56 protein-coding genes and 5 pseudogenes (1 of these 61 running past the window's edge) are annotated in these 56471 nt (G+C 52.9%); 31 read left to right on the top strand and 30 right to left on the bottom strand.

All coding sequences use genetic code 11. The features are described from left to right. Nucleotides 1-533: the 3' portion of a 2-hydroxyacid dehydrogenase gene (locus tag K2184_RS26480; protein WP_004112629.1), read on the top strand. 457 nt of this gene lie to the left of the window's left edge; only the last 533 of its 990 coding nucleotides appear in the window; its start codon lies beyond the left edge, outside the window; its stop codon occupies nt 531-533. A 125-nt stretch (nt 534-658) separates the two neighbouring features. Next, a complete protein-coding gene (hslJ, locus tag K2184_RS26475) occupies nt 659-1099 on the top strand; it encodes a heat shock protein HslJ (protein WP_004101623.1) in 441 nt (146 codons plus the stop codon). Here the strand turns inward: hslJ and K2184_RS26470 are convergent. The 7 genes from K2184_RS26470 to K2184_RS26440 form a co-directional block, all read right to left on the bottom strand. Further along, nucleotides 1096-1368 carry a putative hemolysin gene (locus K2184_RS26470; protein ID WP_029496829.1) on the bottom strand — a complete coding sequence of 91 codons (273 nt, stop codon included), beginning with the start codon at nt 1366-1368 and terminating at the stop codon, nt 1096-1098. The two genes, hslJ and K2184_RS26470, sit on opposite strands and share 4 nt — an antisense overlap. A gap of 327 nt (nt 1369-1695) precedes the next feature. Next, a complete protein-coding gene (locus K2184_RS26465; RefSeq protein ID WP_004101619.1) occupies nt 1696-2061 on the bottom strand; it encodes a hypothetical protein in 366 nt (121 codons plus the stop codon). A gap of 230 nt (nt 2062-2291) precedes the next feature. Then, nucleotides 2292-2834 (bottom strand): glycoside hydrolase family 108 protein, encoded by a 543-nt coding sequence (locus tag K2184_RS26460; protein ID WP_064351530.1) that lies wholly within the window; start codon nt 2832-2834, stop codon nt 2292-2294. A gap of 7 nt (nt 2835-2841) precedes the next feature. Then, the gene (locus K2184_RS26455) at nt 2842-3114 is read right to left on the bottom strand and encodes a phage holin family protein (protein WP_004101614.1); all 273 of its coding nucleotides are present in this window, start codon (nt 3112-3114) and stop codon (nt 2842-2844) included. Beyond that, nucleotides 3104-3496 carry a phage holin family protein gene (locus tag K2184_RS26450; RefSeq protein WP_004101612.1) on the bottom strand — a complete coding sequence of 131 codons (393 nt, stop codon included), beginning with the start codon at nt 3494-3496 and terminating at the stop codon, nt 3104-3106. The genes K2184_RS26455 and K2184_RS26450 overlap by 11 nt, the downstream gene beginning before the upstream one ends. A gap of 76 nt (nt 3497-3572) precedes the next feature. Then, a complete protein-coding gene (locus K2184_RS26445; protein ID WP_049594054.1) occupies nt 3573-3935 on the bottom strand; it encodes a hypothetical protein in 363 nt (120 codons plus the stop codon). Nucleotides 3936-4395: 460 nt separating this feature from the next. After that, nucleotides 4396-5097: a S24 family peptidase gene (locus K2184_RS26440; RefSeq protein WP_004101609.1), complete on the bottom strand. Its 702-nt coding sequence runs from the start codon at nt 5095-5097 to the stop codon at nt 4396-4398. Between the two features lie 477 nt (nt 5098-5574). On the opposite strand from K2184_RS26440, the gene nifJ reads away from it, so the two are divergent. From nifJ to ttcA, 6 genes and pseudogenes are all read left to right on the top strand, one after another. Then, the gene (gene nifJ, locus K2184_RS26435; protein WP_163525760.1) at nt 5575-9102 is read left to right on the top strand and encodes a pyruvate:ferredoxin (flavodoxin) oxidoreductase; all 3528 of its coding nucleotides are present in this window, start codon (nt 5575-5577) and stop codon (nt 9100-9102) included. A 354-nt stretch (nt 9103-9456) separates the two neighbouring features. Next, the gene (gene ompC / locus K2184_RS26430; RefSeq protein WP_004101605.1) at nt 9457-10563 is read left to right on the top strand and encodes a porin OmpC; all 1107 of its coding nucleotides are present in this window, start codon (nt 9457-9459) and stop codon (nt 10561-10563) included. Between the two features lie 149 nt (nt 10564-10712). Beyond that, a complete protein-coding gene (locus K2184_RS26425; protein ID WP_004112591.1) occupies nt 10713-10925 on the top strand; it encodes a KTSC domain-containing protein in 213 nt (70 codons plus the stop codon). An 82-nt stretch (nt 10926-11007) separates the two neighbouring features. Beyond that, on the top strand, nt 11008-11442 hold the full coding sequence (gene uspF / locus K2184_RS26420; RefSeq protein ID WP_004101601.1) for a universal stress protein UspF: 435 nt from the start codon (nt 11008-11010) through the stop codon (nt 11440-11442). A 565-nt stretch (nt 11443-12007) separates the two neighbouring features. Continuing rightward, a pseudogene (locus tag K2184_RS26415) lies at nt 12008-12100 on the top strand (hypothetical protein); the annotation flags it as partial. A 182-nt stretch (nt 12101-12282) separates the two neighbouring features. Further along, entirely contained in the window at nt 12283-13218 is a 936-nt protein-coding gene (gene ttcA, locus K2184_RS26410) for a tRNA 2-thiocytidine(32) synthetase TtcA (protein WP_004101599.1), read from the top strand. 44 nt (nt 13219-13262) lie between these two features. On the opposite strand, the gene dbpA is transcribed toward ttcA, so the two are convergent. From dbpA to K2184_RS26365, 9 genes and pseudogenes are all read right to left on the bottom strand, one after another. Further along, nucleotides 13263-14636 carry an ATP-dependent RNA helicase DbpA gene (dbpA, locus tag K2184_RS26405; RefSeq protein ID WP_023320856.1) on the bottom strand — a complete coding sequence of 458 codons (1374 nt, stop codon included), beginning with the start codon at nt 14634-14636 and terminating at the stop codon, nt 13263-13265. Nucleotides 14637-14676: 40 nt separating this feature from the next. Beyond that, a pseudogene (gene ynaL / locus K2184_RS26400) lies at nt 14677-14841 on the bottom strand (proline-rich small protein YnaL); the annotation flags it as partial. Between the two features lie 277 nt (nt 14842-15118). Beyond that, nucleotides 15119-16102 (bottom strand): zinc transporter ZntB, encoded by a 984-nt coding sequence (zntB, locus tag K2184_RS26395; protein ID WP_004101596.1) that lies wholly within the window; start codon nt 16100-16102, stop codon nt 15119-15121. A gap of 341 nt (nt 16103-16443) precedes the next feature. Next, nucleotides 16444-17058, bottom strand: coding sequence for a response regulator transcription factor (locus tag K2184_RS26390; protein WP_032728146.1), 615 nt, complete (start codon nt 17056-17058; stop codon nt 16444-16446). A 124-nt stretch (nt 17059-17182) separates the two neighbouring features. After that, entirely contained in the window at nt 17183-17701 is a 519-nt protein-coding gene (locus K2184_RS26385) for a fimbrial protein (protein WP_004112585.1), read from the bottom strand. Nucleotides 17702-17709: 8 nt separating this feature from the next. Next, complete coding sequence (locus K2184_RS26380; RefSeq protein WP_127074469.1) at nt 17710-18642, bottom strand: fimbrial protein; 933 nt, start codon at nt 18640-18642, stop codon at nt 17710-17712. Nucleotides 18643-18672: 30 nt separating this feature from the next. Then, nucleotides 18673-21204 carry a fimbria/pilus outer membrane usher protein gene (locus K2184_RS26375; protein ID WP_163525761.1) on the bottom strand — a complete coding sequence of 844 codons (2532 nt, stop codon included), beginning with the start codon at nt 21202-21204 and terminating at the stop codon, nt 18673-18675. Nucleotides 21205-21267: 63 nt separating this feature from the next. After that, nucleotides 21268-21939 (bottom strand): fimbrial biogenesis chaperone, encoded by a 672-nt coding sequence (locus K2184_RS26370; protein ID WP_049095232.1) that lies wholly within the window; start codon nt 21937-21939, stop codon nt 21268-21270. A 55-nt stretch (nt 21940-21994) separates the two neighbouring features. Then, nucleotides 21995-22525 (bottom strand): fimbrial protein, encoded by a 531-nt coding sequence (locus tag K2184_RS26365; RefSeq protein ID WP_004101580.1) that lies wholly within the window; start codon nt 22523-22525, stop codon nt 21995-21997. A gap of 417 nt (nt 22526-22942) precedes the next feature. On the opposite strand from K2184_RS26365, the gene K2184_RS26360 reads away from it, so the two are divergent. The 4 genes from K2184_RS26360 (at nt 22943) to K2184_RS26345 (ending at nt 26285) form a co-directional block, all read left to right on the top strand. Continuing rightward, the gene (locus K2184_RS26360; RefSeq protein WP_032742579.1) at nt 22943-23572 is read left to right on the top strand and encodes a winged helix-turn-helix transcriptional regulator; all 630 of its coding nucleotides are present in this window, start codon (nt 22943-22945) and stop codon (nt 23570-23572) included. Between the two features lie 83 nt (nt 23573-23655). Continuing rightward, nucleotides 23656-24288, top strand: a complete 633-nt coding sequence (locus tag K2184_RS26355; protein ID WP_004101576.1) for a winged helix-turn-helix transcriptional regulator — start codon at nt 23656-23658, stop codon at nt 24286-24288. A 169-nt stretch (nt 24289-24457) separates the two neighbouring features. Further along, a complete protein-coding gene (locus K2184_RS26350; protein ID WP_017146017.1) occupies nt 24458-25204 on the top strand; it encodes a DeoR/GlpR family DNA-binding transcription regulator in 747 nt (248 codons plus the stop codon). Between the two features lie 13 nt (nt 25205-25217). After that, a complete protein-coding gene (locus tag K2184_RS26345) occupies nt 25218-26285 on the top strand; it encodes an oxidoreductase (protein ID WP_017146018.1) in 1068 nt (355 codons plus the stop codon). A 163-nt stretch (nt 26286-26448) separates the two neighbouring features. On the opposite strand, the pseudogene umuC reads toward K2184_RS26345, so the two are convergent. Beyond that, nucleotides 26449-27713, bottom strand: a pseudogene (gene umuC / locus K2184_RS26340) (translesion error-prone DNA polymerase V subunit UmuC). Then, entirely contained in the window at nt 27713-28135 is a 423-nt protein-coding gene (umuD, locus tag K2184_RS26335) for a translesion error-prone DNA polymerase V autoproteolytic subunit (RefSeq protein ID WP_023320844.1), read from the bottom strand. Before umuD ends, umuC begins: the two are co-directional and overlap by 1 nt. Before the next feature lie 283 nt (nt 28136-28418). On the opposite strand from umuD, the gene K2184_RS26330 reads away from it, so the two are divergent. The 3 genes from K2184_RS26330 (at nt 28419) to K2184_RS26320 (ending at nt 29451) form a co-directional block, all read left to right on the top strand. Further along, nucleotides 28419-28613 (top strand): hypothetical protein, encoded by a 195-nt coding sequence (locus tag K2184_RS26330; protein WP_004101565.1) that lies wholly within the window; start codon nt 28419-28421, stop codon nt 28611-28613. 154 nt (nt 28614-28767) lie between these two features. Further along, entirely contained in the window at nt 28768-28959 is a 192-nt protein-coding gene (locus K2184_RS26325; RefSeq protein WP_004101564.1) for a hypothetical protein, read from the top strand. 177 nt (nt 28960-29136) lie between these two features. After that, the gene (locus tag K2184_RS26320; RefSeq protein ID WP_004101562.1) at nt 29137-29451 is read left to right on the top strand and encodes a PTS sugar transporter subunit IIB; all 315 of its coding nucleotides are present in this window, start codon (nt 29137-29139) and stop codon (nt 29449-29451) included. A gap of 54 nt (nt 29452-29505) precedes the next feature. On the opposite strand, the gene K2184_RS26315 is transcribed toward K2184_RS26320, so the two are convergent. From K2184_RS26315 to K2184_RS26305, 3 genes are all read right to left on the bottom strand, one after another. Beyond that, entirely contained in the window at nt 29506-30069 is a 564-nt protein-coding gene (locus K2184_RS26315) for a YagU family protein (RefSeq protein ID WP_004112567.1), read from the bottom strand. A 259-nt stretch (nt 30070-30328) separates the two neighbouring features. Continuing rightward, nucleotides 30329-30517 carry a cold shock small protein YmcF gene (gene ymcF, locus K2184_RS26310; protein WP_004101558.1) on the bottom strand — a complete coding sequence of 63 codons (189 nt, stop codon included), beginning with the start codon at nt 30515-30517 and terminating at the stop codon, nt 30329-30331. Nucleotides 30518-31183: 666 nt separating this feature from the next. After that, nucleotides 31184-32089, bottom strand: a complete 906-nt coding sequence (locus tag K2184_RS26305) for a LysR family transcriptional regulator (protein WP_023320843.1) — start codon at nt 32087-32089, stop codon at nt 31184-31186. Nucleotides 32090-32226: 137 nt separating this feature from the next. Between K2184_RS26305 and K2184_RS26300 the strand changes: the two genes are divergently transcribed. Together K2184_RS26300 and K2184_RS26295 are read left to right on the top strand one after the other, a co-directional pair. Then, nucleotides 32227-33159: an aromatic alcohol reductase gene (locus tag K2184_RS26300; RefSeq protein ID WP_163525851.1), complete on the top strand. Its 933-nt coding sequence runs from the start codon at nt 32227-32229 to the stop codon at nt 33157-33159. After that, nucleotides 33155-33271: pseudogene (locus K2184_RS26295) on the top strand (oxidoreductase); the annotation flags it as partial. The gene K2184_RS26300 and the pseudogene K2184_RS26295, both read left to right, overlap by 5 nt. A 57-nt stretch (nt 33272-33328) precedes the next feature. On the opposite strand, the gene K2184_RS26290 reads toward K2184_RS26295, so the two are convergent. Then, complete coding sequence (locus K2184_RS26290) at nt 33329-34309, bottom strand: NAD(P)H-dependent flavin oxidoreductase (RefSeq protein ID WP_163525850.1); 981 nt, start codon at nt 34307-34309, stop codon at nt 33329-33331. Between the two features lie 156 nt (nt 34310-34465). Between K2184_RS26290 and K2184_RS26285 the strand changes: the two genes are divergently transcribed. Continuing rightward, on the top strand, nt 34466-35350 hold the full coding sequence (locus K2184_RS26285) for a LysR family transcriptional regulator (protein WP_024274075.1): 885 nt from the start codon (nt 34466-34468) through the stop codon (nt 35348-35350). Between the two features lie 131 nt (nt 35351-35481). Here K2184_RS26285 and K2184_RS26280 read toward each other — a convergent pair whose 3' ends face one another. Together K2184_RS26280 and K2184_RS26275 are read right to left on the bottom strand one after the other, a co-directional pair. Further along, nucleotides 35482-36024 carry a GNAT family N-acetyltransferase gene (locus K2184_RS26280; RefSeq protein WP_004101547.1) on the bottom strand — a complete coding sequence of 181 codons (543 nt, stop codon included), beginning with the start codon at nt 36022-36024 and terminating at the stop codon, nt 35482-35484. A gap of 203 nt (nt 36025-36227) precedes the next feature. After that, complete coding sequence (locus K2184_RS26275) at nt 36228-37112, bottom strand: LysR family transcriptional regulator (RefSeq protein WP_004101545.1); 885 nt, start codon at nt 37110-37112, stop codon at nt 36228-36230. Between the two features lie 171 nt (nt 37113-37283). Between K2184_RS26275 and K2184_RS26270 the strand changes: the two genes are divergently transcribed. The 11 genes from K2184_RS26270 to K2184_RS26220 all read left to right on the top strand — a co-directional run bounded on the left by K2184_RS26270 (nt 37284) and on the right by K2184_RS26220 (nt 47147). Then, nucleotides 37284-38420 (top strand): alpha/beta hydrolase, encoded by a 1137-nt coding sequence (locus K2184_RS26270; protein WP_163525849.1) that lies wholly within the window; start codon nt 37284-37286, stop codon nt 38418-38420. Between the two features lie 142 nt (nt 38421-38562). After that, entirely contained in the window at nt 38563-39750 is a 1188-nt protein-coding gene (locus K2184_RS26265; RefSeq protein WP_023320840.1) for an MFS transporter, read from the top strand. A gap of 98 nt (nt 39751-39848) precedes the next feature. Next, the gene (locus K2184_RS26260; RefSeq protein WP_023320839.1) at nt 39849-40193 is read left to right on the top strand and encodes a DUF1294 domain-containing protein; all 345 of its coding nucleotides are present in this window, start codon (nt 39849-39851) and stop codon (nt 40191-40193) included. A 103-nt stretch (nt 40194-40296) separates the two neighbouring features. After that, complete coding sequence (locus K2184_RS26255; protein ID WP_004101537.1) at nt 40297-41025, top strand: MerR family transcriptional regulator; 729 nt, start codon at nt 40297-40299, stop codon at nt 41023-41025. 267 nt (nt 41026-41292) lie between these two features. Next, nucleotides 41293-41727: a nuclear transport factor 2 family protein gene (locus K2184_RS26250; protein ID WP_004101535.1), complete on the top strand. Its 435-nt coding sequence runs from the start codon at nt 41293-41295 to the stop codon at nt 41725-41727. After that, nucleotides 41724-42443, top strand: a complete 720-nt coding sequence (locus K2184_RS26245) for an SDR family NAD(P)-dependent oxidoreductase (protein WP_004101533.1) — start codon at nt 41724-41726, stop codon at nt 42441-42443. Before K2184_RS26250 ends, K2184_RS26245 begins: the two co-directional genes overlap by 4 nt. Continuing rightward, nucleotides 42440-43699, top strand: a complete 1260-nt coding sequence (locus tag K2184_RS26240; RefSeq protein WP_017146024.1) for an NAD(P)/FAD-dependent oxidoreductase — start codon at nt 42440-42442, stop codon at nt 43697-43699. Before K2184_RS26245 ends, K2184_RS26240 begins: the two co-directional genes overlap by 4 nt. Nucleotide 43700: 1 nt before the next feature. Beyond that, nucleotides 43701-44423: a DUF1365 domain-containing protein gene (locus K2184_RS26235; protein WP_004101529.1), complete on the top strand. Its 723-nt coding sequence runs from the start codon at nt 43701-43703 to the stop codon at nt 44421-44423. Beyond that, nucleotides 44420-45643 (top strand): SAM-dependent methyltransferase, encoded by a 1224-nt coding sequence (locus tag K2184_RS26230; RefSeq protein WP_024274073.1) that lies wholly within the window; start codon nt 44420-44422, stop codon nt 45641-45643. Before K2184_RS26235 ends, K2184_RS26230 begins: the two co-directional genes overlap by 4 nt. After that, nucleotides 45640-46173: a DUF3833 domain-containing protein gene (locus K2184_RS26225; protein ID WP_024274072.1), complete on the top strand. Its 534-nt coding sequence runs from the start codon at nt 45640-45642 to the stop codon at nt 46171-46173. The genes K2184_RS26230 and K2184_RS26225 overlap by 4 nt, the downstream gene beginning before the upstream one ends. A 14-nt stretch (nt 46174-46187) precedes the next feature. After that, entirely contained in the window at nt 46188-47147 is a 960-nt protein-coding gene (locus K2184_RS26220; RefSeq protein WP_163525848.1) for a YbgA family protein, read from the top strand. A gap of 64 nt (nt 47148-47211) precedes the next feature. Here the strand turns inward: K2184_RS26220 and K2184_RS26215 are convergent. After that, a pseudogene (locus K2184_RS26215) lies at nt 47212-47549 on the bottom strand (carbohydrate porin); the annotation flags it as partial. A gap of 1066 nt (nt 47550-48615) precedes the next feature. Between K2184_RS26215 and K2184_RS26210 the strand changes: the two are divergent. Then, the gene (locus K2184_RS26210; RefSeq protein WP_163470950.1) at nt 48616-50055 is read left to right on the top strand and encodes an MFS transporter; all 1440 of its coding nucleotides are present in this window, start codon (nt 48616-48618) and stop codon (nt 50053-50055) included. A gap of 55 nt (nt 50056-50110) precedes the next feature. After that, nucleotides 50111-51790, top strand: coding sequence for a glycoside hydrolase family 43 protein (locus K2184_RS26205; protein ID WP_163525847.1), 1680 nt, complete (start codon nt 50111-50113; stop codon nt 51788-51790). Between the two features lie 148 nt (nt 51791-51938). On the opposite strand, the gene tssE is transcribed toward K2184_RS26205, so the two are convergent. The 5 genes from tssE to K2184_RS26180 all read right to left on the bottom strand — a co-directional run bounded on the left by tssE (nt 51939) and on the right by K2184_RS26180 (nt 56111). Further along, nucleotides 51939-52430 (bottom strand): type VI secretion system baseplate subunit TssE, encoded by a 492-nt coding sequence (gene tssE, locus K2184_RS26200; protein WP_004101512.1) that lies wholly within the window; start codon nt 52428-52430, stop codon nt 51939-51941. Then, nucleotides 52430-52969 carry a type VI secretion system lipoprotein TssJ gene (gene tssJ, locus K2184_RS26195; protein WP_004101511.1) on the bottom strand — a complete coding sequence of 180 codons (540 nt, stop codon included), beginning with the start codon at nt 52967-52969 and terminating at the stop codon, nt 52430-52432. The genes tssE and tssJ overlap by 1 nt, the downstream gene beginning before the upstream one ends. Further along, nucleotides 52947-54032 (bottom strand): type VI secretion system baseplate subunit TssG, encoded by a 1086-nt coding sequence (gene tssG, locus K2184_RS26190; RefSeq protein WP_004101510.1) that lies wholly within the window; start codon nt 54030-54032, stop codon nt 52947-52949. The genes tssJ and tssG overlap by 23 nt, the downstream gene beginning before the upstream one ends. Beyond that, nucleotides 53996-55756: a type VI secretion system baseplate subunit TssF gene (gene tssF, locus K2184_RS26185; RefSeq protein WP_004101509.1), complete on the bottom strand. Its 1761-nt coding sequence runs from the start codon at nt 55754-55756 to the stop codon at nt 53996-53998. The genes tssG and tssF overlap by 37 nt, the downstream gene beginning before the upstream one ends. Nucleotides 55757-55928: 172 nt before the next feature. Beyond that, nucleotides 55929-56111 (bottom strand): hypothetical protein, encoded by a 183-nt coding sequence (locus tag K2184_RS26180; protein WP_004101508.1) that lies wholly within the window; start codon nt 56109-56111, stop codon nt 55929-55931. Nucleotides 56112-56471: the final 360 nt, after the last annotated feature.

Raw genomic sequence — 56471 nt, 5'->3', positions numbered from 1 at the left:
GTAAGATTGGCGTTGCCGCGCTGCGCATCCTTAAAGGTTTCGGTATGCGCCTGCTGGCGTTTGATCCCTATCCAAGCGCCGCCGCGCTGGATATGGGCGTGGAGTATGTCGATCTGGAAACGCTATACCGGGAGTCCGATGTTATCTCCCTGCACTGCCCGCTGACCGATGAGAACTATCATTTGCTGAACCATGCCGCGTTCGATCGGATGAAAGATGGGGTGATGATCATCAACACCAGTCGCGGCGCGCTTATCGATTCGCAGGCAGCGATCGATGCCCTGAAGCACCAGAAAATTGGCGCGCTGGGGATGGACGTGTATGAGAACGAACGCGATCTGTTCTTTGAAGATAAGTCTAACGACGTTATTCAGGACGATGTCTTCCGCCGTCTTTCCGCCTGCCACAACGTTCTGTTTACCGGTCACCAGGCGTTTTTGACCGCAGAGGCGTTGATCAGTATCTCGCAGACCACCCTCGACAACCTGCGTCAGGTGGATGCTGGCGAAACCTGCCCTAACGCACTGGTCTGATTTTCCTTGCCCTTTTGTGCTCCCCTTCCGCGGGGGGCACATTCAGATAATCCCCACAGAAATCCCCTGCGATAAAGTTACAATCCCCTTCATTTATTGATGTGATAAATATTTATGGAGATTAAATGAACAAGATTGCTGCGCTGCTGGCGGCGGGAATGTTGCTATCGGGCTGCGTTTATAACAGCAAAGTGTCGACCAGAGCGGAACAGCTTCAGCACCACCGTTTTGTGCTGACCAGCGTCAACGGTCAACCGCTGAAAGCCGCCGATAAGCCGCTGGAGCTGAGCTTTGGCGAAAAGATGCCAATAACAGGCAATATGTACGTTTCAGGCAATATGTGCAACCGCTTTAGCGGCACGGGTAAAGTCTCTGACGGCGAGCTGAAGGTTGAAGAGCTGGCGATGACCCGCATGCTCTGCACGGACTCGCAGCTGAGCGCGCTGGACGCCACGCTGAGCAAAATGCTGCGCGACGGTGCGCAGGTCGACCTGACGGAAACGCAGCTGACGCTGGCAACCGCCGACCAGACGCTGGTGTATAAGCTCGCCGACCTGATGAATTAATAGTTACCGCAGCTTCCGCCTGCCAGCGCCTGCTCGCTGCATCGCTTGCCGTTCGGTAATGCGCACATGCCGATAGCGGAGCCATCAAGCTGGCGGGCTACGGATAACGAGCCGCCAACCATGGCGCAGTTCGCCTGCCCGCTGCTGCTCATCGCGGCACGCATCCCTGGCGTCACGTGCGCCGCCGTTGCCTGCTGAACAGGTTCATCATTACTACTACACGCCGACAGTAACAGCGCAGCACATCCCACTAAAAACGCAGCTCGCATCTTCTCTCCCCTCAGATACATCTTAAAATGAACAAGCTCAAGAATAATAGGCAGCTCAGCGCGCCGCGTCGAGAGGCGAAGTACGTATTTATGCGTTGTGTTAACATTTTTTAGCAATTTTTTCGCGATAGCAGTTTGTCTGCATGAACGCATTAATCTCTCAGTGTGGGTGTGACACATCGTCATGATGCGATTGGGTCGTTGCACGTAAAGATATCATTCTTTATTCTGCAAACATATCTTCTACAGCGGAGCTGTTTTCTCTTCCTGTCATTCAATAAAAATGCCCGGCTAAGGGCTATGCCGATTTAGCCGGGCGTAGGGTCATTAATTTGGCACAACTCCAGAATAGAATGTTCCAGCCAGATATTGCGTATTGGTTACCGCATAGGCTTGTGTCATCACGCTTGAATCGACATCATCAAACGGGTGACGGAAATAGGCATCGTGCTCTGATTTTGCTTTATCAAAAAACATCACACGCCCGGAAAAATAAAGAACACCATCATCAAGATTGCGAAAAACCATCTGAAAGACCGGCGTAATATTGACGCGATCGGCACTTTCATTAGAGGGGTCCCAAAGGTTAATGAAGTTCCCTGCCACACGGACATATTTCCCTTCAACAACCTCACCATTTTTTGCTCTGTAGATAGCCTGCAAAGTTGCCCACGGCAGTGCTATGAATTGCATATTTTCATCCTTAATAAAATTTAGTAATCTGGTTTTCTTGATAGATTAATCATCGACATATTAACCTTGGGTTATATCATAACGTTGCGATACATTATCGGCTCATCTGCTATTAAAAAAATGAAATTAGCATGGCATACCCTCCATTTGCTGTAGTATAAACTTTGTGCTTTAAGGTAATTCCTGTAAAAGGGGATATTCTGCTTTGGATTAGCAGATTTTATTGCCGGTCAACTCATTACTCGAACCCTGAGCCAACCATAGATAAAGGATTCATTAGCATCGTTTCTTTCAGCCAACTCCAGATAATATTGCCCTTGACTACAGTTTAATGCTCGTAATAGTACCGTCTCACCTTCACTGCCTCTGCGAATAAGATACTGGCTTAAGGCGTTAATCGTTCTGGGGCCGATAGCACCATCGACCATGAGGTCCGGATACAGCACTCCGCGATGATTAAAGGCATTTAGCCATCGCTGAAGCCACTTACCCGGCAGAATAGTGCCAATATTGACCCCGGCATCACACAGTTTTTCAGCAAGCGGGGTAGATATCTCAGCAACATGGTCGAACCGGGGCGCAATCCAGTAGTCCGCGGTGAGAATATCCAGCGCCTGCTGGCGCGTCAGTTTTTGCATAGGTCCATCATAACCATGCGCGCGGGCAGTGGCCTGAGTAATCCCCCAATTTGTTGGGCCACCTCGATCGTCCGGATGATTTACATAGCCGCCCTCCTTATCCAAAATGGCGTTAAAAATCTCATCTTTATTCATACATCCCTCATTTATCGATTAAATGCGCGATATTCCCCCTGACGAGGAATACGGTAATAAGTATAAAAAAATTGACGCTGACGACTAACCAATGGGTCGATTCATACAGGCCAAAAAGATAGCGAAACGGTATGCTGGCATAGGTAAGTACCAGTAAATATGCCGTGTATGATATCCATGGCCGATGTCTTCGGTAGCACGCGCGGCGATAAAACATCAAGTTCAGAGTGATCAAAGCGCAGACAATTGCGTTAATCAGCGCCGGCAGTTCATTTTCCATTTGGCCGTTCACTATTGTTGCGAGTGAGTATTTTGTACAATTCGGTGAGATCTTGATTATTCAGAAATGTGAGTATCTTAATAATCAGCGCGGATAGCAGTACGGCGCCTAACGCGTCTAAAGACCGTTCACTGTATCCGGTCCAGATTGCCAGCTTCGTACCAATTAACCCGGCGCCCAATACGCCGACAATAAAGGAAGTCATAAAATAGGCAGCCAGTCTGAAACGTGAAATATTTACTGCGGTCGCCACATAAAACACGGCGCCAGCAAATGCGCCGAACACAACGCCATAATCAATACCTGCGATCAGGCCAAATAGACTCGCTGCCATTAATCCTCCAGTAACAATTGCCGACGTACCGGAAACAGGATCGGACATTCACCCTCCCTTCTTTCACTGACATTCCTGATGGTCATAACAAATGGCGAAGGAAAGCAGCATCATGCTAATGCTTTTACTTTGCCGTAATCTTTTTTCTTTTTTGCAAACCCAGCGCATAGATGGCCCTGTGACAGAGCCAGGTCCCAGGTTGCGCATAGTGGTGTGAAAATTCTTGCTGATAAACAACGGTGGCACGCGCAATTTGCCGTTTATATTCCTCAAGCTGCCAAAAAATATCCTGGGCAACAAAGTTAATGGGCAATGCGTCCTCGATACGCGCTGGCGTATGGTGCTTTCCCTTAGCCTGAATCTGAGCGCGAGAAGGCGTAGGCCGGTGGAGGCGTTCTGAACTGAGGGCTTGTGGATTTTGTAAGTGCGAGCGCTGCGCACGGCGACGACCGGCAGCGGAACCATGAAACGCGGTTTTACGGGACATTGCGGTCTCCTGAATGAGCTTTGACGGTGCGTCAGCGATGAATCCTCTCCCGCTGGCTTCACCCCAAAGCGCATTGCGTTATGGTGCTGGCTTTTCAGCCACGTAGATTCATTTTCGAATCGTTGTATTTCACCGACGATAGCGCGGTGTGTTTCAAGTCGATGAAGAAAGAATACCTCAGGGTTAATTAAAAATAAATACCTATGGGTATATTTTATGGTGCAATTAGAATAACACTCTGAAAATATTCAAAATTTAGTTACAAGGCAGGGTTTTGCCGGGAGGGAAACGATGCAGGCGGGCGATGCGCCAGATTGCCAGCATAAAAGGGCTTCTGGACATGATTTCTCGCATCCAGCGCAGGTAAACCCGGTGCTTAAACAACTTGCCGGGAAATTTTACCTGCTGGACTTGATACTTAAGGCTGGAACGGAGGGAGGGTTTGAACGCTAGTAAAACGTTAAACAAACCGTTTAACGCTATGGCTGTAGATCACGCGGCCAATAATTTTCAGATACTGTTCATGGCTTTCGCCGATCGTCCAGTCGGCATATTTGCGGTTATCTGAATGCACAAGCAGGCCATCCGCCGTGAATTGAAGACGCTTCACCAACACCGCCCCTTTGAACGAAAAGACATAGATACCGTCACCTTCAAAGTAATCTTTTGAGACATCAACAAAGATGTAATCACCGGTCTCGATGGTGCCGGACATGCTATCGCCGGAAACCGTAATCACCTTGATATGCTCTGCGGGCCGGTTACCAAAAAGCCTCAGCGCGCCGGCAGTGTCATAGGTGATACTGTTGACCGTTTCATCAACCTCGCTTGAGACAATACATCCTGGTCCCGCGCTGGCCTGCGCGTCCAGAACCTCAATGACGTACTGCATCTGAGGTGTGTCTTCCACCGGTTCTCGTTCGATATCAATACTTCCGCTAATGCCGTCCATCCAGCCGCGGGGCAAATTGAAAGAAGATTCAATAAGATCGACCATCTCGTCAGCTATCCTTTTCTTTTGTTTCTTGCCTTCCGGGTAGAGCATCCTGGAAACGTAAGAAGGCTCCCGCCCAAGGGTTCGGGCTACATCAACAGCTTTACCGCCGCATAAATTATCACGGATATAGATCAAGCGCTGACGTCTGATTTCGTATTTATCCATCGTAATCTGTCTAACACCAGTTACCAGCAGGTATCTAAAATATAGCAAAGTGCCATTAAATTACCTATAGGTAATGTACGCGAAATTATCGTTCTCAACGCTTTGCTCCCCCCACCGTCAACACTGCTACTTATGGAAAAATGGTGCCTGTGATTTTGGTGTAGGCTGTCGTTTATAAGCAAACAACGCTGTAATAAGTTGAATTAATTTATCTAAATTATGGATTTTATCGCTACCGGAGATCAAAAAAGCCTGTTGCTCAGGGGTCTATACTTAAACACGGTATCGCAAACCCTACGCCCTGCGCGAACTGAAGCGGGTCGCGTTTTGAGCGCGCTCAGGCTGATCAGAGATGCATTTTTAGCCAGCGACAGGATCGCGCCGAAAGCGGTTTTAAAGCAGAGATAAGCGAGTGCCCAGATTGCATCACTGGGCATAAAAAGTTTTTTTCAAATATTTAGCAATGTGAGTATTGATATGATCACTATTGACGGTAATGGCGTGGTTGCTTCAGTCGCGTTTCGCACCAGTGAAGTTATCGCCATCTACCCGATCACGCCCAGCTCCACAATGGCGGAGCAGGCGGATGCCTGGGCTGGCAACGGGCTGAAAAACGTCTGGGGCGATGTCCCCCGCGTCGTCGAGATGCAGTCGGAGGCCGGGGCGATCGGCGCCGTACACGGTGCGCTGCAGACCGGTGCGCTCTCAACCTCTTTTACTTCATCGCAGGGTTTACTGCTGATGATCCCGACGCTGTACAAACTGGCGGGCCAGCTGATGCCGTTTGTGCTGCACGTCGCCGCCCGTACCGTGGCCACCCACGCGCTCTCTATCTTCGGCGATCACTCCGACGTGATGGCCGTACGTCAGACAGGCTGCGCGATGCTCTGCGCCAGCAGCGTTCAGGAAGCTCAGGATTTTGCGCTGATTTCACATATCGCCACGCTGCAAAGTCGCGTGCCATTCATTCATTTCTTTGATGGCTTCCGTACCTCGCACGAAATCAACAAAATCGCTCCACTGGCAGACGATACCATTCGTAGCCTGCTGCCGCAGGATAGAATTGAAGAACATCGCCAGCGCGCCCTGAACCCGGAACATCCGGTTATCCGCGGCACCTCAGCTAATCCGGATACGTATTTCCAGTCACGTGAAGCGACGAATCCGTGGTACAACGCGGTCTATGAGTGTGTCGAAACGGCAATGGATGATTTTGCCGCCGCCACCGGACGTCAGTACAAACCCTTTGAGTTTTACGGTCATCCGCAGGCTGAGCGCGTAATCGTCATTATGGGCTCCGCCATCGGTACCTGTGAAGAAGTGGTCGATGAGCTGCTGAGCCGCGGTGAAAAAGTCGGCGTGCTAAAAGTTCGTCTTTACCGCCCCTTCTCTGCCGCGCACCTGCTTGAAGCCTTACCGCCGAGCACCCAAGCCGTGGCGGTGCTGGACCGCACCAAAGAACCGGGGTCCCAGGCCGAGCCGCTCTATCTCGACGTCATGACCGCCCTGGCCGAAGCCTTTAACCGCGGCGAGCGAGAAACCCTGCCGCGCACCATTGGCGGACGCTATGGCCTCTCTTCAAAAGAGTTCGGTCCGGAGTGTGTCCTGGCCATCTTCAAGGAGCTGAGCGCCGCTAAACCCAAGCCGCGCTTTACCGTCGGCATCTACGATGACGTCACTAATCTTTCCCTGCCGCTGGTCGAAAATACGCTCCCCTCGGAAGCGAAACTGGAAGCCCTCTTCTACGGGCTCGGCAGCGACGGTAGCGTCTCGGCTACGAAAAACAATATCAAGATTATCGGTAACTCTACGCCGTGGTTCTCGCAGGGCTATTTCGTCTATGACTCGAAAAAGGCCGGCGGGCTGACGGTTTCACATCTGCGCGTCAGCGAGAAGCCGATTCGTTCTTCTTATCTGATTTCGCAGGCCGACTTTGTCGGCTGTCACCAGCTGCAGTTTATCGATAAATATCAGATGGCGGAACGTCTGAAGCCCGGCGGTATTTTCCTGCTTAATACGCCCTACAGCGCCGATGAAGTCTGGTCCCGTTTGCCACAAGAAGTCCAGGCCACCCTCAATCAGAAAAAAGCGCGTTTTTATATCGTCAACGCGGCAAAAATCGCCCGTGAATGCAGCCTGGGGGCGCGTATCAACACCGTTATGCAGATGGCCTTTTTCCACCTGACGCGGATCCTGCCGGGCGATAACGCGCTGGCGGAGCTACAGGGGGCCATTGCCAAAAGCTACAGCAGCAAAGGCCAGGAGCTGGTGGAGCGTAACTGGCAGGCGCTGGCGATGGCCCGCGAGTCGCTCGCGGAAGTGCCGCTACGGCCGGTTGACGGCAACAGCCCGAATCGCCCACCGGTCGTCTCCGACGCCGCGCCGGATTTCGTAAAAACCGTCACCGCCGCGATGCTGGCCGGGCTCGGCGATGCGCTACCGGTATCCGCTCTGCCGCCGGATGGTACCTGGCCAATGGGCACTACCCGCTGGGAAAAACGCAACATCGCCGAAGAGATCCCGATTTGGAAGGAAGAGCTTTGCACCCAGTGCAACCACTGCGTGGCCGCCTGCCCGCACTCGGCAATCCGTGCGAAAGTGGTCTCCCCGGAGGCAATGGAAAATGCGCCGGACAGCCTGCATTCCCTTGATGTCAAATCCCGCGATATGCGCGGTCAGAAATACGTTCTGCAGGTCGCGCCTGAAGATTGTACCGGCTGTAATCTCTGCGTCGAAGTTTGTCCGGCAAAAGACAGGCAGAACCCGGAAATCAAGGCTATCAATATGATGTCGCGCCTTGAGCATGTTGAAGAAGAGAAAGTGAATTATGACTACTTCCTCAACCTGCCGGAAATGGACCGCAGCAAGCTGGAACGTATCGATATCCGCACCTCACAGCTGATCAGCCCGCTGTTTGAATACTCCGGCGCCTGCTCCGGCTGCGGCGAAACGCCATATATCAAACTGCTGACTCAGCTCTACGGCGATCGAATGCTGATTGCCAACGCCACCGGCTGTTCATCGATTTACGGCGGCAACCTCCCTTCCACGCCCTACACCACCGATGCCAATGGTCGCGGGCCGGCCTGGGCCAACTCGCTGTTTGAGGATAACGCCGAATTTGGGCTTGGCTTCCGACTTACCGTCGATCAGCATCGGCAGCGCGTCATGCGTCTGTTGGCGCAGTTCGCCGATAAACTTCCGCCCGAGCTTAACGATGCGCTGCACGCAGAAGCAACGCCTGAGGTGCGCCGCGAGCAGATAGCCGAGCTGCGCAAGGTACTGGCAAATGAAGAAGGCGCGAAGGAGCTGTTAACCGACGCCGACGCGCTGGTGGAAAAATCGATCTGGCTGATTGGCGGCGACGGCTGGGCCTATGATATTGGCTTCGGTGGTCTCGACCACGTGCTGAGTCTGACCGAAAACGTCAATATTCTGGTGCTCGATACCCAGTGCTACTCCAATACCGGCGGTCAGGCATCGAAGGCTACGCCGCTGGGAGCCGTCACGAAGTTTGGCGAGCACGGCAAGCGCAAGGCGCGTAAAGATCTCGGCGTGAGCATGATGATGTACGGTCATGTTTATGTGGCGCAGATTTCGCTTGGCGCCCAGCTGAATCAGACGGTAAAAGCCATTCAGGAAGCGGAAGCTTACCCGGGTCCGTCGCTGATTATCGCCTACAGCCCTTGCGAAGAGCACGGTTACGATTTGGCGCTGAGCCACGATCAGATGCGTCAGCTGACCGCCACCGGTTTCTGGCCGCTGTATCGCTTTGACCCGCGTCGTGCCGATGAGGGCAAACTCCCGCTGGCGCTGGACTCCCGCCCGCCGTCAGATGCCCTGGCTGGGACACTGTTGAACGAGCAGCGCTTCCGTCGCCTGAACGCTCAACAGCCGGAAGTCGCGGAACAACTGTGGAAGGATGCAACGGCAGACCTGCAAAAACGCTACGACTTCCTCGCGCAGCTGGCCGGTAAGGCAGAAAAACCGACTACCGAAAGCTAATCTGCTGACGTTTTTTTCAGCCCATAAAAAAAGCCCGAATATGAATTCGGGCTTGTCATTTTACCGATCAATAAAACCATTCTCAGGAACGGGCGGCAACATAAAAATTTGGATGACAATAAAAGGCATATAACGGGCGGATAATACGGCATTAATACCGATATGTATAATTTTTATTTTATATGCATTACGCGAATTCATTCATTACAATTATCATCATTTCATTCGAATTATTTATTTTAGATTTTACTTATATCGTAACAATTGATATTTACCAGATCTCAATCTGCTCCTTTAGCATGAGTTTACTTCCCTGGAGGAAGTTAAAACAAAAACAGTTAAAGGATTGTCTAAATGAAAAGAAAAGTACTGGCCCTCGTTATCCCGGCATTATTAGCTGCTGGCGCTGCACACTCCGCTGAGATTTATAATAAAGACGGAAATAAACTGGACCTCTATGGCAAGGTGGACGGTCTGCATTATTTCTCTGACGATGCATCAAAAGATGGCGATCAGTCATACGTCCGTCTTGGCTTCAAAGGCGAAACTCAGATTAACGATCAGCTGACTGGCTACGGTCAGTGGGAATATAACGTCCAGGCGAACAACACCGAAGGCGCGGACAACCAATCCTGGACCCGTCTGGCGTTCGCTGGCCTCAAGTTCGCTGATTACGGTTCATTCGATTATGGCCGTAACTACGGCGTGCTGTACGACGTAGAAGGCTGGACCGATATGCTGCCAGAATTCGGCGGCGACTCTTATACCCAGGCGGATAACTTTATGACCGGCCGCGCCAACGGCGTAGCAACCTACCGCAATACCGACTTCTTCGGTCTGGTTAATGGCCTGAACTTTGCCCTGCAGTACCAGGGTAAAAACGAAAATGCCGGCAGCGGAGAAGGCACCAACAATGGCGATCGCAGCGTACGTAACGCTAACGGCGATGGTTTTGGTCTATCCACTTCTTATGATTTCGGTATGGGTATCAGCGCCGCTGCCGCCTACACCTCCTCTGACCGTACCAACGATCAGATGACCCAGACCACCGCGCAGGGCGATAAAGCGGAAGCCTGGACCACCGGCCTGAAATATGACGCCAATAACATCTATCTGGCGACCATGTATTCCGAAACCCGCAATATGACGCCTTACGGCAACGGTAACGGCGTAGCCAACAAAACTCAGAACTTTGAAGTGACTGCTCAGTATCAGTTCGACTTCGGCCTGCGCCCGGCGGTCTCTTTCCTGATGTCTAAAGGCAAAGATCTGACCAATACCGATGGCGACAAAGATCTGGTGAAATATGCTGACATCGGCGCGACTTATTACTTCAACCGCAATATGTCTACCTATGTCGATTACAAAATCAACCTGCTTGACGAAGACGACAGCTTCTATTCCAACAATGGCATCTCTACCGATGACGTGGTTGCTTTAGGCCTGGTTTACCAGTTCTAAGCTGCGGGCCCGCTGGCAACGGCGGGCTCTCTTCCCTTGCCTCTGAAGCTGCATTCAAAGCAAAACAATATATCAATTGCTTTAAAATAATCGTCCGATGAATGATATATTACTGACAGGAACTGCCGTAGCCGTAGAGGACGCCTGCCATGCACCATCATTGCGTAAAATCATCCCGCATCCACTCCATCGCCTATGATGAATCCTCTGGCATTCTTGAAATCCGTTTCCGCGATAACCAAACGCTACAGTATCTCGGCGTCCCGCCACGCATTTTTCGCGATTTTCTCCAGGTTGTTTCTAAGGGCCGTTTTTACGACGGTGTGATTAAAGGCAAATTTACCGAACGCCGCCGCGCCTGATAGCGAAAGTGTGATTGGGTTCAATATACAATATTCGTCCGGATGGCCTACACTTTAAGTGGTTACTTAAACAGGAGGTTATATGAACAGAATGATTCTTGTGCCCATCGATATTTCCGATACAGAATTAACTGACCGTGTTATCAAGCACGTTGAGGCTGAAGCCAGAATCGATGATGCCGAGGTGCATTTCCTGACCGTCATTCCCTCCCTTCCCTATTACGCTTCGCTGGGAATGGCCTATACTGCAGAGCTGCCGGCGATGGACGACCTCAAAGCCGAATCGGAGTCGCGGCTGAAAGAGATTGTGAAAAAATTTACTATTCCGGAAGACCGTGTCCATTTACACGTTTCCGAGGGTTCGCCGAAAGATAAAATTCTCGCTATGGCGAAATCCCTTCCCGCCGATCTGGTGATCATTTCTTCGCACCGTCCCGATATCACCACCTATCTGCTGGGTTCTAACGCCGCCGCCGTTGTCCGCCATGCGGAATGCTCGGTACTGGTCGTACGATAAACCTATCCTGCCCGCCGCCGTGCGGGCTTTTATTTGCTCGCCTGACAGTAGATTCCCTGTGCTCCCCCTTTGCTAATTCCGACCATTCACATAACAACAATGCCTGCTAAGCGCAATCGGCTAGCAGCTCGCTAAAGCCAGAGTATCCACGGATTACTCCTATTTGCTGCGCCGGCAGAGGAGTATCTATGGCATCTCCTTAAAATATTCACATTTTTATATTGGAATTGGGTCTCGCCAGTTCAGGAGTTATTATGAAAAAAATTATTTTAGTCGTATTTGTGTTCTGCGGAGCGTTGTCTCTGTCCGGATGTATTTTGCCTCCAGGTGGACCCGGTGGTGGACCGGGCGGGGGGCATTTCCACGGGCCGGGTCAGCGTTGATCGGTCAACACACTTAGTTACTCTTCCATAAAAGCCACCCGAAGATCGCCTTCGCGGTGGCCATAGAATATTTATCTGTTGCCTATCATTTCACCATTATTCCTTTTAGCAACGGCTGTTATCTCAATAAAAGGCAATTTTGCCTGTGGCAACAATGTTGTACTTGCATCCGTATAGTCAGGGTAGGGCTAAAATGGAAAGCTGCCGTAAAACGCGCTGGTATTCGTCGTCGGAATCCGTACCATACGCGACATACTTTTGCCTGCCGGCTGCGGTAAGCCGGAGCTAACCCATTGCTAACCAGATGGGGCATGAAAACGTAAAAAATGGTGTTCAACGTCGACAATACAGGGATGGAAGAAATCAACGGCGATAGGCTTTAAATGCCTGACGCCAGACTTGCACCGTAATGTTAACTTTGCCCCTTACATGCCTTTTGTTTCAGAGAACGTTTATAATGCTTGATAATCAGCAAGTTACAAAGAAAGAAAAATACAATATCGACAAATTGCAGAAGCGCTTGCGCCGTAACGTCGGCGAGGCGATCGCTGATTTTAATATGATTGAAGAAGGTGACCGCATCATGGTTTGCCTCTCCGGCGGTAAAGACAGCTACACCATGCTGGAGATTTTGCGCAATCTGCAAAAAAGCGCGCCGATATCCTTCTCACTGGTGGCGGTGAACCTCGACCAAAAACAGCCGGGCTTCCCGGAACATATCCTGCCGGAATACCTTGAGCAGTTGGGCGTTGAATATAAGATTGTTGAAGAAAATACCTACGGCATCGTTAAAGAAAAAATTCCGGAAGGCAAAACCACCTGCTCTCTCTGTTCGCGCCTGCGCCGCGGCATTCTTTACCGCACCGCGACTGAGCTGGGCGCCACCAAAATCGCCCTTGGCCACCACCGCGACGACATCCTGCAGACTCTGTTTCTGAATATGTTCTATGGCGGTAAGATGAAAGGGATGCCGCCGAAGCTGATGAGCGACGACGGTAAACATATCGTTATTCGCCCGCTGGCCTACTGCCGGGAAAAAGATATTGAACGTTTCTCTCAGGCGAAAGGTTTCCCGATTATTCCGTGCAACCTGTGCGGTTCACAGCCGAACCTACAGCGTCAGGTGATTGCCGATATGCTGCGCGATTGGGACAAACGCTATCCCGGACGCATCGAAACCATGTTTAGCGCGATGCAGAACGTGGTGCCTTCTCATCTCAGCGACGTTAATCTGTTCGACTTCAAAGGCATTCATCACGGCTCTGCGGTCGTTGACGGCGGCGACCTGGCGTTCGATCGCGAAGAGCTCCCGACGCAGCCGGCCGGCTGGCAACCGGAAGAAGATGATGCGCAGCTGGACGCTCTGCGTCTGAACGTGGTGGAAGTGAAATAATCCTCCTGCGTCTCAGGCAATCGCCTGAGACGCCGCTGCCGGGTCTATTTCAGCAAACGTACCCGGCAGGCCTTGCCTTTAATTTTGCCGTTTTGAAGCTGCCTGAATGCCTTATGCGCTACGCTCTGACGCAGGGCAACGTAGACATGTGCCGGATGAACGGCGATCTTTCCGATGTCAGCACCATCAAGACCGATATCACCGGTCAACGCTCCCAGCACATCGCCCGGACGCATTTTAGCCTTTTTACCGCCGTCAATGCACAGCGTGGCCATCTCTGCCTGCAGCGGCGTAATCGAGCTATTCATCGGCCCGTCCATCCAGTTGAGCTTCATTTGCAGCATTTCGGCAAGAATGTTCGCACGCTGCGCCTCTTCCGGCGCGCAGAGGCTAATCGCCAGACCGCTTTCACCGGCGCGAGCGGTACGGCCAATGCGATGCACGTGTACCTCCGGGTCCCAGGCCAGCTCATAGTTCACCACCAGTTCGAGCGATTTTATATCCAGGCCGCGGGCAGCGACATCGGTCGCCACCAGCACGCGCGCGCTCCCGTTGGCAAAACGTACCAGCGTCTGGTCGCGGTCGCGCTGTTCAAGATCGCCATGCAGCGATAGCGCGCTCTGCCCGGCGGCGTTGAGCGAATCGCAAACGGCCTGGCAATCCTTTTTGGTGTTACAGAACACCACGCAGGAGGCGGGCTGATGCTGGCTTAGTAGCTTTTGCAGCAGCGCGATTTTACCCTTTTGCGAAGTTTCAAAAAACTGCTGTTCGATAGCCGGTAGCGCATCAACGGCATCAATTTCAATAGTCTGCGGATTATTCTGCACGCGGCCGCTGATTGCCGCTATTGCTTCCGGCCAGGTGGCGGAAAACAGCAGCGTCTGGCGCGACGCCGGCGCAAAGCGGATCACGTCATCAATGGCATCGCTAAAACCCATATCCAGCATGCGATCCGCTTCGTCCATCACCAGCGTTTGCAGAGCGTCCAGCGACACGGTGCCCTTCTGCAGGTGATCGAGCAAGCGTCCCGGCGTGGCGACGATAATATGCGGCGCGTGCTGCAGCGAGTCGCGCTGAGCGCCAAAAGGCTGGCCGCCGCAGAGGGTTAATATTTTGATATTCGCCAGGAAACGCGCCAGGCGACGCAGTTCACCGGCCACCTGATCCGCCAGCTCGCGGGTCGGACACAGCACCAGAGACTGGGTCTGGAACAGCGAGGCGTCAACGTGCTGGAGTAGCCCGAGGCCGAATGCCGCCGTTTTACCGCTGCCGGTTTTTGCCTGCACGCGGACATCTTTGCCCGCAAGAATCGCGGGTAAAGCCGCTGCCTGAACCGGGGTCATCGAAAGATACCCCAGTTCATTCAGATTAGTGAGCTGGGCGGCGGGCAAAACATTCAGAGTTGAAAAAGCGGTCACAATAATTTCTCGCATTACATTGAGGGGCGGACAATCTGCTGGCGCGTATCCTCGCAGATCTCCGCTCCCGATGCGACAATTTAATCGGCTCATCGTCAGGCGGCGGATCGGGCAACGGGCGCGGACGTGGCTTGGGATCGTGGACCGGCACAGGATCGTTGGGTTCCGGCGGTATGGGTATTGAGTTCAGCGGTTGATAACGCATATTGACTCCCGGTGATGGACGGGTACACCAATTAAGCGTAGAAGCTGGGAAACAGAGCGCAAAAAAAAGCCGACTCATTAAAGTCGGCGTCGTACGAATCAATTGTGCTATGCAGTAATTCAAAAAAGGAAGTAAGACAATATGGAGCGCAACGCCCATCGCTTGACGTTGCATTCACCTGCGAGAGAGATATTGCCCTGAATGGGTAGATGGTTTATTGATTTCGCTCAAACATTGCCGGGTTTTCATCATCGCCATCGCGACAAAAGACGATTCTTTACAACCATTTACTACGATGCAACCACCATGTAACACCCCCAATGAGAACGACTAACATTATGCAGAAAATAGAAAAACCCATATGCCAGCTATTGCCGGGAATGCCGCCGAGGTTAACCCCGAACAGCCCGGTTAAAAAGGTACTGGGCAGAAAAACCATCGCCATGAGCGACATCGTGTAGGTTCTTCGCGATAACGACTCCTGCATAATCTGCGCGATCTCATCGCTCATAATCGCCGTTCTGGCGATGCAGCTATCAATTTCATCCAGACCGCGGCCAAGACGCTCAGCAATATCCTGCATCCGCCGCCGATGGTCATCGGTCATCCACGGCAGCCGCTCGCTGGCCAGCCTTGCATAGACATCACGCTGCGGCGCCATATAACGGCGCATGACGATAAGCTGTTTACGCAACAGCGCCAGAAAGCCGCGCGGCGGCACCTGCTGATCGAGTAAATCATCTTCCAGATCGATAATCCGGTCATGGAGCTGCTCAATAAATTCGCTGGCGTGATCGGTCAGCGCATCGCAGACTTCCACCAGCCAGCCGCCGCCGTCAACCGGCCCGTTGCCCTCACGCAAATCGCCGAGCACATCGTCCAGCGCCAGCACTTTGCGCTGCCGGGTAGAAACAATTAACCGCTCGTCCATATAGAGACGCATCGCAACCAATTGGTCCGGGCGCTCATCGGTGCTGCCGTTAATACAGCGCAGCGTAATTAATGCCCCATCGCCAATCCTCGTCACTCTGGGACGAGTGCTCTCCCCACCCAGCGCATCGCGTACGTTATTAGGCAGCAGCGGCGTCGATGCCAGCCATTCCGCGCTATCTACATGGGTATAATTGAGATGCAGCCAACAAGGATGCTCTTTATCAATGGTATCGCTGTCGACCAGCGGCTTTACGCCGCCCTGCCCGTCGAACACCCATGCAAAAACGGCATCCGGCACGTTCAGTTCCGATCCTTTTATGGCGTCCACTGGACCTCCGTTAACTCATGCACATTTTCGTAGTCTAGCCTTACGCGACGGTTACGCAAGAGTTAATAAGCCCATCCTGCTGAATTCACTGGCGAAAAGTGGGGACGCAAAAACGAAGAACCCGCCGGCGGCGGGTCGTGGATAAACTTTGCGATACAGCGGTTAACCTGCGCGATCGTCCGTCGCCAGAACGTATGCCGGCGGCAAGACAGGTTAACGGGAGTCGTTCATTTTTTCTCTTCGGCGTATTGACGCGCGTTATCATGCAAATGGGTACACATGCTTTTATCCTCCATTGTTACAAGCAGAATAAACATAGATGAGAAATAGCTTTTTGCAAGTTAGTCATTATGGCCCGCTGAGCTTCTGCGCAAATAATTTAACAGCAGCACGAGGTCGACATCATGGCGTAACTTGAATTTTGACATGATGATGCGCTTATGGGAGAAAACCGTTTTTTCGCTCAGCGCCAGCTTGCCGGCAATCTCTCTGACCGAAAGCCCCGCCAGTAGTGCTGCGGCCACTTTTTCCTGCTGTCTTGAGAGCTTGCGATGACGACAATCATGACAGCGAATATCGGATTGATTCATCGAGGGAGTCGCCTCCTGCATCCGGGCCCGCTTAATTTGCGCAATCATCCGGTAAATTTTCTCATCCTGCTGAATAAATATCATCTCCTTCAGGCATGAGGGCAAGATCCCTCCGCGCCAGCGGAACTGCTTACCTACCAGGCCAATAAGGATGCCTCCCCGGCGATGCTGTAACTCGGGATGACAAATGTACTCCTCCCCGCGGCATAAACTCAGCACCATAATATCGGTTGCGGTATCTTTCCCCTTATATATTTTATTCACTGCCAACGAGCTAAACATAGCCGCAGGGAATAAACTCTCCAGCAGAGCGTTAAAACCTAATTTAAAAAAATTATTATCATTTTTATAAATGACATTCAGCATGGTCACGATAGCCCCTGGATACCCGGTGATAGTATATCAAGCATCAGCCAGACGATAGTCGCCAGCAAAATTACGGCGATCGCCGATTTACAAAATAGCGTACAGAAAAGCATGGTACTTCCTTTTATTGCCAGGTAAAGGTCACGGTGACAACTGCATTAATCGTACCGGGCGTAACACCACCTCGCGGGCTGAATGCCCGCGCGCGCAGGCGGTAGCGATATTGATTATTCACAATCGTCCCGCTTACCGTTTTATCCTTACCTAAAGGCTGCCCTTCTGCCGTTTGTAGCTGTATGGCAATATTGCCTGCGCTACCGCTATTCTGATAAAGATCGTCCGGGCCAGCGTTATCAGCATTACCGGAAAACTGCATCGTGGCCGTTGTCGTTCCCGCGGGACAGCGTTCAATATTAAAATCAAAGGGTACCCACTCCGTCGCGGAGCCAGGCGTATAGAGAGAAGACGCCCGGATACCCTGCGAATCGGTCAAGGAAATTGTTCTTGCAACACTATCGCTGCTGATCTGGCAGGGGGCGGCAACTATTTTACCCTTGATATTCAACGAAACCACATCGCCGGCCAGTAGCGGAGCGGAAAACAATACCAGAACCAGACATAAATCATGTAATTTGGCGATCATTGCCTCTCCTATTGATAAGTCATATCCAGAGTTGCGGTCGCGTTAGCTTCGCCGGCTTTAACCACCGGCTTGGTCTGATAATAACGAGCCGTAATCGGCAAACTTTCCAGGCCGCCCGAGGATTGCTTTAGCATCAGGCGATTATTCAGCTGCACTGGCGCATTGTTATAAAGCAGCTGAACGCCAACGCCATCCGCAACGGTCTCGCTGCCCTGGCCGGTTAACGCCAGCACGCTGCGGTCGCCGCTGGCGTCCGGATTCTGCGTCCCCTGGAGTTGTATATGGATATTTGCTCCGGCGTTGCAATTAAGTCCCAAATTCTGCGTGTCCGTGTGCGGAGGCGAAAAACCCGCAGCAGACCCAAACTCGGCCGCGCTTACGCTGCCGAGATCAAAACTCAATACCTGGCTCGAAATAGAGCAGCTAAGCACATTTACCTGTGAACTGGCGTCCAGGGAGATTTTGGTAAAATAATTGCCAGGAGAACCAAACCACGCCTGAGCAATTAACCCTGGCGTTAATTGTCCGGAGGTGATATTTCCGGTTTTCACCAGCGACACCGTATAATATCCCAGGTAAAAAATGTAGTTTGGGGTTACCGGAGGTAAGCTAAAATCTCCGGGCATGCCATTTACTTTGATCCCTACCCCTTCAAGGTTGGTTTGATAAACGCCGCTGACTGGCGATTCAATACCCGACAAATACACCATGGAATAATTTCCGGGGCAAGACTCTCCATTATCCGAAGTAATGGCAGCTTGCGCATAGCCCGGGGAGACGGTAGAAGCGATAGTCGCCCCTACCGGGATATCGCGTTGAACATTCACCGTACCAAAACCAACGGTATTGATCTGCGCCAGTAATACCTCACAGGTCACCGCGGAACAGCAGCCAGCCGTTAAACTCAACATTAAAATAATGAGAGATATAAACTTTCTCATAGAAGTACTCTTGTGCTTGAAAAAATAACGCTAGCGACAGGTAAACTGCGCCATGCTAATTCCGCTAATGCTATTATCTGCAGCCAGAGAATAATCCACCTGACAGCGCTGCGAGTTTTTCTGGCCCCAGGCAACGTCTAAGGTTCCCTGCGGCGGCATGCCGGTTAAATAGACCTGACCTGCCTCATCGACGATAGCGCTGCGCCCTTCATTACCCATCAGATTAACCAGCGCGCCAAATGGCACCGGCTGTTGATTATTCTGTTTTAGCGTTAACAGCGCCCGCAAACCCACATTAGCAATATAATCGGCGCGGACCACCGCTCCCCGCGTCGGAATAACCGTTTTATTGGTAATCGCCAAATCGACATTCTCCGGTAAGGTCGTCGTATTCAGGCCAATATCGTTTTTACGATAGGGTGATACATTATTCGTTACGGTATAGCCGCGAAAATCGGTCTTCGCGCCATTCTGATTATTAATGTCGACGCCGGAGGCGCCAGGAGCTTTTACCAGCACATTCGTTTCACCCAACGGTTGCGAGAACGTGATGCCGTCGGCATGCGCCAGAACCCCGCCCGCCAGGCCATAGCTCAGCCGCTCGCTATTTCTGTCATAACTGTAGCCGCTCGTCAGTTCACCATAGGTGCCTCGATAATCTGCATTCGCGCTGCCGCTGTATCCGTCGCCTCCGGAACCATACCCCTGCTGAACGCTCCAGTTCAGCGAATTGCCTTCCAGGGCAATGCCGTTTATTCCGACGGAATGGGTCGCACCGCCGCTCTTGCTGCTATTCAGGGCATAATTTGCCCAGGTATTGCTGGCCAGACGCGGCAACGGAACGCTGATATTCAGTGAAATAAGCTGTTCGGCGCTCCCTGTACTGCGGTTTTGTCCACCCGATGCTCCGCCATTTTGACTTCGCGTCCAGTTAATGCCGTAGCTAATCCCTTGCCAGGCGTTGTTATAACCGGCGCTCAGCGATGAGGCTGAGCGACTGGCATGCCAGTAATCTTCACGGATCGCACTCATCATTAATGACCCTGCGCGCTCACCCAGCGCCTGACTCAGCGTCATCTCCATTCTGTTGCGCCGATGTTCGTTCACCGCGCCGGGACTCCCCCACGAGTCCAGCGTTTCCTGCATAGCGTAGTAACCGCCGGTAGAGTAGCGATATCCCGCAATAGCGAAATTGGTGCCGGTGGCGAGCATATTTTTGCTGTAGCGTATGCGCCACGATTGTCCGGCCTGTTTCTTCTCCCCCTGAGGATGCGACCAGGCCTGCGTCACATCGCTGGAGAGCGCGCCGATATCGCCGAGGTTTCTTCCTAAGCCGCCGGCAATTGACTGATATTTGGCTGATTCCTGAAAGCCGCCATATAGCGTGAACCCACCGCCTGCCCCCAAAATACCCGTCATCTGGCCAAAGGGAGTTTTATCGACGCGGCGGTCCCAGGAGCGGTACTGGCCGGCCGTCAGGGCATATTTTAATCGTCCTTCGCGTTGCAGAATCGGTAACGAAGCATAGGGAACAATAAAATTTTGCTCGCTGCCATCGGCTTCTTTAATGATCACGTTCAGATCCCCGGAACCGCCGGTGGGATACATATCATTAATTTCAAATGCGCCGGGAGCTACGTAGTCCTGGTATATAACATAACCATTCTGGCGAATAACGATCTGCGCATGCGATCTTGCTATCCCGCGAACCACCGGGGCATAGCCGCGCATCGACTCCGGCAGCATGTCATCATCAGACGCAAGCTGGCCGCCGCGAAAAGGCATACTATCGAAAATATCCGCTGGCGCCGTACTGTCGCCCAGCGTCAGCTGAGCTTTTAACGCAATAATATTGCGCTGCGCGTAGCTGTAAATCGTCTCCCACTTCTCTTCCCCCTGGCTATCACGATTCCAGGTGGAGTAGTGACGCAGCCGCCACGGTCCCAAATTTATGCCCGGACGCAGGTTGGCATATTGACTGCTGCTCTTTTCGTCCTGATGGCGCCCCCAATCGTTGGCTCCGCTAAGCATATAGTTCAGCATGACAGCGTTAATACCTTCGTCCCAACGTTCCGGGGGGACATAACCTCGTGCTACCGGTGAAAGCGCAGCTTGCGGAATACTTAATCGCAATTTTTGCGTGCTAAACAGAAATTCGGACGTTGCCTGCGGGATAGCGGAGAGATCCGCACATTTCCCGGTGCCGGATAAGGCGGCAAATTGCGCCGTTTTCACCCCATAGCTCTGTAGCAGGTCCACCGTCAGGCAAGGTTTTAGTTCTGGCACTCCGCCCTGGCGCTCAACGGCATAAAAGACGATATCCCGCGCATCAACCACCTTGTCATTTATAATCACATCGACATGATAAGTACCCGGTGCCTGAGCGCCGTTTTCAAAAGCTGAAAGGTCGGCCCCTTTCTTTTCGGGGTTATCAATTTCAAGCAGCGCCGGGTTAAAAAAATCACGGCCCTGCGCGTCATTTCCCATAACGGAGAATAACAGCGTGACGCCAACCACCAGGTATGCTGGATAATGCTCCGGCTTTCGCTTTTGTGCTTTCATAAGCATTCACTCCATTACGATAGTTTTTATTGTTATTCTGTCGCTATCGCCTTAATCCTTTGTTTACGGCATGACGTTATGTATTACCCCAATTCCGCCATAGTCATTAATGAGCTTAAATGCAACTGGCGTAGAGGTTCCGCCTGAGGGAATAGCGTATGAACGGGTTGCACCTGGCGCGACGAATGTCACATCGTCTATCTTTACTGTTCCTACTTTTATTTCATTAAAATTCATATAGTACGGAGTGGGATTGGTGACCTGAAGTCGATCGCCCGTTCGCTGCCATCTGAGTTTATCCGCCTGTTCTTCAGGACTACTTTGTTTCAGCGCCGCGGGACGATAAATCAGCTTTATTCGTGTTTTTACGGCCACCTGTAAAGTATTATCCCGAGGCGTCACCGACGGAATAGATTTAATGTTTAGCCAGTACATTGATTCGCGATCTTGAGATAACTGTCCGGCCAGAATAATACGCATCACGTTCTGCTGATTTTTATCCAGCCGATAAAGCGGCGGCGTAATAATAAAAGGGGCTTTATTCCCACCCGGTATTGAAGGTTCGACCCAGGACTGGATGAGATAAGCCAGGCCGTCAGGATTGGTCACGCTCAATGAAGCCTCTTTTTTATCACCCGCATAGATCACCCGCGTCCCGCCGATAATCACCCCCGCGTAAGATGTTGAAGTAAGGGTTAAAAGCGCCATCGTCGCCATTGCGGTAAAAAACTTCATTGCACACTCCAGCGATAATCAGGGCCGAGCAGTGGCCCTGATTAACGTTCAAAAATTAGTTGTAGTTAACGGTAAAGTTGGCAACCGCATTTGCCGGACCGGCAGTAACAACTGCCTGAGTCGCCTGATAAGAGGCATAAAAATCAAGATTGTTATCAGCCGTGGTGACCAACGGGTAGCTATAGCTATTGACCTGATTTAGCCCTTGCAAACTTTTATCCGCCGTCATCAGCTTAATGGCGACGCCGCTTGCCGCAGCCGGCCCCTGGGTAATAGCTAAAAGATCGCTATTGTTTAAATCATTGGCACCATCAAATTTCACCTTCGCTGAGTTAACGCTCGCCGGGCAGTTAATCAGCTTAATCGTGAATTTAGTTGCGTCAGACTCATCTCCTGTGCTCTGGAATGAGGTGCGCGCCACGCGGCCCAAATCGACCGTCATCGTATTATTACTGCCGATATCTACGGTGCAGGCCTGGTCAAGAATTTCACCGGTAAAGTTAATGGTGCCATCAGCAGCGTGAGCGCCTGCCGCCGACAGAGCGGCGCTGATAGCAAATGTCGCCATGATTATTTTATTATTCATTTTGATACTCCTTAATTAATTTACTCTCGTTCCGCGGATAAAAACATGGCATCAAATTCGCCCGTCATCATTTCGCAGACGTTCCATTGCTTCATCATTTGTTTAGACAATAAATTATCCTGCCGGAGGCAATGCACAAGAACATACTTGTATTAAAATCTGCATTCAGGCGATATTGCCCTGTACAAATAGTGATATTAAAAAACCAACCTCATTGCTCCTGATTTAAATTTTGATATAAACCCACCCATTATCTCAAGTGATTTTTCGGTGTAATTTTACACCGCCTGAGATATTCACTCTCCGCTAGCGGTTGGCTCATAATTTCACTCTCAGTTGAATCAGCACATTGATGCCAGGCTATTCTTTTGGAGATATAAAAACGTGTCTGATAGTATAAACACAGTGAAAACAAGTATGTATGGGGCTTTATCTTTCAAACCAACGTCGCATATTGAAAATCTTATTACTCACCTCAAGCCCGGGTCTAACATATTTGAAACACATCCCAGACAAAAAATTAACTACGAGAATGATAGTTCTCGTAAATGTTACTTACTGCTCTCCGGCAGTATTGCGCTTTTTCGCACCCGGGATGGTTTTATGATGAACTCAGAGTCCGCGCCTTACGTTTTTGGCCTAAGCAATCAGCTGGCCGCAGCCGACTATCTTTATATGCAAACGATGGAGCCTTCTCGTATCGCCAGCCTGTCTTTATTTACCGCCAATACCATTATTGCCGAAAAAGACCTGTGGGAAAGCCTCGCGCATTTACTTATTTATACTGCCGGACGCGTTTACGATCACTGTACCCGCATTTCCGCACCAAGCTCATACGCGATTATCCGTTCACAATTATATGAGCTGATGCAGGAGTCCGCTGAGATTCGGCAGAGCATTACTGCGGCAAACTATATCCAGTCGCGGACATTTCTCTCTCGCAGCAGCATTATGAAAATCCTTGCCGAACTAAAAAAAGGCAGTTATATCACCACCGAACGCGGGATTTTGTTGCAGATCAAACAGGGAATCCCGTTGAAATACTGAAAGTTACGCCAAACTTGTGTCCTGTTGCCCAACGACTATCTTCTGCTAGATTTAATGTCATGGCAGATTAAACAGAATGTTCTATGGCTGCGCGCGATCGTCATATCGATATCAAAGTACCGTCACCTCATCTGACGCCTCTGCTTGCCGCGATAACCCACGATGAGGATTACCGCCTATGGAAAAAAAGCAGCAAACTTTTTTTCCGCCGTGGATCGCAACCTTTATGCCACTTCGTGCGTAAAGGCAGTGTGCTGATCGTGCGCAATGAAGATGCCTTCTCCCTCGGCATTCTTTCCGCCCCGCTGGCGTTGGGTTTTACCGTTCCACTGTCGGAACACCTTCATTTGCGTACGATGGCTGAATCTGAAATCGCTACGCTTCCCTATGAACAGGTGATGGCGATAGTCGAAGAAAAGCAGATTTGGGACCTGGTTGCTAAACACGTTATGTTTGTGACAAATAAAATTTTCATTTATAACGAGATGCTGACGGCGCCCACCAGCTTTGATATTTTGCGTTATCAGTTGCTGATGCTGATTCAGGAACCCGACGAAATCCGCGCCAGTACAGCCGCCTATCAGTATATTCTTGACCGTACTCGGTTATCACGCAGCAGTATTATGAAAATGCTCGCCGAATTAAAAAAAGGTCACTATATCCAGCTGGAAAATGGCAAACTCCTGGCCATACACCACCTACCTACCCGATTTTAAATACCGCAGCCGTTACTCAGCCCGATCTGGACTACGCGAAGGATTATTATTCGCCGGGACAAAACGCGGCAGCTGCATCGTTAGCGCCAGACCGCCGATGCTGCCGATTTCTTTTTGCGCAAAATGCTGTATTATGCGAGTTATTGCAGCATTTTGCGGGGTCATAATAGTGCATAAAACGGCCAGACAAAAATACCTCATTGATATCCTTAGTGAAAAAGGCCAGGTCACCATCAGCGAACTGGTTGATAAACTGCAGGTATCTGCGGATACGCTGCGCCGCGATCTTAGCGACCTTGAAAAACAGGGGCTTGCCCAGAAAAACCACGGCGGCGCTATCGCGCTTAATCTCTCGATAATGAATCGCCAGAACCGCAATACGCTGCTGGCGGATACCAAGCAGCGGATCGGGAAAATGGTGGCGGAGAAGATCCCCGGCGGATCGACGCTGTTTCTTGATGCGGGTAGCACCGTGCTGGCCGTCGCCGCCTGGATACAGGGCCCGATGACGATCATCACCACCTCATTGGATATTGCACAACACTTCAGCGATCGCGCGGATATTGAGCTGATTTTACTGGGTGGAAAATGGGACCGACAGCAGCGCCTGTTTGCCGGAAACGCGACGGTATCTCTGCTGGAACGCTATCGGGCGGATATCGCGATCCTCGGCGCCTGCGCACTCCACGCCGACCTCGGCCTTAGCGCCAGTCAGGAAGCGGATGCTGAAGTCAAGCGCGCCATGCTGGCGGCCAGCGCAGAACACTGGCTGGTCGCCGATCATCTGAAACTGAATCACTGCGAGCCCTGGCTGGTTGCCGGGCTCGCCGACATCCATCAGCTCTTTCTCGACCGGCCATGGAAAGAATTGCAGGACAACGGCTCAACACAACTTAATATCGCTGAGACTAAATAACGCGGAGATGCTTATGAGTAACGCTAAGACTATTAATATTGCCCTGATTGGCTACGGCTTCGTCGGCAAGACTTTCCATGCGCCGCTGATTCAGTCCGTCGAAGGCCTGAATCTGGCGATTGTCGCCTCGCGCGATGAAGAGAAAGTCAAACGCGACCTGCCGGACGTCACCGTCATCGCATCGCCTGAAGCGGCGATTCAGCATCCGGAAGTCGATCTGGTCGTCATCGCCTCGCCTAACGCGACGCACGCTCCCCTTGCCCGTCTGGCTTTAAATTCCGGTAAACATGTCGTCGTCGATAAACCGTTTACCCTGGATATGCAGGAGGCCCGCGAACTGATTGCGCTGGCGGAGGAAAAACAGCGGGTGCTGTCGGTGTTCCATAACCGTCGCTGGGATAGCGACTATCTGGGAGTGAAGCAGGTTATCGAACAAGGGCTTATCGGCAAAGTGAAACATTTTGAGTCCCATTTCGACCGATTCCGCCCGGAAGTACGTGTCCGCTGGCGGGAGCAGAACGTACCGGGAAGCGGCCTGTGGTTTGATTTAGGTCCGCACCTGATCGACCAGACGCTACAGCTATTCGGTCTGCCTCAGTCGGTCCAGGGAAATATCGCTACCCTGCGTGAAGGCGCGGAAATCAACGACTGGGCGCATGTGGTCCTCAACTATCCGCAACATAAAGTCGTTCTGCACTGCAGCATGCTGGTGGCAGGTGGGGTGGCGCGCTTTACCGTTCATGGCGATAAAGGCAGCGTCGTTAAACAGCGCGCTGATCGGCAGGAGAGCCAGCTGCTGGCGGGGGTGACGCCGGGGAGCCAGGAGTGGGGCCAAGACGACGATAGTCTGGTCCTGTACGATGCAGACCTGCAGTCACGTGAAATCAGCGCCCCGCAAGGGGATCAGCGCCAGTACTATATTCACGTCCGCGATGCGCTGACCGGCAAAATCAACAATCCGGTATCGCCGTTAGAGGCGCTGGCGGTAATGGCTGTGCTGGAAGCCGCGGTAAAATCGGCCGAGAGCGGAACGACGCAAACCTTAGCGCTGACCGCAGAGGAACTGGCGGGTCTGAAGTAAGCGCTGCGCTAGCTGTCTGATGGCGGATTCCCGGGTCGGTGCGCCTGCATCGGTTCCGGGAAAGTTCTCTTCGCTGGCTTCCGGCGTTACGCTGACCGGGGTATCCGAGAGGGCTTGTTGGCGACAGCGTGCGGCAGCGAATAAAGCGCCCGTTCATACTGGCTTACAGTTTGACCCGCAGCAGGTCGCTGAACCGGGTGGTGTAGGCTGGAGACAGCCTGTGCCGTTTCATCTCCCAGCTACGCGTAATCCCCTGCCCGGCAAACCAGAGCCGACCTTTTTCACGCCGATTCACAAAATCAAGCACCTCCATCAGCTGTTCGCTGTTGGCGCGCGGGCGATAGTCATCAAACAGGCCTAACTGGGCCACGCCCCGGCTAAAGAAATCACCCAGCATCACACCGCACTTTTGATATCGGTGTCCCTCCCGCCAGATAGTCTCCAGGCATTTTACCGCCGCGGCGACGATATCCCGGCTATCCTGAGTCGGAATGTGAATTTCTGTCCCGGCATCGTTACCGTAATAGACGTCATTGCCGGCGAAAGGACTGGTTTTCAGGAATACCGAAACATAGCGGCAATACTGATGCTGCGCGCGCAGCCTTTCCGCCGCGCGTACCGCATGGCTGCATATGGCTTCGCGCATCGGCCCATATTCGCTTACCTTCTGACTGAATGAACGCGAACTAATGATTTGCTGTTTCGTGGGCATATACTCTTCAAGTTCAAGGCAGGACTCACCTCGTAGCTCACGCACGGTGCGTTCCATCACCACGCTGAAATGTTTTCTGATGAGGGAAGCGGGCATTTCGGCAAGTTCAAGGGCCGTGGTAATTCCCATATCATTCAGCTTTTTCGCCATGCGCCGCCCCCCCCCCAGATTTCGCCGACGGCAACCTTCGCCAACAGTTTCCTCTGCCTGGCTTGTAAAGAGAGATCGACAACACCCTCGAATTTTGGCCATCTTTTGGCCGCATAATTAGCCAGCTTGGCCAGCGTTTTCGTCGGCCCGATCCCGACCCCGACCGTCAATCCTGTACACTGCAGCAGCGTACTTCGCACGTGGCGCCCGAATGCTTCAAGCTCCTCAGTGCGATGGATGCCGCTGAGATTCACAAACGCTTCATCAATGGAATATTGATACACCGCGGGAGACAGCTCCTCAAGAAGGGTCATAACGCGCTGGGACATATCGCCATAAAGCGCATAGTTGCTGCTAAATACCGCCACCTGATGACGCTCAAACTGTGATTTCATTTTGAAATACGGCGCGCCCATCGGGATCTCCAGCAGTTTAGCCTCGTGATTCCTCGCGATTACGCAGCCGTCGTTATTGCTTAACACCACCACGGGGCGCCCACGTAAATCAGGACGAAAGACCATTTCACAGCTGGCATAAAATGAATTCACATCGACCAGAGCAAACATCAGCGCAGCCTGTTGATGCTGAAAGTGACTACGCCAAAAATCTCCAGCTCTTCACCGTCGTTGTGCAGCACAATCGGCGGAAAATCCGGATTCATCGGCAGCAGTTGCATCGTAGGGTGCGTACACAGGCGTTTAACCGTGTATTCGCCGCCGATAGCGGCAATGATGATATCACCATGCTTCGCCTTCAGGCCGCGATCCACCACCAGCAACGTACCTTCATAAATGCCGGCATCTACCATCGACATGCCGGTCGCCATAACAAAATAGGTTGCCGCAGGATGGCTGATACAAAGCTCATTGAGGTCTATCCCCTTCTCGATGTAATCCTGCGCCGGGCTGGGAAAGCCGCACGACACAAGGTCGCTAAACATCGGAATCGACAAGATTTCACGCATTTCAGCCGGTTTACTGAACATCATAATAATCCTCTCACACCAATACTGTATTTATATACAGTATTAATTTTTCAGCCGAGTTTATCAAGCCGCCCGGCAAACATTGAGGCGAAAACATAAAAAGACGTAAAATTCTGCCTGAGACCATGACTGTCGCAGGCAGGCCACTTCCGGACCTACGTAATCCAGATGGTTTTGCACTGCGCGCTGGAAATTTCCTCAATTTGGGAGGAGGATAGAATCCGTAGATGCGCTCTTTGCACATAACCTGCTGTTGTCCACCCGACATACTGAACTGGAGATTCATATGTATTACACGTTAGGAGATAAGACTCTCCACTTTTATCGTTATCAGTGCCGCTTTTATGTTGCCCACTGGGATGGCGGCCATGTGATGACGGAGAAGTTCAAGCCGTTTGTTGCTTCTATCACCGAGAAAACGGGCATTGATGCAAAGAACGTTGAGGCGGCGGCGCGGGACTACTTCAATAACGTTGATTGAGAATGTACTTAATACCATCGCTATCGGCTCAGCCATAGCGATGATTTCCGTGGGCAAACGGCAGAAGTTCAGGCAATAGTCATGTCACGGTAACGTAAAATAAAGGCTGTAAGCTAAACCCCGGATCCCACCAGCGCTAAAACGAGGTGAAGAGATGGCCATGTTAAAAGCCAGCAATCTGGAACAGGCAAAGCAGCTACTGCAGTCCGACGATACCGTTAAAATAGAACTGGATTTCGAGCTCGACTCCGATGAGTTCTTCAATTTTGCTATTGAATACTGTACACATGGAGCAAAGCTTACGCGAGTTGGCGATCGCTTCGTAATTTCACGGAAATTAAAGTAGTCTGCGCGTTAACCTCCTGCCATTCACAGCGTCACAGAGGCCGTCGATTGACGTATCTGTGATGCTCTCAGACACAAGAAATATCTGCATAAATTGCCGTGAAAAATTGATGCAGCGCGCATTTTCGATAATCAGAGAGGAATAAGGTAGCTACGGTTACTCACCGAGGGTTAAAACGTGAAAAAACTACTAATCTGCTGTCTGTTCGGCGAAACGGCAGGTATTATTGCCCGAAGGATGCAAAAAATAGCTGATGACCGACAATGCGATCTCTTAATCAGCGCCGTTGGGGTTGAAAACTTCTTTAGCATCGCCCCCGCCTTTGATGGCGTTCTGATCGCGCCACATATTCAGTATAAAATTGCCGAATTTATTGCTGCGTTGCATTTACCTCAAGAAATTGCTGTTATTGAAAGCTTGCCCTACGCTACATTTGATGGCGAAAAGATCCTCAATTTCGCGCTGAATACAATGCCGCGTGCTCTGGTTTAGTCTGAAAGTCCTGGCCACAAGAACCCGTGGAAACACGGGTTCCTGCGGAGCCAATTATCTGAAGGGCGCATCCAGAGGCACTTCGGCGTCAGGCTGGTGAGTAATGCGGTTGCGAAGGTCGCGACGAATCATCTCAATCGCCCAGAACCAAAAAATATGCCCCACTAACTCCGAAATATACTCATCTGCAGGAATATTCAATAAGGAAGGCGTCAGGCCCAGTAACGGAAATGAGATCCAGTGAACGGCAATGGTAGCAACAATCCCTGCCCACGCCCCCTGCCATAATTTGACTTTCGGAAAGATTTCAGCAACAACGCAATATCCCACCGCAAACACCAGAGAGAATATAATATGCGTTACCATAACCGGATTAATGATATGCTCGGAAAAAGTATATACCGTATGCGTGGGGTCAATTCCCAGATAGTCGCGCAAGAAAAGATACGGCGGATTAAACTCATCCCTGCCACCGGAAAAGGTTCGAGGGGGTAAAGGAACTTCCGCACCCCATTTAACGAACGCAGACATAATCCCTGCAACCACCCCGACAAATAGCGCTACGCCATAACGGCGCCTTTCCGGTTGTGTCTGAATAAAAAACTCTTTAATCGCCATATTAATCACCATTAATCCATTACATTTATTTTTCTTATCTCATTTTTAATGGCATTACGGGCAGGCAACATTGATCAAGATCACACTTTTCCGGATGCCGGTGCTACCAGTTATGTACTGTAATTATGGCCATAATGCTTTCGCCTGCGAATCGTAAGCGATTTTTTTACACAAAAAAGCCGCCCGCAGGCAGCTTAGTGACAAAAGGGTGACAATATTGAATAATTTAAGATTAATGGCCCCTTTCAGGGCCGCCAGGTTACTTGCGTAACTCGAGCGATGCCGAGTTTCTGGCAATATGCGGGGCGATATTATCGAATGTAATCATTGCCGATTTACAAAAAATGCATTTCGCGCCAAACGGATTTTTTTCAGACACATCGTAAGTCGATGTTCTGTACTGTGACCCATGACAGCATGGGCACCTGAAATGAATGTGGTCAATCATGATGTTAGCCTCTTTTTGCTACAACATTCTCTACCGCAGGAACATTCACAGAAATCACCTTCCCGGCTTTCTGTTACAGCGTCATCGCGCTGCTCTGAATGGTTGAGAATAACAATGACTCATTGTCATTACTTCTGATAGATACCTCTGAAGCTTAGTCCAGATTGAGCTCTATTACTGCACCAGCGATTTTTTAATGTTGTTGTTTGCTTAATTTGCCCTCAGGGCACGTAATGTTCGGTAAATTTCAATAAAAAGTTGCGTGCTTTCAGGATAGCGATATCTCTTTTGCACTTTTTCACGCTAAACGGCGATACTAAAATACCACTTTTGCTATCACCGTTCGCGTCAGCTTCTGAACTTGTCTACTCGGGCTTAGACCGTCATCGTTGTCGCAGGTTCAAAAAACTTAACACTATTTGCTTCACAGAATTAATTAATAACGAAAAGGAGACTCTAAAGAAGGATTATCGATGGATAACGCTTGAGATGAGAACTGCTTTACTACTCGTTTCATTACTGGATCTGTGGAGTAAATCAACCATCTATTGATCGCACAAAAGTAGTTTGATAGCAAGTTTTATTTTGCTCGCGTGGCGGAAGCAAGGTTACGGCGCTCACATAATCGCGGCTTAATGGCCCGAATATTAACGCCCTGGATAGCGATTATTCGTCAGTGACCGCCTGCTGTAACAGCGCTTTGCTCCACGCATAGAATGCCCGTACCGAAGGAGGAAGGTATCTGTTTTGCGGATAAACCAGCGAAAGGGGCAAAGCGGAAGAGAAGTTCTCCAGACAGGATACCAGCTCGCCACTGCGCAGGTACGGCATAGCCAGATAGCTGGCAATCCGAATGAGCCCAAGCCCTTGTATTCCTGCCTGAATGTAGGCATCCGTATCGTCGACGACCAGCGTCTCTTTCATGCGAAGGGCATAATCCCCCTCAGCAAGCGAAAAATGCCACTCGATACTCCGACCGGTACGGTGGTTCAGGTAGCCAACGGCGCGATGCTGTTCCAGTTGGTCAAGAGTTTCCGGCCGACCATGAGCGGCAATATAGTCTGGAGAAGCGAGAATCGCCCAGCGAAAGCTTGCAAGCTCTCGGGCAACCAAAGTGGTCGAATCGTCGATTCTGCCCGTTCGTATCGCGCAGTCATACCCTTCCTGAATAATATCTTCTACGTCATCACTTGAACAAATCGTGATATCCAGACCGGGATACTGCTGCAGAAATTCCGGCAGCCCTGGGATAATACAATGTCGGGCAAGGGACTGCGGCATACCCACTTTAAAGCGTCCTCTGGGCTGCGCAAATCTACCGGGGAAAGAGGACTCCAGGGTGGCGATCTCAGCCAGAAGCCTTTTGCACTCTGTATAATAACTGTGGCCGTCTACCGTCACGCTAAGCTTACGGGTGGTACGCTGTAAAAGCTGAATTCCCAGGTATGCTTCAAGCTCTTTAATCACCCGCGATACCGTTGAGCGCGGCAGCCCCAGCACTTCAGCCGCTCTGGCGAACCCGTGTGAATCCACCACGCAAACATAGACCTGCATTGATTCCAGCTTATCCATTTTGCCCCTTCACCCACGCGATTGTTCCATATTTGCGAACAGTTTAACCCAATGTTGTGTCCTTATCGAATGTAGCTCATCGACCTAAACTTCCCTAAACCCAATCGATATTGTGACCTGATCAGTAAGGAGTCAGAATGAGAGAATCTCATATTAACGCAGGTGAAAAGGTATTAGTGCTGGGAGCGGGACAGTTGGGCGCAGCCGTACTCAGCTCATTAATCCCGGCGGTCAAGCGGCAAAATGGTACAGTCGCGGTTATCGTGTCGCCAGGATCGTGGGACGATCGGGGGGAGTTGCTTTCTGCTAGCCATCAACAACTGGCGGCGGCGGGGGCAGAATTTATTGCCCGCGACGTAGCCGCTGGTACTGTTGCATCGTTAACTGGCCCGTTTGCAGAGTTTGATACCATCATCAACTGCATGGGCTTTATTGCTGGCACAGGAACCCAGATAAAGATTACCCGTGCGGTACTGGAGGCCGGAGTGAAGCGCTATTTTCCCTGGCAGTTTGGCGTAAATTACGATGTAGTCGGAAAAGGCAGCGGTCAACCCGTCTGGGACGAACAGTATGACGTCAGAACATTATTACGGGAACAAATCGCCACAGAATGGGTGATTATCTCGACCGGTATGTTTACCAGTTTTCTTTTCGAGCCTGCCTTCGACGTGGTGAATTTATCGCAAAATACGATTAATGCCCTCGGCAGTTGGGATACCCAGGTTACCGTAACAACACCCGCGGATATTGGCCGTCTGACCACCGCGATTTATTTGCAACAACCGCAGGTGAGAAATGAAGTTATCTTTATCGCCGGAGAAACCACTTCCTATAGAAAACTGGCGGACACCGTTGAGCGGGTAACTCAAAAATGCTTTTCAAAAAAGGTACTCACTTTGCCCACTCTACTGGAACAACTACGTTCAAACCCGGACGATGGAATGCTTCGCTATCGCGCAGCTTTTGCCAGGGGAGACGGTATGTGGTGGCCAATGAATAAAACGTGGAATGCACAAAATAATATACCTACCCAGGATATTGCCTCGTGGCTCAAAAGTAGTATTTATTAAACGCCACAGTCGTCCCGAAGAAGTCGCAACAATGGTCGCGGGGCTGGCAGGCCCGAAAGCCTCGTTCGTAACAGGAGCCATGCAGACCATTGACGGCGCGTTTGGTGCGTGATGCCATGACGGGGTTTGGCAACCGCGAGATCCCGTCATGATTTTGTTGCGTCGGTTTTCAGCCTACGGCTAACTCGTTCACAACACTGGCGGCGCTTTTGATGCTGCGGATAGTGCCGATCCCCGTACCGAGTGAGATATAGCCTTCTTCAGCATTCCCCTCCAGCATGCCAATACGCAAGCCACGCAATCCCCCCATTGCTCTGCCGAGCTCTTCATGACTTGCGCCGGCCTTATCCATTGCGACCAAAGTTTCAGCGAGCCTGCCCGGCAGGGAGCGATAGTAGTGCGGCTGCGTGCGGAACAGCAGCAAATCAAGACCGTTGGCGGCAATAATTCTGTTTTTAATCGACAGCGGTACCCTGCTCTCTTCCGTTCCGATAAACACCGAACCGGCAAATACCCCTTCTGCGCCTAATGCGTGCGCCGCTCTGGCGGTGCGGTTATCAGTAATACCACCCGCAGCCATTAGCGGAATATTTTTCACCGCATCGGCAATCAGCGGCACGATTGAAAAAGTACCCAGCGCGGTGCCCGGCAAGGTTCCCCCTTCATCAAAACCGGTCGCGACAATGATATCGGCGCCGGCGTCTTCAGCAAGACGAGTATTTTCAGGCGTTGGATTGATATCGCGATAAATAATAGCAATGCCCGCCTGTTTAAGTTCATTAAATAACGACGGTATGATCGCCCCTTCACCGTAGCCGGTATAAACCACAGCGCTGACGCCCTCTTCTTTAATTACCTGCAGAATGGGTGGGGTCCAGATGTCATTGTCTGGAGAGGGGATCAGGTTCACACCAAAAGGCTTTTCGGTCAGTTGCTTAGTTTTACGAATCTCTTCGCGCATTTTTTCAGCGGTTTCTTCGGGCGTTGATACCGCAGTCGCGGCGGTTAATCCGGCATTAGGGCCAAGTACGCCAAGTCCCCCGGCATTGCTGACTGCGGCGACTAGACGGGCATCGGTCAACCAGGAGAGAGGGCCCTGAATCACCGGTTTTTCAATATGCAGGATCTGGCAGATACGGTTAGTTTTCATAATGGATTATCCTTCGCAGTGGCGCTACGGCGCGGGTCGTTTTTGCTGGAAGGAGTGTATGACGTTAGATTATTTAGAAAAATAGCTAAAAAAGTTCATCACTATTATAAAATTGATAACAATATCTACTCTGGCAGCAGGCAAAAGAATCCAGCCATGCAATTAAATCTCTTTGAATCTATAAGAATTTTTATTGAAATTGTCGAATCAGGCAGCTTTACTCAGGCAGCAGAAAACCTGCAAGTTCATCGCCCCGCCGTGACGAAAGCCTTACAGCTGCTTGAGCAGCACTGCGGTACGCGTTTGCTGCAGCGAACCACGCGTCGCATTAGCCTGACGCCTGACGGGGAAACGTTTTATCACCGGAGTAAACCTTTACTCTCCCAGGCGGATGAGCTGCTGGAGTCTTTTGGCGCCGATCGCGTACTGCGCGGCCAGCTGCGGGTTGATATGCCCATCGCTTTTGCAACTTTACTGGTTGTCCCCAGGCTTCCTGATTTTTATCGCCAGCATCCTGACCTCGAAATCATTCTTAGTAGCTCAGATCGCCGGAGAGATATGCTGCGCGATGGTCTTGACTGCCTGCTCCGCGTCGGGGAACTGGATGACGGAGACTATATCGCCCGTAAGCTGGGCAATATTAAAATGACGACCTGCGCCAGCCCGGCCTATATTGCCCGCTACGGCGCGCCGAACACGCTGGAGGATTTACAGCAGCATCAGGCGATCAACTGGATTAACAGCAACAGCCGACAAAGCATGCCGTGGACGTTTACCACGCCAGAAGGCCCCGTTGAAATGACGCTTCCCGGTAAGCTGGTCGTGGATAACTCAGAAACCTATTTATCTGCGGGGCTGGCAGGCCTGGGATTAGTCCAGGGGATGAACGTGTTTTTACAGCCTTATCTCGACCGGGGGCTGTTAGTGGAAGTCTTACCCGACAATCCTACCCCCGATCGCAAACTGTCACTTTTGTATCCGCACCGCCATCTTTCCCGCAAAGTTCGGGTGTTTACCGAATGGTTAGAGAGCTTATTGTGAAAAACAAATTTAATACCGTCCTCATGGGTGAAATTAACAGGATTAATTCACAGCAGGACAGGCGTGCCGTCAGTAAACCGTCGCCAGGCCATAGGCTCTGCGATGGCTGGCGGCGGCACGACAGCGGATACTCATTCCGGAAAGATTAATGCGTTCAGGACGTGATCCTGCCAGATACCATTAATTTTCAGATAAGAGTGCGCATAGCCCTCTTGCACAAAACCCAGACTTTTAAGGGTATTGCTGCTCCGCACGTTATCAGGCAGATGATTGGCCATGATCCTGTGTATCCCGTAATTCTCACGCACGTACCGAATCGCCTGCTCTAACGCTTCGCGCATCAGGCCCTTTCCCTGGCAGGCGCGATCGAGGGAAAAGCCCAGATAGCATGCCTGAAAAACGCCGAAGACAAAGTTAGTGAAGTTGATACTGCCGATGATTTGCGGTTCATTTTTGAGGGTGAAAACCAGCATCAGGCTACGTTTTTCGTCATACTCTCTGCGCGCGCTGCTGATTCTTTGCGCAATAGTGTCTAACGTAAAATAGTCGTCATTTCGCAAGGGTTCGAATGGTGCAAGGTGAGAACGGTTTTCCAGCAAATAATCCTGTAAATGCCGTGCATGGTCGGGCGCCAGTAAACAGATATCGGTGCGCTCCGTAGATAATAACTTCATCGCTTAGCCCTACTAACATGTTGGGCGATGATTATAGGAACTGGCGCAAAAATTAACAAATACAACTACAGAATTTAACATTAAAACCACATACCCTTATTTCTCTAATAACTTCGCATTCGGCGCTGCGCCGGTCACTGACCGCCACGGGCACCGCTCCTCTCCTCGTGCCCGTCTCCCGTATCAGGCATCCTCGTACCTGCTCAAGTTCGCAATGTATCTATCACCGCCCGCAGCGCGGGGGAGACGTTGCGATGAGGATAATAGAGAAAAGAGCCTTCCAGCCGCTGGCTGTAACGCTGCAGGACTCTGATAAGCGCGCCCCGCTCCAGGTCGTCGGCGACCAGCTCCTGCGGAACATAGGCGAGGCCCAGTCCCAGACGGGCGGCTTTCGCTTCCATATAGCTGTCGGCAAAAGCCCACTGCCCCTGAGGCCGGTGGGTAATTTTTTTACCCTGCTCATTCAGCTCCCAGGCGTAAAGGCTACCGTCGCCAAACTGGTAAGCGATACAGGGATGGACGACCAGATCAGCTGGCGTTTGCGGGAAACCGTAGCGGCGAAAATGCTCGGGCGTGCCGACAACGGCCATCTCCATATCGGGCGAAATGCGCACTGCGACCATGCCGCCGCCGACCTCCGGCCCAAGACGCACCCCGGCATCAAACCGCTCTGCAATAATATCGACAAACCGACTTTCGCTAATAAGTTCCAGCCGGATATCAGGATAGCGCTGCTTGAACACCGCCAGCTTCGGCAGAAGGACTTTATCAATCGCGTGCTGGCTGGCGTTAATGCGGACGGTGCCGGAAGGCGTGTTGCGATAATACGCCAGAGTGGAAAGCCCCGAATCCAATGCATCAAAGCCCGCTTCTACCGTTCGATAGAGCTGCTCGCCGGCCTGGGTAAGTGAAAGTTTACGGGTCGTGCGCACCAGAAGCTGTACGCCGAGCCTTTCTTCAAGTTCGCGTACGGCGCGGCTGACGCCGGATTGCGCCAGCCCAAGCCGCTGCGCGGCGGCGGTAAAGCTCCCTTCCCGCACCACCAGCATGAACAGGTAAAGATCGTTATAGTTTTCCCGCCTCGCCATCATTCTCCCCGCTACCGTTTCGCTATTTATCACAATTTGATATGAATCTTAGCACTTTGCCCCCGCTAATCAGCACTCTGACTGCTAACTATAATCAGCGCACTGCAACAAAGCACAGCAGCGTTGTCCGTATGAAACCTGTATCAGGAACCTGTTTTAGGGGAAATATTGATGAAAGCGTTCACCAGAAAACTGACGGCCGTCATGCCAGCCATGCTGCTATGCGCATCATTAAGTGGAGTAACAACCATGAGCTATGCCGATACAACCAATCCGAACGCGCCCGTTTCGCTGATCGAAACCTGGGACAAAACCTTTACGAAAAGCGCGAAAGTCGATCACCGCAAGGTGACCTTCCTGAACCGCTACGGGATCACCCTGGTCGGCGATCTCTACATCCCTAAAGATCGCGGCGAGCGCAAGCTGGCGGCGATTGCCGTAAGCGGCCCCTTCGGCGCGGTGAAAGAGCAGTCCAGCGGGCTGTATGCCCAGACCCTGGCAGAACAGGGCTTTGTCACCCTCGCCTTCGATCCTTCGTACACGGGGGAAAGCGGCGGTCATCCGCGTAACGTCGCCTCGCCGGATATCAATACTGAGGATTTCAGCGCGGCGGTGGATTTTTTAGGATTGCAAAACGAAGTGGATCGCAACCGAATCGGCCTGCTCGGCATCTGCGGCTGGGGCGGCATGGCGCTGAACGATGCCGCGATGGATACCCGCGTCAAAGCGGTGGCCACCAGCGTTATGTACGATATGAGCCGCGCGATGGGCCACGGCGTTGGCGACGGTAAAGATCGTTATACCACCGCCGATCGCCGCGCCGTACTGCAATATCTGAACGCGCAGCGCTGGAAAGATGCGGAAAACGGTACCTTCGCACCGGGCGGACATGACATTTATGTCGATGAGAAAGGCAACGCCAGCGCGGGCGATCGTATCCTGCCGGAAACCCTGCCAGCCAACCCGAACCCGGTATTGAAAGAGTTCTTTGATTATTACCGCATGCCGCGCGGTTTCCACGCCCGCTCCGTCAACTCAACCGGCGCGTGGAACGCGACCATGCCGCTGTCGTTTATGAATATGCCGCTGCTGAGCTATGCCAATGAAGTCACCATCCCGACGCTGATCGTAACCGGTGAAAATGCCCACTCACGCTATTTTGCCGAAGACGCTTTCAAGGCTATCGGCAGTAAAGAGAAAGAGCTGGTCATTGTCCCCGGCGCGAACCATGTCGATCTGTATGATAATGCGGCCGGTAAAATCCCGTTTGCAAGATTTGAACAGTTCTTCAAAACCAGCCTGAGATAACGCCCCCGAGCCGCTCGTCTTTGCGGGCGGCTGACCCTCGCGCCCATGACTTTTCACCGCGTTTTTTTGCCGCTATTCCATGCCAGGCGTCCTTTGCGGCAGGGCCTGAATCTGGCCGAAAAAATATCCAGAGATGTCCATCATGTCCATATTGAGTCGTAATACACCACACCCTCAACCCCCCGCCCACTGGGGCGGCGTCTTTGCCATGACGCTGTGCGTTTTTGTCCTTATCGCTTCCGAATTTCTGCCGGTCAGCCTGCTGACGCCGATTGCCAGAGAGTTAAATATCACCGAGGGGCTGGCAGGCCAGGGCATTGCAATTTCCGGCGCCCTGGCGGTGCTGACCAGCCTGACCATCTCTGACCTTGCCGGCAGTCTGAATCGTAAATATCTCCTGCTGGGGCTGACGGTGCTGATGGCGGCGTCGGGAATGATTGTTGCCCTCGCCCACAACTATGCGGTTTATATGGCGGGAAGAGCCCTGATTGGCGTCGTTATCGGTGGCTTCTGGTCCATGTCGGCGGCCACCGCTATCAGACTGGTGCCGGCGCACCAGGTTCCCCGTGCGCTGGCGATTTTCAACGGCGGTAACGCGCTGGCAACCGTCGTAGCGGCGCCGCTTGGCAGCTACCTGGGAGCCACCGTCGGCTGGCGCGGCGCTTTTTTCTGCCTCGTGCCGCTGGCGATAGCTGCATTCATCTGGCAGTGCGTCAGCCTGCCAGCGATGGAAAGCGCCACAGCGAGTCGGCCACGCGGTGCTTTGCTTCGTCTGTTCAGCCGCCCCATCGTCGCCATCGGCCTGCTGGCCTGCGGACTTTTCTTTATGGGCCAGTTTGCCTTATTTACCTACGTGCGGCCATTTCTGGAAACGGTAACCCATATCAGCGCCTCAGGTCTGTCACTGATTCTGCTCGCTATCGGCGTCGCGGGTTTTATCGGCACTCTGTGCGTTTCGACGCTCCTCAACGCCCGGTTTTATCAGACCTTAATCACCCTCCCGTTGCTGATGGCGGCGATTGCCGCAACGCTGCTTCTGGTCGGCCACCACGTCTGGCCCGTTGCCGTACTGTTAAGCTTATGGGGAATGCTGGCGACGGCGGCGCCAACCGGCTGGTGGACCTGGATAGCGCGGACCCTGCCCAATGATGCCGAGGCGGGTGGCGGCCTGATGGTCGCCGTCATTCAGCTGTCGATCGCGCTGGGTTCAACTGCTGGAGGTTGGGCATTCGACCGCCTGGGGTGGCAAAGCGCGTTTGGCTTAAGCGGCATTTTGCTGCTTGCCGCGGTGGGTATGACTTTGCTCACCAGCCGTCAACCGGCGAAATAAGCTCACTGAATCCGATACGAGCAGCGGAGTTTTCTCGTCGCGGGTAATGCGTATAATGCGGCTTGCATTCACGCTGAAAAATAACCGCGGCTCATATTATGCATCTCAACCGGTGTTGCTGGCTGCTACTGTTCTTCGCAGCGATCGGTAGCTTTTTTACCTCCTGGCCCTTTGCTGTCTGGCTGCTGCTGATTAACGTACTGACGCTGGTGATTTATGGCGTGGATAAAATGGCGGCGCGCAGGGCCTGGCGTAGAGTGCCCGAGGCCACTTTACTGACATTTGGCCTGTTGGGCGGCTGGGCTGGCGCAATAGCGGGCCAAAGGCTGTTCCGCCACAAAACGCAGAAGCAGCCGTTCAGGACCTGGTTCGTCATTAGTACGATGGTCAGCATCGCAGGGATGGCGGCGATTTATGGGTTGTATGCTTTTTCCGCTCACTGAGCGATGGCAACGCTGGCGGCGGGTGGTAAACGGGGCAATCCATTCAACCCGCCGCTATTCGTAGTATATTATTGAGAGTATTGTTGATTATCAGGTGTACCTTATGACCTACTCCATCGGTGAATTTGCGCAGCTTTGCGGCATTAACGCGACCACGCTTCGCGCCTGGCAGCGTCGCTACGGCCTCCTTAAGCCACAGCGTACCGATGGCGGCCATCGTCTGTACAGCGATGACGATATTCAGCAGGCGCTCAAAATTCTCGACTGGGTCAAAAAAGGGGTGCCGGTCAGCCAGGTCAAGCCCCTGCTGGCCCGTCCCGGCGCGCGACGGACAAATAACTGGCTCACCTTGCAGGAAAGCATGCTGCAGCGACTGAAAGAGGGAAAAATCGAATCCCTGCGCCAGCTGATTTACGACGCCGGTCGTGAATATCCCCGCCCCGAGCTGGTCACCGAAGTGCTGCGCCCGCTGCGTAGCCAGGTTTCCGCCAATGTCCCGGCAATCATGACGCTGCGCGAAATCCTCGATGGCATCATTATCGCCTATACCTCCTTTTGCCTCGAAGGGGACAAAAAAGCGCCCGGCGATAACTATCTGATCACCGGCTGGCACCTGACGGACGCCTGCGAAATCTGGCTTGAAGCGCTCAAGCGCACCGGCAAGGGTCACCGCATCGACGTCCTTCCCACCCCTCCCGCAACCCTTGCACCGGAGATCCTGCCAGAACGCAAATGGCTGCTGGTGACGACCGGTAAACTCTCGCCTGCCCGGCAGAGGCAGATTGAACGCTGGCAGCAGCAGGTTGTCTCGCTGGAGATTGTCGCGCTGTAATGGCATGCGCCACACCCCGTGGCGCAGCGAACAGGTCCCTCAGTATCGCCCCAACAAAAATCCCCCTTTGCTTTTTCGTGCAACTTTTTCGCACCCGCTCGCAGACGCCTCTTTTCTCGCTAACGCCTCCAGAACCACGCATCAAAGTTTCAATAATAACCACATGATAAATAACAACAATAAAAAATATTTTCACCAAAACTTGGACAAATATTATTAATTGTGTAAGTTTTAACTATGCCACATTGTTTACTCAGGAAGTGACCTATGCGTCCCTCGTCGTCCGCCATCAGTCGTTTTAGCGCGTACTATGCCACGCTGGATACCCAGCCGCCCTCAGCGCTGGCCGAGCTGTACCATGCCCATGCCGTGCTGATCGATCCTTTTGGCCAACATCAGGGACTGGCCGCAATCCAGGATTACCTTTCACACCTGCTGGCTAACGTGGATCACTGCCGTTTCACCCTCGATGCCCCGCTCTGCGCCGGTCAACGCTTTGCCGTCGCCTGGACCATGCACTGGTCGCATCCGCGACTTGCCGGCGGAGCGGCGCTAGAGCTTGCGGGATGTTCAACGGTCACCATCGAGGACGAACGCATTATTCATCAGCGTGACTACTACGACGCCGGAGAGATGCTGTATGAACATCTTCCCCTGCTGGGATCGGCGGTGCGCGGCGTCAAGCGGAGGGTGCGGAAATGATGACTGTTCTGATCACCGGCGCCAGCTCCGGCATTGGCGCCGGGCTCGCCAGATCCTTTGCTGCGGATGGTCATCTTGTCATTGCCTGCGGCCGCGATCCGTCTCGTCTGGCGGCGCTACAGCAGCACAGCCCCAACATCCGCGTCCTCTCATTCGATATGACGGACAGAGATGCCTGTCGCCAGACGCTCGCTAACTGCCGCGCCGATTGGGTCATTCTCTGCGCCGGGACCTGCGAATACCTCGATCGCGGCATGGTTGATGCCGGGCTGGTTGAAAGAGTCATCACCACCAATTTTCTCGGGCCGGTGAACTGCCTGGCAGCGCTTCAGTCGCAGCTGTCAGCCGGGAATCGCGTGGTGCTGGTGAGCTCGATGGCGCACTGGCTGCCCTTTCCACGGGCCGAGGCCTATGGCGCATCGAAAGCGGCGCTAACCTGGTTTGCCAACAGTCTGCGCCTGGACTGGGAGCCACGAGGGATCGCCGTCACGGTCGTTTCGCCTGGGTTTGTTGATACCCCACTAACGCGTCAGAACGATTTTTCAATGCCTGGACAGGTGAGCGTGGAGCAGGCGGTGAAAGCCATTCGCCGCGGCCTGGCGAAAGGTCACGATCGTATTGCCTTCCCGACTGGCTTTTGTTTGCTTCTGCGCCTGCTGGCCGGGCTTCCTGAAAGTCTTCAACGCAAGCTGTTACGCAGGATGGTACGGTCATGAAAATCGCGATTATTGGCAGCGGGATTGCCGGGCTGACCTGCGCATGGCGTCTTGCCGCGCAACACCAGGTAACCCTGTTCGAAGCTGCATCCACGCCGGGAGGGCACACCGCAACGGTGGATATCGCCACGCCGCAGGGTACGTGGGCCATCGATACCGGATTCATTGTGTATAACGATCGCACCTATCCGCACTTTATCGGCCTGCTGAGCGAGCTGGGGATCCGCGGCCAAAAAACGCAAATGAGCTTTTCGGTCCATAACCCGCAGAGTGGCCTGGAGTATAACGGTCATAGCCTGAGTTCGCTTTTCGCCCAGCGACGCAATCTGCTTAAGCCGGCCTTCTGGGGTCTGCTGAGAGAAATCGTCCGTTTTAATCGGCTGGCGAAGCAGGCTCTGGGAGGCGCGTTCGACCCGGCCGCCACGCTACAGACCTTCCTCGAGCGCCACCGCTTTAGCCCTTTTTTTGCGCGCCACTACATTCTGCCGATGGGGGCCGCTATCTGGTCTTCGTCGCTACAGGAGATGCGTCGCTTCCCGCTGGCGCTGTTCTTACGCTTCTTTGATAATCACGGCCTGCTGGATATCCGCCAGCGTCCGCAGTGGTACGTGGTGCCCGGCGGCTCGCGCGAATACGTCCGCGCCCTGCTTGTCCGGTCTGGCGATCGCCTGAGCCTCCGCCTCAATACGCCGGTGCAAAACGTTATCCGCGGTCAGGATGGCGTGACGTTGCAACTGGCAACGGGAGAGGAGCATTTCGATCAGGCGATCTTCGCCTGCCATTCGGCCGATGCGCTGGCCATGCTGGCGGAACCCACCGTCGCCGAACGCGAGATTCTGGGCGATATCGGCTGGCAGCGCAACGAGGTGGTTCTGCACAGCGATCCCCGCTGGCTGCCGGTGCGTAAGCGCGCCTGGGCCAGCTGGAACTATCGCCTGAGCGAGCAGGATCAGGCCAGCGCCTGCGTCACCTACAACATGAATATTCTTCAGGGCCTGCCTGCCGACGCCCCGCTGTTCTGCGTCACCCTCAATCCGCCGACGCCGGTGGACCCGCGCTTCGTCTGGAAACGTATGGTCTATGAACATCCGTTGTTTAATCCACAAAGCGGGTCGGCTCAGCTGCGGCGCGAGGAGATCAACGGCCGCCAGCGGAGCTGGTTCTGCGGCGCGTACTGGTATAACGGCTTCCATGAAGATGGCGTGCGCAGCGCCCTCGATGTGGTCAACGGCATCGCCGCGACGGAGAATCGCTGAAATGAACAGCTGCCTGTATGAAGGGGTATTACGCCACCGCCGTCTCCAGCCGAAAGCGCACCATTTTCGCTATCGCATCTTCATGGCCTGGCTCGATCTGGATGAACTGGACCTGCTCAGCGAAGTGGGTATCCGCCGCAATAGTTTTGCTGCCGCCTCTTTTTACGATGCGGATTACCCGCTGGGTACGCCGCTGAAAGCGCAGGTTCTGAATCGGCTGGAAAGCCTGACCGGCGCGCGTCCGGATGGCCGCGTTATGCTGCTGACCCAGCTGCGCTATCTGGGCTTTCATTTTAACCCGGTCAACTTTTACTACTGCTATGACGGCGCAGGCGCCCTGCGCTGGGTACTGGCAGAAGTGCGCAACACGCCGTGGAATGAACGGCATTACTACGCCGTGGACGGCCAACGGACGCGTCCGCTGGATAAGGCATTTCACGTCTCGCCGTTTAACCCGATGGACATGGTCTATCACTGGCGATTCAACCGGCCCGGTAAAACGCTGCATATGCATATTGAGAACCATCAGACGGCAAAAGTCTTCGATGCCACGCTGGCCCTGAGCCGTGAACCCTTAACCCGGGCCAACCTGCGAGGGCTGCTGCTGCGCATTCCGCTGATGACGCTGAAAACCGTTCTCGCGATTTACTGGCAGGCGCTACGGCTGTGGCTCAAGCGCGTGCCGCTGTACAACCATCCTGTCAGCAGGAGTGAACGCTCATGACCGATCCCGTTTTTGCGCTTGAGCCCGATATCCCGCGCAACGTACGTATCGCGCGCTGGTTGCTCTTTCGTCTGTTGAGCGGCATTCGTGAAGGCTCGCTCACCGTTCGCGAAGGGGCGCAGACCTTTCACTTTGGCGACCCCGCCGCGACGTTACGCGCCGACGCGCACGTCCTCTCCGCGGGCGTCTACTGGCGCTTACTCACTGGCGGCAGCCTTGCCGCGGCGGAGGCCTGGATGGACGGAGAATGGGAGAGCCAGCAGTTGACGCAGTTGCTGCAGATCCTGGCGCGCAACGGCCAGGTGCTGGGACGGCTGGAGCGCGGCTTCCGGCTACTGGGCAAGCCCGTAGAACGACTGCGCCACTGGACGCGCCGCAACTCGCGCGCGCAGGCGAAGGAGAATATCGCCGCCCATTACGATCTGGGCAACGACTTTTACGCCCGCTTTCTTGACGACGAGCTCCTCTACTCCAGCGCGCTGTTTACCGATGACGGTCAGGATCTCACCCAGGCCCAGCGGGCCAAAATGGCGCGCCTGTGCGAGCGTCTGGCGCTTACGCCCGGCGATCATTTGCTGGAGATCGGTACCGGCTGGGGAGCAATGGCCGAATTCGCCGCTCGCCATTACGGCTGTCGGGTCACCACCACCACCCTGTCGCAGGAACAGTTTCAGTGGGCCAAAGCGCGGATTGCCCGCGCCGGGCTTCAGGATCGCGTCGACGTGCTGCTCTGCGATTACCGCGATCTCACCGGCCAGTACGACAAGCTGCTGTCGGTGGAGATGATTGAGGCCGTGGGCCAACGCTATCTGCCGGCTTTTTTCCGCACCTGTCAGGCGCGCTTGCGTCCGGGCGGCAGGATGGCGATCCAGGCAATCACCATCCAGGACCAGCGCTATCGCGGCTACAGCAAAAGCGTGGATTTTATTCAGCGCTATATCTTTCCGGGCGGATTTTTGCCCAGCATTACAGTGATGAACGAACTGATGACGCGCCATACCGATTTTGTGATGCGCGATCTGTTCGATATGGGCCCGGACTACGCCCGTACCCTGGCCCACTGGCGGCAGCGTTTTCTCCACGCCTGGCAGGATATCGAGAAGCTCGGCTTTGATGAACGTTTCCGCCGCATGTGGCTTTATTACTTCGGCTACTGTGAGGCCGGATTTAACGCCCGCACCATCAGCGTCGTGCAGCTCACCGCGGAGCGAACATCATGAAACGCATTTTGACCCTTGGCCTCGCGCTGCTGATGCTGGCGCTGGCGGGCTGCAGCGCCGAAGTGACCGATTATCGACAGCAGCAGCCGGCGCTGGATATCTTCCACTATTTTCAGGGTAAAACCGAAGCATGGGGGATGGTGCAGGATCGCCATGGCAAGCAGCTACGCCGCTTTCATGTTGAGATTGACGGTGAGGTTGTTGGCGACACGCTGACGCTACATGAACGCTTTGTCTACGATGATGGCGAAAAGCAGCAGCGGGTATGGCGCATTCGCCGCACCGGCGACAACCGTTATCAAGGCACCGCTGGCGATATTACCGGCGTGGCGCTTGGCCAGGCATCGGGCAACGCTTTTCACTGGCGCTACAGCATGAACGTAAAAGCCGAGGGTAGCCGCTGGCGACTCGATTTCGACGACTGGATGTTCCTGCAGGACGGCGTGCATCTGTTCAACAAAACGGAGATGAAGAAATTTGGCGTTACCGTCGCCACCGTCACCCTTTTCTTCACCCGGACAGCACAATAAAAGAGGATTATGCCATGAGCACACAACCTTTGATTGGGATCAGCGGATGTTTGACCGGTGCAGCCGTGCGATTCGACGGCGGGCATAAGCGAATGGGATTCGTGATGGATGAGCTGGCGCAATGGGTCGCGTTTAAGCCCGTCTGTCCGGAGATGGCGATCGGCCTGCCCGTTCCCCGGCCTGCGCTGCGGCTGGTCCAAACTCGCGAAGGGGATATCCGCATGCGCTTCACCCATGCTCCGCACGACGACGTAACGGAGAAAATGGCCGATTTTGCCAGCGCCCACCTTACGACGCTGGGCGAACTGTCGGGATTTATCGTCTGCGCCAAATCACCTAGCTGCGGTATGGAGCGCGTGCGGCTGTATGATGATAAGGGCAATCGCGGACGTAAAGAAGGCAGAGGGTTATTTACCGCCGCGCTGCTGGAGAAATATCCCTGGCTACCGGTAGAAGAGGACGGCCGCCTGCACGATCCGGCGCTGCGTGAGAATTTTGTCGAAAGAGTTTTTGCCCTGCACGAGCTCAACTGCTTGCACAAAAGTGGCCTGACGCGCCGTGGGCTGCTGGATTTCCATAGCCGCTATAAGCTTCAGCTGCTGGCTCACCATCAGGCGGGTTACCGGGAAATTGGCCCGTTCGTTGCCTCGCTGCATGAATGGGAGGATCTGGAGGCTTTCTTTGTGGCGTACCGCGACAAATTGATGGCGATCCTGAAAAAGCCCGCCTCGCGTAAAAATCACACCAACGTACTGATGCATATTCAGGGCTACTTCCGTAACCAGCTGAACAGCCGCCAGCGCGGCGAGTTACGCGACGTGATCCTCAACTATCGCTCCGGACTGCTGCCGATCCTCGCACCGCTAACGCTGCTTAAGCACTATCTGGCGGAATACCCGGATCGTTACCTGCAGACGCAGAACTACTTTGATCCCTATCCGCAGGATCTGGCCCTGCGCCTGACGGTGAATTAAGTCTACAGAACCCGCGAACAGGCCGGCGCAGGCCAGCCTGTTCGCGTAGATGCCGACAGACCTGGAACCACGCCTCAAACATCCCGCCGACGTTTAACGAATGCAGCCGTTCGACGCTGCTGTCGTTCACTTTGGCGATGTGCTTATTGTCCACCCGGCCGCCGGGGACGTAGAAGCGCAGCATCCGGCGGCTCTCCGCCCCCATGCCAATGGCGATGTTTTGCGACAGCGTCAGCTTCCAGCCGCGGTTATCGCCGCCCCGATCGTAATCGACGCGCTGATAGCTTGCTTCCAGCCAGGTCGAATGCACATCGTTCCAGAAGTACATTGGCCGCACGATGGCGCCATCGTTTTACGGTTGTCGCTAGTGTCCTTGCCGTTGTCATAGTCGCGGAAGGCCAGCGGCGATAACCGCCATCGTTGATGTAAGTTTTTTATCATTGTCATGTTTATCTCAAGACAGGTTAATCTTATTCAGATAATAACAATCCCATTCCGGGCAGGCAGAATATGCCGCTATTATGAGAGCAATTTAATTTTTATTTTGTCCGGCCAGTGAGGTTTTTTCACTATTCGGGTTGTCGCGCCTCCCTAATAAACGTGTCATCATTTATGCTAATCCGTATAAATCTACCCTAAGGATAATTCGCTGACCAGCAGTGAACTCAGTAACGGCTCAGGCATTTGCGACGGAACGTATATCCTTATTCCAACAGCCCCCTGCTATTTTTCATAGGGTATAAGGAAAACCCTGCGGATATATCCTTACGATTATTGCGGCATATACCCGGCAAGTCTTCATCGGCTGCATAAATGCAAAACAGTATGGGTAAAAACGTTATTGTCCCGTCCCTCTCCTTTTCGACTGCATGCCTTTATTGCAGCGCAAGCGTCCACAAGGCTTGCGGAGCGCCCAAACACCCGTCGGCAGTGATGGACGTATTAACCTGCGCTACCGCCAGGAACACCGTAACGACTCGACTGCGACAGCGCCGCGCTGGTGGTATAAACGCTGACCGTGCCCCTCGCAAAATACCGTTGCATGCTAAACGCCAAAATCAAGGGAAAAGTAAATTAATAATTGTGACACATCCTCTATTCTCCTGCCCGGTCATTGAATTACGTTATTTCACTCAGCGATTAAGAAAAGCCCCAAATGTGAGCCATCTCGCAAATAACAGCTTTATATATTTAACACTCGGGGAGCTATCTGGCGTACATTTTATGCAGGAATGCAAGTTGTAAGGGATAAAATGGTGGTTTTAGAAAATTCCAACGCAGGCGGAATAGCATTTTTGTGTAGCGACTCAACATACTCTGGAGTTGCCTTTGCTTTGATGATCACAGAAGTAAAAAAACATAATAAATTAATTTAAAAACGTAATAGATTCTTCGAGATCATTTATGTCAGAAAGTGTTACACATCTACACAGCAAGCCGGAGTCTGCTCAGCATGGGTAAAAACATAATGCAAAGTCGCCATGACGAATATCATAAATTAACTCGCGGGGAACGTATTGGTTATGGGATGGGCGACTTTGCTCAAAACCTGGTTTTTGGCACAATTGGCGGTTTTCTTGCTCTGCACATGCTGACGGTCAATACCATCAGTACAGCAACGGCAGGGTTTATATTTCTTTTTGTCCGCATCATCAATGTCTTTTGGGATCCGATGGTGGGAACTTTCGTTGATAAGAGAACATCGAACGCCGGGAAATACCGTCCCTGGCTGCTCAGAGCCGGCGTGCCGCTGGTGATCCTTTCCGCTTTACTTTTTGCCCCGATCCCCGGCGTCCGCGGTTCAGTCCCTTTTGCTTTTATCATCTATCTGGCGCTGGATTTAGTCTATTCGCTCGTGAATATTCCTTATGGTTCACTTAACGCTTCACTGACGCGCGACCCGGAATCGATTGATAAGCTCACCAGTACGCGAATGATGCTGGCCAACAGCGCCAACCTGCTTGTCTATACTCTGTTCCCGATGTTTGTACAAATGGCTTCGCCTAAAGATCGCAGCCTGAAGGACACCGGTTTTTTTGGTATTGAACTCAATCTGGGTAACTATACCGATCCTTCTGCGAACTATGCCTGGTTTGGCGTTTACTCAATTTATATGTTGATTGGCGCGGTGGCGCTTTTCATCTGCTATAAATTCACCAAAGAACGTGTGGTGGCGACAGCGGAACAGACGGCTAACGTCAAAACCACCGATCTTTTTCTTGAACTCAAACATAATCGCCCGCTGGTTATTCTCGGACTGTTCTTTATGCTGGCCTTTACGTTCATGTTTTTTATGAACACGGTAAATGGCTTTTTCAATCAGTACGTTGTTGGCCATTCAGAATGGATGGGGGCAGTTGGCCTGGTCGCCTCTATTCCGGGCATTGCTTTCCCCATTTTCTGGCCGCGACTCAAGAAAATTTTTGGCAAAAAAGGGTTCTTCCATCTTTTTCTGGCCATGTTCATTGTCGGTGAATTATTAACCTATATTTGGTCGCGCGAGGGTATGCACGATGCGCTGTGGCTTGCTTACATCGCGACATTTATTAAACAGTGGGGCTTAACGTCAGCGACCGGCTTCATGTGGGCGCTGGTGCCGGAAGTGATTGCATATGGCGAACTAAAATCGGGCAAACGAAACGCTGCCATCATTAACGCTATTATGGGGCTCTTTTTTAAGATTGGCTTTACTATCGGCGGCGCGTTTCCTCTGTGGTTGCTGGCCGTTTATGGCTTCAATGAAACCGGCGCCCGGCAAAGTGCCAGCGCAATCGAGGGGATTATAATGACCGCAGTTTGGATCCCGATTGCTTTGGCGATTATTTCAATGATCATTATCCAGGTTTATCCCATCTCGGACAAAAACGTGACCGATATCAATCGTCAGCTTGATGAGATACGCGTGTAGTTAAAAATATAAATCTGACGCAGTTGGAACTTTTAAATAAAAAAGGTGTAATGATATGTCTCTTATTCAAAACCCTATTTTACGTGGGATTAATGCCGACCCCAGTATTATCCGTGTCGAGGACACTTACTATATCGCCAACTCTACATTTGAGTGGTTTCCTGGCGTTCGTTTACATGAGTCAAAAGACCTTGAGCACTGGAATCTTCTCCCTGCGCCTTTGTCAACGACCACCCTGCTGGATATGAAAGGCAACCCCTCATCCGGCGGCATCTGGGCGCCGGCGCTCTCCTGGGCCGACGGTCAATTCTGGTTAGTCTATACCGATGTCAAAGTCACCGAAGGCGCCTTTAAAGACATGACTAACTATCTGACCACCGCGACCGATATTCGCGGCCCCTGGAGCGATCCTGTCAAGCTTAACGGCGTGGGTTTTGATGCCTCTCTTTTCCACGATGATGATGGCCGAAAATATATCGTGCAGCAAACCTGGGATCATCGCGAATATCACCACCCTTTTGACGGCATTACGTTAACCGAACTGGATACCAAAACCCTGAAATTAATGCCAGGAACCGCGCGTACCATTTATCATGGGACTGCCGTTGGCCTCGTTGAAGGGCCACATCTCTATAAGCTCAACGGATATTATTATCTTTTTGCCGCTCAAGGAGGAACCGTATTCACCCACCAGGAAGTGGTTGCCCGCTCAAAAACGCTGGAAGCCAACAGTTTTACCACCGAACCGGGAGACGTCTTCTTAACGAATGTTGATACGCCAGACAGCTATATCCAAAAGCAAGGGCATGGCGCCTTAGTTTCTACCCCAGGAGGCGAATGGTACTATGCCTCGCTCTGCGCTCGTCCGTGGAATCGCCCTGGCGAGTCGGTCTACGATCCTCGCGGCTGGTCAACCCTCGGCAGAGAAACGTCGATCCAAAAAGTGTACTGGGATGAAGATGGCTGGCCGCGTATTGCGGGCGGTCACGGCGGTAAAACGTTCGTCGAGGGGCCGAAAGACGCCATTTATACCGAAAGTGCAGAGGATCGTAGCCAGCACGACGACTTTACCACGCCGACGCTCGATCCCAACTGGAATACGCTGCGGGTGCCCTTTAGCGAGAAAATGGGTACTACCGGAGACGGAAAGCTCACCTTAATCGGCCAGGGCTCTTTAGCCAATACGCACGATCTGTCGCTGATTGCCCGACGCTGGCAAGCCTTTTATTTTGATGCCCAGGTAAAAGTAAAATTTGATCCGTTCAACTACCAGCAAATGGCAGGATTAACGAATTACTATAACGATCGCCACTGGAGCTTTGTGTTTGTTACCTGGAATGAAATTAATGGAAGGGTCATTGAAATAGGGGAAAATAATCGCGGAAAATATACTTCCTATCTGAAAGATAATGCCATTAAGGTGCCAGAGCATGTCGAATATGTCTGGTTGCGCAGCAAAGTCAGGAAGGAAACGTATAGCTATGAATATAGCTTTGATGGCGTCGCGTTCACTGAAATCCCGGTCAGGTTAGATGCCGCTATCCTTTCAGATGACTATGTCTTGCAGAGCTATGGCGGTTTCTTTACCGGAGCGTTTGTTGGCCTTGCGGCAGTCGACTACTCCGGCTATGGCGCCAGCGCTGAGTTTTATCATTTTGATTATCAGGAACTTGGCGATTCGTTAGTTGGTAATGAGGTTTATAGCTGGGAAGCCAATGAGTTACGTAGTTATTAAACGACCCGCTGGTTAGGGGTAGCCAAACGTCTCTGTAAGCGGAGCTGGCGCGGCGGACCGCGCCAGCTCGCAAGAAGAGCGTCGATGGCGCGTTTTCATCTTTAAAGCGCATCATTCCCCGGCGGGCACGGGCCACCGCCGGTTCTCATCAAGCTTCAGCGTTGGACGAACTGATGATACCAGCCTGCAAAGCCTGGATTGCGGAACGGGCCTCCAGGTAATGCTGCTGCTTCAGATGACGAATAAGCACCCTTCCCTCGGGCATAAATACGGTACCATAACGTACCAGGCCAATACCCCTCAGCTCAGCATCAAGCCCATAGCGCAGCTTGCCCGCCATCGCCTGCGCCAGCAGAACCACCTTCACTTTCTTTAGCCTGGGCTCATATTTAAGCAACACGGTCGACAAGATGCTCATCAGTTCATGGGCCGTCCCTGGCATACCCTGCAGAATTTTAGTCATATCCGGCAGGCCGTAATCCGGAAGATGCGCCAGCGTCCCGGCGCGACAGTTAACAATGCGCTGCATATTATCCAGAACCGACAGAATCACCTGGGTTTCTTCGCTCACCTGGTCCAGTGCAGTCCCTCCGGCAAAATTGCCGTAGAGCATTTCATACAGAGAAGTTCCCCCCATCATCAGTCATCCTTCTTCGGTTGCAGCGTCAGACGATGTTGGCTGGCTTCAATAACGCGTGGTTTGTCCGGATCGAGGTCGTCGCGTCTCAGTACCAGCTTCCAGTCATTCCTCACCATATCCGGCGCCCGAAACAGCCCCACCACCGCGATAAACTGCGTTCTTTCATCCATCGGCATGTCGAGGCTGGCGTCTGCGCCGGGTTTCACCACCAGGCTATGGCTGGCAAGCAGTTCGTTTCCGGCTGCATTATCACCTTCCGAAGCCAGCTGCTGATAGAGCAATTGATCAAACGCCTTACGGTCCCTGAGCTGGTACACCCATACCATCACCGGCTGGGAGAATGAGGCATTTTCCCGCTCATCGGTGTTCAGCTCCGCCCGGCCAGTCACGTCCAGATGCAGGGTTTTTACCGGTTTATAAAAGACCGATTTCACTACCGATGAGGTGCCGTCGCTAATTTTCTGCATCAGGCCACACCCCGTCAGCATTAACGGTATAAGTAGTAAGGTAGATCGCTTAATCGAAGTGATACGCAACACGTTGGTTTCCTTGTTGTAAAGTTGCAGACGGCATTCCGTTATAGTTGCCTGGCTCAATAGTAAAAGCGGCGGGGATATCGGGCGGGATCGTTTCCCCCTCCACACCCAGTACCCCCGTCATGCCGAGCATAAAAGGGGAGTCGCCCAGCACCGGCGCAGCCAGTAGCTGAGCAGGAACGGTCAGCTGTATCCGCGCCTTATAGCGCCACCCGAGATAGACCCGCAGCAGGACCACAAAGTCCTGATATAGCTGCCCTTCCGGTAACCATCCCTGCGTCTCGGCAATATCATCCGTGTTCAGCGCAATCAACAGCTGGCTGCTGATCTCTGTCGTTTCATCGCCCAGCACGTTATAGCCATCAAGCAGAAAATCGTCATTGTCGTAAAACCCCAGAGGATGGCTGATGGAAAACGGGCGCGGAGAGTGCGGCGTGACGCGGGCCTGCGTGCGGGGAGCCAGCAGCCGTACCAGCGCCTGCACGCCCTCTTCGGTACGCGCAGGCAGGCGCATGATGCCGAGCAGCGCCAGAAAACGCGACGTCGGAGTGGCGATATGCTTTGCGGTACCCGGTATGCCCAGACCGATAAGTCCCAGTAGACTCTGCGAGGTGCTGTCCCTGCCGCCCGCTTCAAACGTCGCCGGGTACGAATATTTTCGCCAGATGCGATAGAACTGCGTCAGAATGCGGTGGTTAAAGATATCGAGAAAGGCCTCCTGCGCTTCGTGCCCTTCCCGCTTTCGGGCGATATCATCGAGCCATGCGGTGGGCAGGGGTGAGTCGACGCCGTAGAGCCCCATAAACGTCGTACGCACCGTCGGCGGCGCATCAGGATGATACTCATCATATTCCACCGCTTTTAGCTCGCTAACCGGGAAGCCCATTCCCGGATGCGGGCGAAAACGTACCGGATCGCTGGCCGGGTTCAGAGTACCGCCCAACGGGGAGGCTTCCGGGTGACGCTTTTCCAGTAACTGGCAGAAGCGGTAGAAGTTAATGCGATGGATTTCCCGCTCCAGCCGGGGACTCAGCCGGGAATACGGCGGTTGTGGTTCTCCTGCCATTCGAGACGTTCTCCCCCAGGTTGTAGTATCAGAATCAGATGGTTGAACAGATGAATATCGGTATAGAGCGCGAAGAAGCGGTTCAGCATTTCGCCAAACAGGCAGATATCGCCGTGCCCGGCGAAGCCGCTGCTGTCGAGGGTCACCTCAATCTGTACGCCGCGCAGAAAATGGCCCTGCGCAAAACGTTCCACCTCGCTGTGCCTGACATCAACAATCGCCTCCAGGCGGCGGCGATTCATCTCGTTATCGGTCCAGTCATAGAGGGCCAGCGCGCCGCGCAGCACGTCGGCGTTATCCATCATCCACAGGAAGCTGCTGCCGAGATGACTCAGTACTCGCCAGTGAAATCGGTCGCGATCCGGCGGATAGCACGGCAGCGTCGGAGCGCAAAGATTGCGCAGCTGGATAGGCGTGGCGGTGGATTTCACCACCGTATCCAGCAGCGCGCTCTGTAGCGCCCGGCGCGGCAGTTGACCATTAGTGCCGGTCAGGCTGAGCGATAGCTTTTCATGCTCAGGTACGCTGTGGTTATCAAACGCCTCGCCGCCGAGCATCAGCCAGGTGTCGTGCAGCCCGGAAGGACCGGGCTTCACCCGCGTATGATAGTAATATTCCGGCGCATCATGGCGCAGCATGCCCCCTTTGTGACGGAAGCTGGTAAAGGGCACATACGTCTGATGGCCGGAATGGCGCGAGGAAGTGACCGAATCCACGGAATAAATCTCGGTATGACCATCCTGGATACGCATCGGGCGCAGCAGATATTCGGTCTGCAACGAGTCCAGGTGCAGCGGATCGGACTCCAGAGGGAACAGATTAATCACCGGCGCGCAGTGCAGGCGCAGATTTTTCTCCGACAGCGCATATTCGTGCGGCCACTGTTTCTCCAGCACGATATCAATTTCAAACCACGCCAGAACCTCAGGGAAATTCACATTTTCCAGGCCGCGCAGCGTCACCGACATAAATTTTTCCCGGAAGGAAAAATACTCCAGCAGCAGCTGATAACCGCTGAAGCTGCCGCTCTCCGGCAGTAGCGCCTCATCCTGACTGAAACCGCAGACGGCAAAACGGGCGTCCAGCGTCCTGCGTTCGGCATTGCCGGGGAGGCGAACATACGTTTTCGCCACCCGGAGCGTCAGCGCCTCATGCAGAGCGCAGGCCAGCGGCGCATCGGCATTCAGATACAGCGGGACGCGGCTTACATCGATGCGGCTCCAGTCTGCCAGCGAGCTGCACTCAAAGCGCAGGCGGATAAGCGAGCGCCCGTCCGCTTCCGTCGACATCCCCGCCCGGACAAGCGACATGGGGAGCAGGGTCAACGGTTGCGTAGTGGTGTAATGGCAACGGGTGCGCTTTTCGCCAATAGGCTGCGAAAGTATGCCAAAGCCCTTTTCTATTCGTAGAGATTCTTTCAGTTCATGCCAGTCCGCGGTGAATTCGACAATGGAGAGCGAAGGAATGGTACGCAGGTAATGTGGCCAGATCATGCTGACCAGACCGCCGGTCAGTTCCGGCAGATCGTCGTCGAGCTTTTCCCGCAGGCGGCCCATCAGAAAGGCGAAGCCTTCAAACAGGCGTTCCACATACGGGTCGCGCGCGCCCGCTTTGTCGAGATTTAAGGCCGCTGCCCGGTCAGGATGGGCGCGGGCGAATTCTTCACCTGCTTCACGCAGGTAACGCATTTCGGCGTCAAAATAACGCAGAGTTAAGTCATCCATAGAATTTTATGCTGTGCCTTGTAGCAACGTGAACGCGTTTTGTTAAAAGCGCGGGAAGGAAGAACGATCTGATACACCTTTAGCAGCATCACAGCTCATAGGTATCGTTCATCATTGAGGCGATAAACCGAACCGGGCCAGGACAGGAACTTTTATTATGCAACGTTCCGGCCTACCCCAGGCCATCAAGACTGTCTCCAGGAATAGAGCCAGCGATCGTGTATATGCCCGGATGTTGACCACCCGTTACCCGGTCTATTTCACGCGCAACCGGTACGCCCAGAATAGTGAACCGGCAGATAAATCCGCCGCAGGTAGTTCTGTCAACGCGAATCAAGTCACTCCCTTTCGCCATTGCGCTCTCCTTAATGGGTCGATATTCAGATTACTGACGCACTACCCGCCGTTCTGAGCGATAAGACAGATCTCAGTACGCCAGGTAACAATTCTCTCTCCGGCCGTAACCGGATTTGTTCTGCTTCGCCGCGTCCCGTCTCCGACACAATAGCTTCATACGAGGGGGGGCATTTCCAGCCACGCCGAAGAGGTCTTAAGACCGTCAAATATCGTCGCGGCTGGCCGCCGCCAGGTTCATTATTCACTCACCTTCCCCGCGTCATATTCCTCTTCATCCGTGCGGCCGGCTGCCGGGACACCGGCGCTGAATATCTGCGCCGGCAGCCTGAAGTTGCGCAGTTTCAGCAGCGCCAGCGGA

It is taken from the genome of Klebsiella sp. K5-306 (genome assembly GCF_051835185.1).
GTDB classification, from domain to species: Bacteria; Pseudomonadota; Gammaproteobacteria; order Enterobacterales; family Enterobacteriaceae; genus Klebsiella; species Klebsiella oxytoca.
This window is presented reverse-complemented; position numbering and strand designations above follow the sequence as displayed.

What these genes read in the sequence shown, in the direction of transcription:
- hslJ (WP_004101623.1), top strand. Translation starts at nt 659, where the DNA reads ATGAACAAGATTGCTGCGCTGCTGGCGGCGGGAATGTTGCTATCGGGC.
- K2184_RS26470 (WP_029496829.1), bottom strand. Translation starts at nt 1,368, where the DNA reads ATGCGAGCTGCGTTTTTAGTGGGATGTGCTGCGCTGTTACTGTCGGCG.
- K2184_RS26465 (WP_004101619.1), bottom strand. Translation starts at nt 2,061, where the DNA reads ATGCAATTCATAGCACTGCCGTGGGCAACTTTGCAGGCTATCTACAGA.
- K2184_RS26460 (WP_064351530.1), bottom strand. Translation starts at nt 2,834, where the DNA reads ATGAATAAAGATGAGATTTTTAACGCCATTTTGGATAAGGAGGGCGGC.
- K2184_RS26455 (WP_004101614.1), bottom strand. Translation starts at nt 3,114, where the DNA reads ATGGAAAATGAACTGCCGGCGCTGATTAACGCAATTGTCTGCGCTTTG.
- K2184_RS26450 (WP_004101612.1), bottom strand. Translation starts at nt 3,496, where the DNA reads ATGTCCGATCCTGTTTCCGGTACGTCGGCAATTGTTACTGGAGGATTA.
- K2184_RS26445 (WP_049594054.1), bottom strand. Translation starts at nt 3,935, where the DNA reads ATGTCCCGTAAAACCGCGTTTCATGGTTCCGCTGCCGGTCGTCGCCGT.
- K2184_RS26440 (WP_004101609.1), bottom strand. Translation starts at nt 5,097, where the DNA reads ATGGATAAATACGAAATCAGACGTCAGCGCTTGATCTATATCCGTGAT.
- nifJ (WP_163525760.1), top strand. Translation starts at nt 5,575, where the DNA reads ATGATCACTATTGACGGTAATGGCGTGGTTGCTTCAGTCGCGTTTCGC.
- ompC (WP_004101605.1), top strand. Translation starts at nt 9,457, where the DNA reads ATGAAAAGAAAAGTACTGGCCCTCGTTATCCCGGCATTATTAGCTGCT.
- K2184_RS26425 (WP_004112591.1), top strand. Translation starts at nt 10,713, where the DNA reads ATGCACCATCATTGCGTAAAATCATCCCGCATCCACTCCATCGCCTAT.
- uspF (WP_004101601.1), top strand. Translation starts at nt 11,008, where the DNA reads ATGAACAGAATGATTCTTGTGCCCATCGATATTTCCGATACAGAATTA.
- ttcA (WP_004101599.1), top strand. Translation starts at nt 12,283, where the DNA reads ATGCTTGATAATCAGCAAGTTACAAAGAAAGAAAAATACAATATCGAC.
- K2184_RS26390 (WP_032728146.1), bottom strand. Translation starts at nt 17,058, where the DNA reads ATGCTGAATGTCATTTATAAAAATGATAATAATTTTTTTAAATTAGGT.
- K2184_RS26385 (WP_004112585.1), bottom strand. Translation starts at nt 17,701, where the DNA reads ATGATCGCCAAATTACATGATTTATGTCTGGTTCTGGTATTGTTTTCC.
- K2184_RS26380 (WP_127074469.1), bottom strand. Translation starts at nt 18,642, where the DNA reads ATGAGAAAGTTTATATCTCTCATTATTTTAATGTTGAGTTTAACGGCT.
- K2184_RS26375 (WP_163525761.1), bottom strand. Translation starts at nt 21,204, where the DNA reads ATGAAAGCACAAAAGCGAAAGCCGGAGCATTATCCAGCATACCTGGTG.
- K2184_RS26370 (WP_049095232.1), bottom strand. Translation starts at nt 21,939, where the DNA reads ATGAAGTTTTTTACCGCAATGGCGACGATGGCGCTTTTAACCCTTACT.
- K2184_RS26365 (WP_004101580.1), bottom strand. Translation starts at nt 22,525, where the DNA reads ATGAATAATAAAATAATCATGGCGACATTTGCTATCAGCGCCGCTCTG.
- K2184_RS26360 (WP_032742579.1), top strand. Translation starts at nt 22,943, where the DNA reads ATGTATGGGGCTTTATCTTTCAAACCAACGTCGCATATTGAAAATCTT.
- K2184_RS26355 (WP_004101576.1), top strand. Translation starts at nt 23,656, where the DNA reads ATGGCTGCGCGCGATCGTCATATCGATATCAAAGTACCGTCACCTCAT.
- K2184_RS26345 (WP_017146018.1), top strand. Translation starts at nt 25,218, where the DNA reads ATGAGTAACGCTAAGACTATTAATATTGCCCTGATTGGCTACGGCTTC.
- umuD (WP_023320844.1), bottom strand. Translation starts at nt 28,135, where the DNA reads ATGATGTTCAGTAAACCGGCTGAAATGCGTGAAATCTTGTCGATTCCG.
- K2184_RS26330 (WP_004101565.1), top strand. Translation starts at nt 28,419, where the DNA reads ATGTATTACACGTTAGGAGATAAGACTCTCCACTTTTATCGTTATCAG.
- K2184_RS26325 (WP_004101564.1), top strand. Translation starts at nt 28,768, where the DNA reads ATGGCCATGTTAAAAGCCAGCAATCTGGAACAGGCAAAGCAGCTACTG.
- K2184_RS26315 (WP_004112567.1), bottom strand. Translation starts at nt 30,069, where the DNA reads ATGGCGATTAAAGAGTTTTTTATTCAGACACAACCGGAAAGGCGCCGT.
- ymcF (WP_004101558.1), bottom strand. Translation starts at nt 30,517, where the DNA reads ATGATTGACCACATTCATTTCAGGTGCCCATGCTGTCATGGGTCACAG.
- K2184_RS26305 (WP_023320843.1), bottom strand. Translation starts at nt 32,089, where the DNA reads ATGGATAAGCTGGAATCAATGCAGGTCTATGTTTGCGTGGTGGATTCA.
- K2184_RS26300 (WP_163525851.1), top strand. Translation starts at nt 32,227, where the DNA reads ATGAGAGAATCTCATATTAACGCAGGTGAAAAGGTATTAGTGCTGGGA.
- K2184_RS26290 (WP_163525850.1), bottom strand. Translation starts at nt 34,309, where the DNA reads ATGAAAACTAACCGTATCTGCCAGATCCTGCATATTGAAAAACCGGTG.
- K2184_RS26285 (WP_024274075.1), top strand. Translation starts at nt 34,466, where the DNA reads ATGCAATTAAATCTCTTTGAATCTATAAGAATTTTTATTGAAATTGTC.
- K2184_RS26280 (WP_004101547.1), bottom strand. Translation starts at nt 36,024, where the DNA reads ATGAAGTTATTATCTACGGAGCGCACCGATATCTGTTTACTGGCGCCC.
- K2184_RS26275 (WP_004101545.1), bottom strand. Translation starts at nt 37,112, where the DNA reads ATGGCGAGGCGGGAAAACTATAACGATCTTTACCTGTTCATGCTGGTG.
- K2184_RS26270 (WP_163525849.1), top strand. Translation starts at nt 37,284, where the DNA reads ATGAAAGCGTTCACCAGAAAACTGACGGCCGTCATGCCAGCCATGCTG.
- K2184_RS26265 (WP_023320840.1), top strand. Translation starts at nt 38,563, where the DNA reads ATGTCCATATTGAGTCGTAATACACCACACCCTCAACCCCCCGCCCAC.
- K2184_RS26260 (WP_023320839.1), top strand. Translation starts at nt 39,849, where the DNA reads ATGCATCTCAACCGGTGTTGCTGGCTGCTACTGTTCTTCGCAGCGATC.
- K2184_RS26255 (WP_004101537.1), top strand. Translation starts at nt 40,297, where the DNA reads ATGACCTACTCCATCGGTGAATTTGCGCAGCTTTGCGGCATTAACGCG.
- K2184_RS26250 (WP_004101535.1), top strand. Translation starts at nt 41,293, where the DNA reads ATGCGTCCCTCGTCGTCCGCCATCAGTCGTTTTAGCGCGTACTATGCC.
- K2184_RS26245 (WP_004101533.1), top strand. Translation starts at nt 41,724, where the DNA reads ATGATGACTGTTCTGATCACCGGCGCCAGCTCCGGCATTGGCGCCGGG.
- K2184_RS26240 (WP_017146024.1), top strand. Translation starts at nt 42,440, where the DNA reads ATGAAAATCGCGATTATTGGCAGCGGGATTGCCGGGCTGACCTGCGCA.
- K2184_RS26235 (WP_004101529.1), top strand. Translation starts at nt 43,701, where the DNA reads ATGAACAGCTGCCTGTATGAAGGGGTATTACGCCACCGCCGTCTCCAG.
- K2184_RS26230 (WP_024274073.1), top strand. Translation starts at nt 44,420, where the DNA reads ATGACCGATCCCGTTTTTGCGCTTGAGCCCGATATCCCGCGCAACGTA.
- K2184_RS26225 (WP_024274072.1), top strand. Translation starts at nt 45,640, where the DNA reads ATGAAACGCATTTTGACCCTTGGCCTCGCGCTGCTGATGCTGGCGCTG.
- K2184_RS26220 (WP_163525848.1), top strand. Translation starts at nt 46,188, where the DNA reads ATGAGCACACAACCTTTGATTGGGATCAGCGGATGTTTGACCGGTGCA.
- K2184_RS26210 (WP_163470950.1), top strand. Translation starts at nt 48,616, where the DNA reads ATGCAAAGTCGCCATGACGAATATCATAAATTAACTCGCGGGGAACGT.
- K2184_RS26205 (WP_163525847.1), top strand. Translation starts at nt 50,111, where the DNA reads ATGTCTCTTATTCAAAACCCTATTTTACGTGGGATTAATGCCGACCCC.
- tssE (WP_004101512.1), bottom strand. Translation starts at nt 52,430, where the DNA reads ATGATGGGGGGAACTTCTCTGTATGAAATGCTCTACGGCAATTTTGCC.
- tssG (WP_004101510.1), bottom strand. Translation starts at nt 54,032, where the DNA reads ATGGCAGGAGAACCACAACCGCCGTATTCCCGGCTGAGTCCCCGGCTG.
- tssF (WP_004101509.1), bottom strand. Translation starts at nt 55,756, where the DNA reads ATGGATGACTTAACTCTGCGTTATTTTGACGCCGAAATGCGTTACCTG.
- K2184_RS26180 (WP_004101508.1), bottom strand. Translation starts at nt 56,111, where the DNA reads ATGGCGAAAGGGAGTGACTTGATTCGCGTTGACAGAACTACCTGCGGC.